Raw genomic sequence first — 41,006 nt, forward strand, 5'->3', positions numbered from 1 at the left:
GGTATTCATTAGTGTTTATGTTTTTAATTGCATTCATGAGCCCTTCGGGGTTTAAGCATCTCGATGAATATAAAGTTCAGCTTGTCGTAGAATATTTTGCCGGTGTGCCTGTTGGCCAGGCAGATATCCTGCACATACTCGCCTTTGATGCCATCAGGTAATCTGAAATCTTCCAGAAAGGCAATCACGTAAACCTCGTTGAGGTTATATGGCCAATCTTTCCGTCCTCCTTTTGGGCGGGGCTACAGGAGCAACGCTTCATGGAGTACCTATAGCCGTTCGAAGTGTGCCGCCAAATTTTATATGGTAAAAATCCAAAAATTCAGTAAAATGAGCTGATGTTTCTCTATCGTTTATAACAGTTGATACGGAGATTGGCCTCATTGAAACTAAACCAAAATAAATGGGGCAACAGCAAAACCAAATAACAGCAGAGGATACAGCAGATTACCTAAAAGGGCAATCAAAACTTATTGACAAAATCGTTAAAGAAAACATGGATAAGGTACTACCCATGGTTGTCGAAAAGATACTCGGAATCCAAATCGTATCCAGAGAAGATCTGCCAGAGAGTTTACAGCACACTAAAGAAACGGTACCCGATCAGCTGAGTAAAATAACAGATGCTACCGGTAAAACCTATATCATCCATATTGAGTGGCAATCAGAAGATGATGCCACTATGGATAACAGAATGCTAGGCTACCGGGCCATGCTGCGACGCAAATATCAGCTTCCGGTACAGCAATATGTCATATTTCTGGCCAGGCCAAAATCAACCATGCCCTATGTTATAGATGAAGAACATTTAAAATTCCGGTATCATTTAGTTGCTTTACAGCAATATAGCCACAAGATCTTTTTAAATTCACCGGAACCAGAACAAAAACTGATGGCAATATTTGCTAACTTTGATGAAGAAGCTCCGGTTGATGTGATTAAGAAAATATTGTATGGGGTAGACGAGCAAGGCAATGGCGAACTAAACAAAAGTAGGTACAGAGAACAATTAAGGGGACTGATACAATTACGTAAACTAGGTAAAGAATTTAAAATAGCTATGGGAACAATTACAAAATTTAAAGTGGAAAAAGATCCTTTCTATCAAGACGGAGTTAAAAAAGGTATTGAGCAAGGTATTGAAAAGGGCATCGAAAAAGGCGAAGCTATTGGCCGTCACGAAGAAGCCTTGGAAATCGCCCGTGAAATGAAAAAGGATGGCCTGCCTTTTGAACAGATTATGAAATTCACCAAACTCACCATACCAGAAATAGAAGCACTATAGCAAACCCTATCATAAAAATATTCTTAAACAAAACAGGCCTTTGGCGAAGGAAAAGCACTTTGTATAGCTGTTATTGAGAGGGGGAGGGAACTCGGAGCGAAATCTGTGGTACTATCTACTGAAAGCCGGTTGAAAGCTGCGATTGGTATTTATAAGAAGCTAGGTTTTGTTGAGGTGCCAATTTGTAATAATGAATATGCAAGGGTGCCTGTTGGCCAGGCAGATATCCTGCACATACTCGCCTTTGATAGGGATGAGGGAGGGAGGTTATGTCTAATTATTAACTTAATCTAATTTATATTAAAGTTTTAGATGCTTTGTGTGAAAATTAAATTTGGCATGGAGTATTAAGTAATTGCGGTTAAAAAAATAAAGCCAACTGTGTATATGGATGGTGACTCATTCTGTTGTTTATCTGGGCCGGATCCGGAAACTGGTGTATATGGTTGCGGGGGTACGCCGGAAACATGGAATCATTAGATCGTTTAAGCCTTTAGAATATACCTATATATAGGTATTGCAACTACATTAAGCTATAGTTTAACTTTGTGAAAAGATGATTTCAAACCTCGTCGTGAAATGAAAAAGTCAAATCTCAGGATTACAAGAGTATTACTATTTAGTAACTGAACTGGGTTAATGAAACTTAAAGGACAATAGGAAATTTATGAAAAGAAAACTACTCTTATGCTTAGCATTATTTACGATATCAGTTTCGGCACATGCTCAACGTAAATGGATTGAAGACATCAATGTTTTTTTTGGCGGTTTAGCAGAAAACGCTCCGGCAAATGCACCAATTTATGTTTCCTATAAGGATGAAAATGTTTATAAAGTCGAGAATTCAAAAGCGGAAAGCCTGATGACTTTTACTAAGACGTTAGCTAAAGATACAGTTAAATTTAATGGCGTTTATAACAAAACAAGTGGTACAGCGTATAGCATGTCTTTCGTAAAAGACAACGGAAAGTATATTTTTCAGTCGGGCAACATCATGAGCAAGATGGGACTTCTGGATATGTATGTTTACAACCCACTAAAAGGAAAAGGCATGGTGCTAAGTAGAGATGGCTTTTCTTATGATGCTGGTCCGTCGGTTGATGGAAAGGTTGGCAAGTATTATAAATTTATGAAACTCATGCCTGGAAATAAATTTTTTTTGCGGGATGATGTTGATGGCAGTTATATATATGGGATAATGAACCAATATGGAGAATTTCCTGTTCCTTTAATTTATAATGCATTTGACGAATTTCATGGCCTCTTTCTCGTTTCAAAAAAAGGAGAATTAGATAAAGGAGTGATCGATATTGATCATAATATCATTATGCCGTTAGCATATTATCCTGGGTACATAAAAATTGAGAAAAATATCATTATTGCATCTAAAAGTCGTCGACACGGTGATGAAAGCCTACCTTCTACGATTTATAATCATAAAGGACAAAGAATTACTACTGATGAATTTCATCATGTAATGGATTTTTCAGAAGGCTTAGCAGCAGTCTCAGATAAGAATAGTAATATCGGATACATTGATGAATATGGAAAGTTGGTGATCCCTATGGTTTATAAAAACGTATACTCGAGTCAATTTGAAGGTGGAAAAGTAGAGCTTAGCAAAGATGGTGTTAAAATGTTCATTGATAAACAGGGTAAAAGAATACAATAACTTACTATCTGCAGTTGCCCGTGGAAACTGCAATTTATAAAACCTATGAAATGGAAAAAAAACTGCCGGAATCTGTGGTACTATTTGAACGGGACCTTCAGGTGTTGAAATTAATGGCTTTGGGGCTGTCGGTTCCCGAATTGGCTGAGCAACTTTTTGTTGGGGAGCTTACAGCCAAATCTCTCTGTAAGCGGGTTGAGGAGAAACTGGGTACTGATAACCTGGAGGAAATCCGCAGTTATGCAAAAGGGCTGCGGCTGATATAAAACAGTTGTATGAAACTAAAAGGACAAGAGAAACATTTTTGGTGGCACTTCCGGCAAATTACTAATTCCAGGGATATCCCGACAGAATTGCCTGGTTTTACCAGCATTGATTCGCTGGTAGATGATGAGTTTATGGGCATGCTGGCAGCAAGGGTTTCCATCGTTCATGAAATATATTTAAAAGAAACATTGGTTACCGATGTCGGGGTCAAATTCATCAGCAACTTTAAGGAGCTGAAGAGTTTAACGCTGATGAAGCACGAAAACATTACCAAAGCATGCTTACCTTATTTAAATACATTGACCGACCTGGAATATCTTGACGTTTGGAGAACTAAAATCCGGTTAGAAGACCTGAGCGCATTGACAAACCTCAAACAATTAAAGGAACTGTATGTATCAGCCGGGGATGAAATTGATGAACCGGACCAGGATGTTGTTTTGGAAAAGATCATCAAGGCTGAAGAAACCCTTCCACATTGTAAAATACTGACCGCTTATCAATAAACTCAGGAAGTAATTATTGTCGAAGAATTCTTATAGCGTTATAATGTTTACTTTATTATTTAAGCTGATGAAAAGTTGTTCAACATCCTTTCTGGTAAATTTATCATCAACAAAAACCGTCAACTGAAAAGATTCATCGGCTTTTACCTCCGGATAGGGCGGAAAAGAACTAACATACATGTCATCAACCGTGGGGAAAATACTTTTGTGATGAAGATATCCAAACTGCATTGGGTAGGTTACAGCCTGAATATTCTGTTCCATTTCTGCGTTATTTTGAGGGGTATAAATATCATGAAATTGTGCCAGAGCGCATTAACAGCCATTTTTGCAATTTTATTGAACAAATTAAAAATCTAAAAACAAAGCCAACTTATAGCTGTTTTTGGTATTGAGAAAGCGTTAATAATAGGGAGTTTGATCGAAAGGTCGGCTCCCTTTTTATTTTAACCCCTTCTTGTTTTGAGGTTTGAAGAAAACCATAAAAGCAATGCGGGTGCTGGTAGCATGTAGGTTAGTGGGGATTAAAGGGATTGGATTTCTTCAATGGTTAAGCCAGTAGCTTCGACAATGACTTCAATGTCAATTTGCTTGGTTTTTAATACGAAAGCGGTTTCAACAGCTTTTTTGTGCTCACCTTGCTCCAGGATATATTGATCGTGGTTGTAATTGTCACGTTTTATTTTCAAACTTTGCTGGTATGCGTTCATTTCTGCTGGTGTTAAGTTGCTGACTTCTGCGATCTCAAATAGTTTTTTAAATATCTCGTCTTCCCTCAAAGATACGGGAATATCTTTTAAATCTCCCATATGCTTTAAACAGAACAGCCATTTGTCTTCGTCTGTTTTTAACTGAACCGCTGTTTTGTGGAAGCCAGGCAGCTCTATATAAATGTAACCTAGTTTTTTATAAAAAGGAAGGTTGCTCTTCGTTTCCATCAACCTTACGTCGTGTATGTATTGATCGGGTGGCATATCTGCAAACCTGAAATCCAATATGGCTACAAAATAGATTTCTGGTAATTTATAATTCCAGTTTGCATCCACGGATTTGCCCTGTTCCTGAATCTGGATAGCGGCGTAAAACAGAAGCCGGTCTGCAAAATAGGGGCTGCTTTCCTTTTGCATCTCAATGGTAAATTTCTCATTGTTTGCTCCGGTGCAGTGTACATCAAATACTGACTTTCGGTCTTGCTTCTGATTCCCTTTGTGCTCTGTTTTTCCAAGCTGAATCTTAGTAATCACTTTGCGTCCTTTGAATACGGCATTCAAAAAATGTATTAAAAGATCCTGGTGATGCTCTTTTGTAAATATGTGCTTGAAACCGAAGTCGTCCTTAGGGCTAAGAAATCTGGAATTGATCTTTTTATTTATTATACTGGTAACCGTGGTTTGATGGTGTTGCTTTGGCATAAATAGCATTAGTTTTAATTATGCTAAGCTCCTTATCTCCGTTTGTAAATGGTTTAAAATAATCAGCTCATTTAACTGAATTTTTAGGGGTTTTCGGAATTTAATTTGGTGATTAAATATAACGCTCGCTACCAGACCCCGATTTTTTGTATGGCTTTTTTAAGCCTTACAAAAAGTAGGGTAAAAATTTAAGATGTAAGCAATGAAAATTTAATTAAGCATCACTCTTCTGAGGCTGCAGAATTATAGTCAACGCGGGCGCAACAGTGGCAGGATTAACCGGTTTGAGCAGATATTAAGAGGATAGTTTGTGATGATGTCACGGAGATTTATTGCTGACTAAAACTACCGGAATGAAGGGCATACGGCGTCTTTTGGTAATAACTCACCTCTAATTTTCCGTTTACCAGTACCATAAATTCTCCGTCATCGTTTCCGGCAATATCTACCCAGGCAGCTATATTGCCTATGGAGCTGTAATTTTCTGTACGTAGTACTGTGCCTATATTTAGGCCTGCACCCACTTTGTTGTCTTTTGCAGCAAAACTGTAAAAAAAATTCTTGTGTAGTACGGCTCCCCGTGGGTCATAATAAGTGCCTGCAAAAGTTTTTCCCGCCAACTGATTGGTTTGGGAGGCTTTTATAAGTGCAAGGTCTTTTAAATAGGGATCGTCGCTGGTTATTTTACCATCATCAATAGTAAACCGAAAGTCCATTTTTTTTATACCAACAATATTGCCATCAATGATCTCGTAAGTATAAGTATTGCTACCGTTACCTTCAGAATCGTAAAACTTTAAGGTCTTTCCTGGCTGGAATTCAAATAACCAGGAGCGGTATGCGACTGTAGTACCATTTCCGTACTTTACATATATAAAATACCCAACCGGATTGTTGATGTCAAATTTGAGGTTTTCATCTTCTTTTTGAGCGTTATCTTTTTTACAGGCGGTAAGGCTTACAAACAATACAAAAATGTACGTAGCTGCTGTCTTTAGTGTTTTCATAAGCATGTTTTTTATTAACCTGTTTGATTTTAGATTAAATGTGGGGCTAAAATCATCTTGTTTTTTCGGGGATGATTGAACAAGGGTTATGGATGAGCGGGCGGCTATTTCTGTTTAGTATAGTTTGTTCATCTGGAACATGCTATGCAAGCGGCTCCATTTTTACTCATTAAACTTTAGGCTGCGTACCAAATATCCTTTCCCCCAGTTTTGAGGATCATGAGTGACAAAGGCTTTCAAAGCCATTTTCCGTAAATATTCCTGATGCGCTGTAAACTGTTCGGCACTTTTAATTTCTTTTTCTCTAAGTAAAAGTTCATCTAAGTGCTGCTTGTCTTGCTCATTAACAAACCTTAAGTCATATCTGCCATACTTAAACTGGCCGGCCTCGTTTTTTACTGCCAGGTTACCGCCACTGTGAAATCCGATACTGTGAACAAGATTGATCTCAAAGGGCTGATCGCCGGTGTATTTCTCCTTGCTGATGACCTCCAGAAACTCAAACCAACTATTAGCTCCGTCATCCATAACAACTGCCGGTGATACATATACTTTAGCTTTTACTTTGTAGGTATAGCCTAATTCGCGCTCTTCAAATCCGCTTATAGACATATGAGAGGATTCCTTTTGAGGCAATAGAAGAACTCTTTGGTCTCTTGCATCAATATAATGATCTAACAGCAATTCCACTTTCTGCACATTTTTGGGGTTCGAGGGGTCAAATTTATCTTTGGAACAAGCTGCAAGGATGAATACTGCAAAAAGCAAATAAATGTGTTTCATAGTTTATAAGTTCAAATTGGTTAATAAACATTGAACGTAATAATGGTAAGAAACGCTACAACTTTATTCGGCGATGTCCGTCTCTTTTTAATCTTGCACTAAATTATTTTCGTGTTAAATGCGCTGTATTTTCGTGTTTAAACATGGTTTTTGTACCAAACTGCCTGATAGTCACTTCATCAGTTGTGGTTATTTGTTTGAACTTGTATAGCTTTACATAAATACTTTTTGTAAACCACGTAGTGCTCATGCCTACAAAAAAGGGTATATTTATACTAAGGCATAATTTATATAGAGGGAAAGTAAAATTATCATGGCTGCTTACAGCACATACACCGATCAGGAATTGACCCCCTTACTAAGGGAAGGGGATGCCGCGGCATTTGAAAGCCTGTACCAGCGGTATTGGAAAAAGCTGTTGCATTTTGCCAATCAGAAAACCGGTGATTTTATGGAAGCAGAGAATATTGTTCAGGATGTTTTTGTTTCCTTGTGGAACAGAAGAGAGAACCTGAGCATCAATTCTGGCCTGGAGAACTATCTGATTGTTTCGGTAAAGTACCGGGTAATTAAGTTATTTGACAGGCAGCGTTCGCAGCGCTTGTATCAGGAGCAAAACATGGCTGCAGTTGACCTGTTGGATGATTCTACCCAGCAGTATCTTGATTTTGACGAACTGCGCCATAGACTGGAAGAGCTGATTGGAAAACTGCCCGAAAAAAGCGCATTAATTTACCGGATGAATAAGGAAGAAGGTAAGAGCCATAAAAAGATTGCTGCTGAAATGGGTATGTCAGAAAAAGCAGTGAATTCTCAATTGGTGCGCACAAAAAAAATACTGCGCGAGGGGCTGCATTCGTTGTTATTACTCTATCTTTTATAAATTTTTGTTGCTGATTAACAGAGTGTTATGAAATTGTTAAGTTTTTTATGAATCATTTGCTGCGCACAGCGGACTTGTATGTATAAGCGCCAATAAAGATGTTGGATATAAAAGATAAAATAAGGTTACAAGAGCTTGCCCATAAATGGTTAAAGGGGTCATTGACTATTGCAGAACAACAGGAATTCGATTTATGGTTTAAACAGGCACATGATAACCCACTTAAAGTCCCTGAAGCAGCGGCGCTGGATGAGCAATCACATGAACGTGCGCTGTTTGCTAAAATACAAGCGGAGCTGGGTATTATACCACAGCCTAAAACTGTTAAACTTTGGCCTCGCATGATCGGCGTAGCCGCTGCGGTAGCAGTGATTGTTTTCGGCGTCTGGTTTTATAATAGCAAAACTGAGATCCTTCGCAGTGCTCTGGATGACAAAAACATGGTGGTTAACGACATTGCGCCGGGTAAAAACACGGCAACAATAAAATTTGGTGATGGCGAAGCCATTACGTTAAGTGATAAACAAACAGGGGTAATTGTAGCGGCGGATAATTTGACTTATACTGACGGTAGTACAATTTTGTCATCCAGAGCGAACGCGAAGGATCTCTTGAATAGCTCAAACAAGAGGTCTCTCCCATACGGTCGAGATGACGGCAGGGTGCAAATGCTAACCGTAACAACCCCTCGCGGCGGCACTTACCAGGTAACCTTACCAGACGGAACTAAAGTATGGCTTAACGCCGCTTCGGTTTTAATATACACGATGCCGCTAAATGAGCGTGGCGGTGTACGGTTAGTTGAACTAAGCGGCGAAGCCTACTTTGAAGTATTTAGGAATAAAAATCAACCTTTTGTGGTAACCACCAAAAATTTGACAACAACGGTGTTGGGTACACATTTTAATATCAGTGCTTATGAGGATGAGGGGAGTACGAAAGCGACGTTATTGGAGGGTAGCGTGCGGGTGCACTATTTGTCATCCAGAGTGACAGCGAAGGATCTAGATCCCTCCAAAGTCGGGATGACAAAAGAGACTAAAGATGACATTATCCTTAAACCCAACCAACAAGCCTACGTCACGGGTAGCTCTGGCTTAGCTGTTAAACAAGTAGATGCCAGCGAAGCCATAGATTGGAAAAATGGAAAATTCGTTTTTGCAATGGAAGATATCCGTAGCCTTATGCGTAAGGTGGCCAGATGGTATGATGTGGAAGTGATATACGAAGGAAATATTGACAATAAAACTATTGGTGGTAGTGTATCCAGGTATAAGAATGTTTCAGAAGTTCTGGATATGCTTAGCGCTACCAAAACTGTTCAGTTTAAAATAGAAGGAAGAAAAATAACAGTAATGCCTTATAAAAACTAATAAATCATCAGTGATGGGTTTAACCAGCCCTGTAATCAACATAAATATCAACTAAACTTAAAAACCAGAATGATGAGATTCTACTACAGAAACGACCCCTAATGTAAAAACATGATAAGCTAACAGAGAAGCCGATAGTGCTTTTTTACACCATCGGCTCCATTCAGCTTATTCATCAAACCCGATAAAATCGGGTATTGTAAAACAATTGATTAATGAACAATTGTGTAATGCCGACAACTTTGGACGGTGGAAAGCATTGCACAGCTAAACTCAAATGTATGAATTTTTACATTAAAAGCCTATACCGGCCGCGAGCAGGTATGGCGAAAATCTTGCTGGTGATGAAATTAATAGTAGTACTACTAACAACCACAATTTTACAGGTAAGTGCATCCTCTTTTGCACAAAGGGTTACTATTAACCAAAATAACATCACGCTTGCGCAGGCGTTCAAACAGCTGACACTGCAATCTGGATATGATATTTTATACAATGGTGATTTAATTAAAAATGTTGCCCCTATTGATGTAAGAATTAAAGATGCATCTGTTGAGGAAGCATTGAAACAAATTCTGCAAAATCAGAAGCTAGCCTATTCGATAAAGGACAAGACTATAATTTTAGAGGAGGCCGAGCCTTCCTTTCTGGATAGGGTGGTTAGTGCTTTTGCTGATATTAATGTTATTGGTATTGTGGTGGATGGGGAGACGGGGAATGTGCTTGTGGGGGCGAGTGTGAAGGTGAAGGGGTCGGGTAAGGCCACTACTACAGCTAGTAATGGTGCGTTTTACCTGCAGGGTGTGGATGAGGATGCAATAATCGAGATTTCATTTGTTGGGTTCAAATCTGTGGAACTAAAGGTGGCTAAGAATTTAGGAACGATTAAACTTGAGGTTAGTTATTCGGATTTGAATGAGGTGGAGATTAATAAAGGCTATTATACCGAAAAGCGTAGATTATCAACCGGATCAGTTGGAAGGGTAACAGCCGATGAAATTTCCAGGCAACCTGTAAGTAATCCTCTAGCTGCATTGTATGGACGTATACCAGGACTGATCATTACGCAACAAACTGGAGTGCCCGGTGGGAATTTTAAAGTTGAAATCAGGGGTCAGAATAGTTTGAGGAAAACTGGAACCAACAATGGCAATATCCCACTTTACATAATAGATGGCGTTCCTTTTAGTTCCATACCAATGAATACTGCTACTCCTACAAACATTTATCCAACCAGCACCAATGAACTTGTAGGGAGCAGCCCTTTTGATAATATAAACCCAGCTGATATAGAATCAGTAGAAGTATTAAAGGATGCCGACGCCACTGCGATATACGGCTCCAGGGGTGCCAATGGTGTGATTCTGATCACTACTAAAAAAGGTAAGGCCGGACAAATGCAAGTTGATGCGAATGTTTATTCAGGTATTGGAAAAGTAACCAGGAAAATGAAGCTATTAAATACAGATCAATATTTGGAAATGCGTAAGGAAGCTTTTAAAAATGACGGGATCGCTACTTATCCCGTTAATGCTCCTGATATTAATGGAACTTTCGATCAAAATAAATATACAGACTGGCAAAAAGAATTGATTGGCGGAATAGCAAAAAACACAGACGCTCAAATTGGCATTTCAGGTGGCACGAGTAATTCTCAATATCGTTTTGGTGGAGGATATCATAGAGAAAGTACAGTATTCCCTGGAAATTTCGCGAATCAAAGAGGTTCTGCTCATTTAAGCGTTTCCAACGCTTCTCCAAATCAAAAATTTAGAAGCCAGTTCAATGTGAACTATTCCTTAGGAATAACAAATCTACTTTCTAATGATTTAACATTTTCCGCTGTGCAAACGGCACCAAATGCCCCTGATTTATTAGATGAAAATGGAAATTTAAATTGGCCTTCAAGTTTTTTCTACAATAATCAACTTTCATTTACCAAACAGCCCTATGATGCCCGAACTAACAATTTGATTGTTAGCTCAATTCTGAGTTATGAATTTCTGCCAGGATTGGTTTTTAAAACTAACATGGGCTATATCAACGCTTCAAGAAAAGAGATTGCCAAAACTCCTTTAAGTTCTATTCCACCAGATTTTAGATCAAGTTCTTTCAACTCTACTAATTTTGGAAGTCGGTCAAATAATTCCTGGAACATTGAACCGCAATTAAGCTGGAGCAAGCAGTTTCATAAAAATACCATCAATGTGTTAATAGGGAGTACTTTCGAGGAACAAAATACTGAATCTCTCGCTCAATCAGCTCGAGGATTTATAAGTGAAGCGCTAATGGACGATGTTAGTGCTGTGCCCAATACTAATGTTGCCAATACTTATGATATATCTAAATACCGATATAATGCCTTATTTGCACGTATCAATTACAACTATGATGGCAAATATATCATCAATTTAACGGGGCGTAGGGATGGTTCAAGTCGTTTCGGCCCTGGCAGGCAGTTTGCCAGTTTCGGAGCTATCGGAACTGCCTGGATCTTTTCTGAAGAAAAACTGATCAAAAACAATTTACCGGTATTGAGTTCTGGCAAAATAAGGGGTAGTTATGGGATTACCGGTAGTGATCAAATTCCCAATTATGCTTTTTTAGATCTCTACAGATCTACATCCACTTACGATGGCTTGCAGGGTTTAGGTCCTACACAATTGTATAATCCTGATTTTAGCTGGGAGGAAAATAGGAAATTTGAAATCGCTGTTGAATTGGGTTTTCTGCAAGACAGAATTTTATTGACCACAGCATGGTACAGAAACAGATCTTCCAATCAGTTACTGAACTATCCGCTTCCCCCTACAGCAGGATTTCCCTCAATTACAACAAATGGCGATGCAACAGTCCAAAATACAGGTTTGGAGTTTGAACTGAATACAACTAACATTAAAACAAAGACATTTAGCTGGAACAGTTCTGTCAACTTAAGCATCCCGCGTAATAAATTAATTTCTTATCCAAACCTGGCAGGTTCATCTTATGCCAATACATATGTTGTCGGGGAACCTCTTAGTATTGTGAAACTTTATAAATATATAGGTATTAGTCAAACAACAGGCCTTTATCAGGTTATGGATGTGGATAATAATGGGATCTATAATAATTTAGATAGGCAAACGATTAAATTTATTGGTCAGAAATTTTCTGGGGGATGGAATAACAGTTTGGAATGGAAAAGCCTGCAGTTGAATTTTCTGTTACAATTCGTTAAACAGAATGGAAGAAATTATTTAAGCGCTATCGCTCAATCTCCCGGCTCAGCAATTTTCAATCAACCGGTTGAAGTCATCAAGCGCTGGCAAAAAAGTGGTGATGATACCAATATTCAAAGGTTCACAACCACAAATTTCTCTTCTTACTCCAACTACCGAGAGAGTGATGGTGTAATTTCAGATGCTTCCTTTATCCGCTTGAAAAATATTGCCTTGTCCTATAAACTACCTGCTTCCATTTTAACTAAAATGAAATTGAAGGGGATTAGGGTGTATGCACAAGCTCAAAATATCATGACCATTACTAAATATAAAGGGTTTGACCCCGAAACACAGGGCCTTGTTTTGCCACCTTTGTTTTTTGTTACAGGAGGCATTCAATTGACATTTTAAAAAGAAGACTATTATGAAAAAATTATATAGAACCGTCCTGATGAGATTCCGAAATAAATTCGGAATGACAACACTAATCATATGTTGTATTTGTGCATTGTCCTGCAGGAAGTTTGTTGAAATAGATCCACCAAAAACCAGTTTGATAAAAGCTACTGTTTTTACTGATGATGCTACGGCAACGGCAACCATTATTGACATCTATGGCCAAATGATCAATGGTGCCGCTTATTCTAGTGGAGTTGTTAACGGGCTAAGTTTTAAAGCCGGCCTTGCCGCAGATGAATTGGATAATTATTCAACTATAGTTGACAGGATAGAATATGCTACTAATAATCTTACTCCTCTAACCTCGGGCTTAAATGCCACATTTTGGTTAGTACCTTATCAAACTATTCTCAAGGCAAATGCTGTCCTAGAAGGTTTGAGTGCCTCTATAGGCTTAACGCCTGCAGTAAAATCAAGGTTGGAAGGGGAAGCCAAATTTCTCCGTGCCTTTGCTCACTTTTATTTGGTTAACCTATTTGGAGATGTCCCATTGGTATTGACTACTGATTATCGAATCAATGGGGTAATTCCACGAACTTCTAAAACCGAGGTTTATCAACAAATTATTAAGGACTTGAAAGATGCACAAAACCTGCTGAGTATAAATTATCTCACTGCAACTGGCACGGTCACGCCTGAAAGAAAAAGAGTAAATAAATTTGCTGCAACAGCAATGCTGGCGAGAGTTTATTTATATACCGGTGATTGGTTAAATGCTGAAACAGAAGCTAGCAAAGTAATTTCTTATACAGACCTATACGGCTCTGAGGTTATTGGAAATATGTTCCTTAAAAATTCAAAGGAGGCCATATGGCAATTAGGTCGGGATGCTGGGAACGCTGCTGATGCCGCCACCTTCTTAATTCCAAATACTGCTATTATACCAGCTAATGGAGCACTTAAAGCATCTTTAATAACATTATTTGCTTCTGGAGATTTAAGAAAGTTGAACTGGATAGATAGTTTGGTGCGTCCAACCGCCAAATATTATTATCCAAAAAAATACAAAGTTACCGCAATATCACCTATTAGTGAATATGCAATGGTTCTGCGCTTGGGTGAACAGTACCTAATTCGCGCGGAAGCGAGAGCCCATCAGGGAAGTAAAGTAATCGGCTCAAATAGTGCGGAAAGTGATCTCAACTTTATAAGGAATCGGGCAGGAATAGGCAATACAAGTGCTACAAATGAAGCAACCATGTTAGCAGCGATAGAGCAGGAACGGAGATTTGAGTTGTTTACCGAATGGGGACATAGATGGTTGGATTTAAAACGCACCAATCGTGCTGATGCGGTTCTTGGTCCATTAAAAGGAATTACTTGGCAAACAACAGATCAATTATGGCCAATTCCCCAAGAGCAAATTCTAAACGATCCGGCAATGGCCAATCAGCAGAATCCAGGCTATAACTAATAATTTTTAATTAATAATCAATATCTGGTGTATGGTAAATTTCGCTTACGCCAGGTATTACTAAACTTAACACATATTCAAATGAAAATTTATAGAATTATTCTTTTACTTACCCTATTAGCTAATGTAGCAATAGCCCAGGAAAACAACCCGGAACTTTTAAAAATGCAGCAGGAATACAAAGCAGCAGGACTGCCAATCCCTCAAGGCCTGCAACCCGAAGTTGGTAAACCTATGCCCGATTTTACTTTGAATAAAGTGACTAGCTACGGATCCAACAATGTGTCACTAAAAGATTTCAAAGGAAAATGGCTGATTTTGGACTTTTGGGCCACAACTTGCGCGACATGTATAGCCAGTTTTCCAAAAATGAATGCAATCCAGGAAAAATTCAAAGACCAGCTTCAAATCATTTTGATCGGAGATAATGCATCTAAGTATGGAAAGAATATCCAAAACATGTATGAGAAAGTTAAAAAAGCCAGAGAATTGAAATTAGTATCAGCCTATGATTCGCTTCTTAAGCGAAACTATGGAATTGTTGGAGTGCCACATCAAATTATTATTGACGATAAGGGAATGGTGATAGCAAGGACTCCTTCTGTTACAGAAGGTCAACTGGAAAAACTATTTAAAGGAGAAACAGTCATATTTTCTGGAGGAAAATCGAATTCTATAGACGCATTTGATGACAATGGAAATTTAAACAACAATGAATATCTGCTTTATTCAAGTAGCTTCTCAAAGTCTATACTAACGGAAAAGATGCGAGTGCCTGATATCAATGATCATAGCGAAAAGATAAAAGAAACAGGATTGTTTTGTATTGCCAAATGGCATTTAGCTGGGTTATATAATTTAGCCTATACAGGCAAAGCTTCGGGACCAATGATTTTTTCGGAAACTCAATATGGTAAAACAGCAGCCTGGCCGGTCGTTGAAGTTTCCGATAAATCTCTGTTCAACCACAATTTCTCTGAAGCAGATCAAACCGGTGTTTCCATGAAGGGCGTGTATAATTATTCTGTTAGAATTCCAAAAGAAAATGCTACTGTAGAGAATGTGAAAAAGGCAATGCAAATGGACCTCAAAAAATACTTTGGTTACGATGTGAGTAAAGAAAAAAGATTGATTCGATGTATGAAGCTGGTGGTTATGCCTAAGATTACATTGAAGATCAAAACCAAAGGTGGGGACGCCAATAAAACTGTCCTCAATCAGACAGGTATGAGTATGATTAGCCAAAAAATAGACTACTTCATTCCTCTTTTGGTTGGCCTTAATCAAAATGGACCTATCATTTATAATGAAACTGGGATTGACTATAACGTAGATCTAAAAGTGGACGCCATGATGGATGACCTGTCAGCAGTAAAAAAGGAGTTGCAAAAAAGCGGTTTGGATTTAGTGGAATTCGAAAAGGAGTTAGAAGTACTGGTTATTAAAGACCCCACAAAGAAGTAAAATCATCATCAAATATTCAAATACATGAAAAGACAACTAATGTTGCTCTTATGGGTAATTATTACCTCAGGAGTTCAGGCTCAGGATTTAAACAGTACTGAATTTAATAAACAATATGCTGAATATAAGGCCGGGAAAAAGGATACTGCTTTTTTGAAAAACCTGGCCATGGCCGCAGCTAAAGTCAGGGAAGCAGATAAAGCGCACGAGATTGCCCAGGCTTTCATCAACGGCTTATCTAAAGAAGAACAGTTTAAAAAGCATAATTTATTATTTGCTTATATGTTCACCACTAAATCATCAGATAAAGCCTTTAAGCTATTTAAGGATCAATCTGTGCGAGCTAACGAGGTACTGGGTAAAAAATTAGCCGCTGAAAGAAAAGTAAACAGCGTGCTGTATGCTGAAGAGGTTAAACCGTACATTAAGTATGGAAGCACTGATTGGGCAGGCTTTGAAAAAAGCATCAAAGGTAAGCATGGTAACTTATTTCAGCAATATTACTATACTGAACGGTTACGCAACGCATTCCATAATAAGTTACATGAAGAATTCGGTAAGTTCTATGCTTTATATTATAAATCAAATGAAGATACATACGGAGCATTTAACATCAATAACGTCTCCTGGCGAATATTTGAGCAAATAAGTGATTCTAAAATCATTGAGATAGCAGTTGCTACAATGAAGAATTACATTGACCAGAGCGATAAAGACAATCCTGCCTCAATGGATACTTACGCTAATTTGTTATACAAATCGGGAAGAATTGCTGAGGCAATTGCAATGCAGGAAAAAATAGTTCAACTATCGGAAGAGAAAGCGGCGAAAGGAAATCACAGTCCAAATCCTGTGTTTAAGGAAACATTGGCTAAAATGAAGGCTGGCGTGAAAACTTGGGTGTCCAAAGTTGAGAAACTTACACCAAAAGCCGGTGAAGCTGCTCCAGATTTTATCCAGGCAGATAGTCTTGGTAAGAAGGTTACGTTATCCTCCTATAAAGGAAAATATGTTTTGCTTGATTTTTGGGCATCCTGGTGCGGGCCCTGCAGAGTTGAAAGCCCAAATCTGCTGAAAGCTTATGATAAATATAAGAACAAAAATTTTACAATTATAGGAGTGACCAGAGATGAAGAAAAGGACAAAGGTAAATGGTTAAAAGCCATTACAGATGATGGAATGACCTGGTTGCAACTTTCAGACTTTGACCAGTCAGCAGCCATGTTATATAACGCTGTTTCCTTACCAAGTAACTTCCTAATAGACCCAACAGGTAAGATTATAGCAACTAATCTGAGGGGTGATGGTTTAGAAAGGGTTTTAAAGGAGGTGTTCAAGTAGTTGCAACTTATATACACGCAAAGAACATAACGGCATATTGCAAATAAAATAAATCGCGTAGCAGGATCTGCCATGTCTTAATTTAAACAAATAATGAAAAAAAAGATCAATTTATTTTTAATACTCCTGTTACCCGTATTGAATTGCTTTGCACAAACAACTGCAAATATGCAAACTCAAGAAAACCTCGGAGTGAATTTTATTAAAAACCTGAATTGGGAAGCAATCAAAACAAAGGCTTCAATCGAAAACAAGTTTATTTTTGTAGATTGTTTTGCCACCTGGTGCGGTCCATGTAAGGCAATGGACAAAAATGTTTTTTCAAAAGAAAGAACCGCTGGCTTTATGAACAAAGAATTTATCAGTGTCAAAGTCCAAATGGATGTTACGGCCGATGATGATGAATTGACCAAAAACTGGCGCAAAGATGCTGTAAATATTCAGAACTCATTTAAAGTTACCGCCTACCCGACATATTTGATTTTTTCTCCAAAAGGTCAAATAATATATAGATTCTCCGGAGCAACTGCAAGTATAGATGAGTTTATAAATATTGTCACAAGGGCTATAAATTCGAATTTTTACCATAAAACCATGGAAGAATTTGAAAAATGGAAAACCGACCCGCTTAAAGTGAATCAAATGGCTTACATGGCCAAGGAATACGGAGATACAATTGGAAAGGATAAATTAAGCAATTGGTATATAAAATCAATGGACTCAGTTTTTACATCTGAAAATATAAAATTTCTCAGAGAATTTACTGATGACAGTAAAGATTTTGGATTCAAACTATTTCTGGAGCATCCTGAAAAAGTAGCGAAATTTTTCTACCCTACTGCAATGAAAAAACTTGTAACGGATATCATCTTAAATGAAAATGTTGATTTTTTAAACGCGATGAACCAAAATGGGTTCAAGCCGGATTGGAATAGAATTTATAAAGATATATCAGCAAAAAAATATCCAGAAAACATCTCATTAAGAGCTGTGGCAAGGGGAAAGATGAAATATTACAAGAAACAAAATGATAGCCTGTCATATATCAAAGCATATTTAGCCTATGCAGAACAGTTCCTGAAAAAGGAGAATGATGAACTAGGGATAAATAGTTGTGCATATGATGTCTATTTATATAGCAGGGTGTCTGATAAAACTGAAATTAATCGGGCTATAAGTTTATTTGAACCGTTTGTTAAAGAGCAAGAGATTTATCCCAGGGCGGGTGACAAAGGTATTATAGCTGCCCTTTTTGATACTTATGCTCATTTACTTTTTAAAGCGGAAAAAATAACCGAAGCTATAACGTGGCAGGAGAAAGCAGCTAAACTTGATCCTAACTCTTCTGAAATTAAGAAGAATTTGGATATAATGATAAGGCATTTAAATAAATAATATGAAAAATATACTTTTCTTATTTGTTCTGGTAATTATTGGATTTTATCTCAAAGCCCAAGAGCATAAAACACCTTTGCAAATGGTCAAAAAAAATCATAAATATTGGCTTGTTTTACCTGACAGTACTTTAGGTAGATATATATCAGTGGTAAATCTGATCTCAAAAAGTGAAATTACAGGGAATAAGGTAATCAGGGGGAAGTTCGCAAATTCTACTTTAATTCAGTTCAAAAAGAAAGGGCCTAATAGTGTCGAACTAATCGAATATGCAGAAAAAAAACATCCTCGGTATTTCGACCTGAATAAAAAAAGGCGTTCAGCATTTCTTGATTATCATTATTCTTTGATTGATTCATTAAATTTTATTGATGTGTCCAGGTTAATTAATTGCGATACAGGAGTGTTTTCATTTGCAGGTTGGTTAGTAAAATATTTCAAACTAGGCTCCTTTCAAAAGCAAAAGTTCTATGTCGGTAAGACTGATCCACATGCACAAGGGATTGATATTGAACTTGTACAGGTTTATGCTCTAAATGATAATATCAATGATACGAATTTAGTTTCTGTGCGATTAAATTGCTCAATGTTTTTACTTCCTAAATTCCCGATGAAAGTTCGTTATACGGACGATAGAGTTACTGTTAATTCCTCTACTACTCGTATTTTCAAAAATGCAGATGGCAGACTCACAAGATTTCAGAATAGATACCGACTTGAACCAAAAGATGAAGACATAGATCGATATTTAAGGGGCGAACTGGTAGATCCTAAGCAACCAATCATTTATTATATCGACCCCAAAACACCTGAGAAGTTATTACCCTATTTCATCAAAGGAGTGGATGCATGGCGAGTTGCTTTTGAGAGTGCCGGTTTTAAAAATGCAATAAAGGCACAAGTAGTTTCTAACGCAGACTCTTCATTTAATATTTTGTCATCCAGATATAATAAAGTTATTTTTAGTCCAGTACAAAGTCCTGGAGCTACAGCAGATTCATTTACTGATCTTAGAAGCGGTGAGATGATCGGGGCCAAAGCAAATATTCCTGATCTAACAAAATCTGCCCATGAAGAATATATGGTCTTGGCTGGCGCAGCTGATACAGGAGCGAGGAGTCGGATTTTCTCAGACGAATTAACGGGAGAACTCTTTGCTAAGACCATTTCACATGAAGTAGGGCATACTCTCGGTATCCATCACAACTTTCTTTCTTCATCAAATGTTCCGGTAAAGAAGCTGCGTGATAAAAAATGGGTAGAGCAGCATGGTATCTCTCCTTCTGTGATGGATTATTCGAGATATAATTATGTAGCACAACGTGAGGACGGTGTCGGCAGGGAAGGTCTTATTTCATCTATTGGAGATTATGATCGATGGGCTATAGAATGGCTGTATAGATGGTACCCAGGAGATGATCCAAAATCAGATCAAAAAGTTTTAACACGGCTAACGAATTATCGTTTGAAAAAGAACAAATGGTTAAGCTATCTTCCCTATGAATATGATAAAGACGATGCTCGTTTACAATCTGAAGATATAGGGGATGACCCAATTGAAGCCAGCAAATATGGAATAAAGAACCTCATGTACATTGTACCTAATTTATTAGACTGGACAAGAAAAACTAATGGTGATGTTGACACGTTATTAGCCAAGGAAGTCTATGAACGAGCTGTAAAGCAATATAGGGAGTACATTAGGCATGTCGGGAATTTAATTGGAGGGACGATGATTGGTGATATCTTAAAATTTGATTCACAAGACTCGGTAAGAGATTTAGTTCCAGTAAGCAAACCAATTCAAAAAAAGGCCGTTTATTTTTTAAATAATTACTTATTTGAAACGCCAGTATGGCTAATTGAAAATAATCTTGTCTCTCAATTGCACTTGAGTGGAGATGATTATATAATGGATTTGCAAAAAATATTTTTCCAAACGATTTTTGGTTCCTCTCAAAAGATAGATATTAAGAATGAAGTATTTCCAATGGATGAAGTATTAAAAGATTTTGAAAGCAGAATTTTTTCTGAATTTAAAAGCAAGAAATCTATAGAGTCTTACAAACAAAAACTTCAACTCAATTATTTGACATACATGGTGTTTTTTGTAAATCTAAAGAAGGGAGCATGGGATAAGGGTACATTTTTAACAGATATGCAAGCCCTTACGAGAGTGCATTTGCAATCTATTCAAAAAGCCACTCAATCAAAAATGAAGAAAACTACTGATCGAGCTACCAAAGATCATTTAGCGATTTTATTAAAGAAAATAGATGAAGTGGGTGAAGAGAATTTAACAAATAATTAAAAGCATGAATCAAAATAACAGGAAAAGAATTCTGGTTGTCGAAGTAGTTTGCGTCTTATTTATTTTACTTTTTGCATATGCATCTGTAACTAAAATGCTCGATTTTGAGCAATTCAGAACCGAGTTACGCCGGTCTCCTTTACTTACGTTTTTTGCAACCTGGGTAGCAATTGGAATTCCGATGTTGGAAGTCATTTTATCCATCTTTCTAACAATTGAAAGGTTTAGACTTGCGTCAATATACTGTGCATACGGATTAATGGTGATTTTCTCCGCATACATCGTTGCCATCACAAAGTTTGCAGATTACATACCCTGTTCTTGTGGAGGTGTATTGTCGTCAATGAATTGGAAGCAGCATCTGGTTTTCAACTGCGCTTTTATTGCCTTTGCCTTGATAGCAATATTCATCTATCCTTCTAAAGAATCATTAACATTTGAAAACACACCTTAAAATATTATGGACTTTGCGCGAAGCAGGAAATGCCGAAAGCCTGATAAAAATGTAGGCAAACAACTTAAAACAAAAATTATGAAAAGATTTAGAATTTTAGTGTTACTAGCATTTGTATTTGCTATTTCAAGTGCATTTGTAAGTAGTAAAAAACCTGCGGGACTTACCACTTATGGTTACTTTTTAAACATGAATTACTATCCTGAGATTGTATTCTGCGATTATGGGACAATTGACTATGGTTTTGTATGTAGCACTTTGTCTTATGGGCAGGTATGTACAGTAAATGGCATGACAGCATATGATACATATCTTGCCTGTGATCAACCTCAGACATATCCTGTGCTTTACAGGGAATATTAACGTCATCAAACTCAGCGATATGGGAGGCAATTTTTGACCTCCCATAATGTTAAATCTATAATATGAAAGTAAGAATTCTAACAGTTGCTTTGATCTCGGTTGGGTGCGTGTTATTGATAATATTTCTTTTCCTTTTATCATATGAGGTTAACCGGGCTCCAAATAATTTTATACGCTTATTTCCACCTCATGTTGTTTTGCCGGATACAGAAATAAAAATTCAGTACAACGCAGGTTATATTGCTGGTGCTGACAAGAAAAACATTTACTTAGGTGAAAACTTAGCTTTCAATTTTATTTTATCTGTTGACAAAGCCAATAGCAAAACTCAGTTGATTAAAATTGACATACAGCCTGCCGCCAAAATGAGAACTGGTGAAGCGAAGGTCTTTATTGATTCCCCATACTTTTTTCTTACAGGGGCTATGCTAAAAAGCGCTTATAGAGGAAGTATATCGGAATGGATTGCAAGACCTTATTTTAAAAACAAAGTTGTAACTGATGTAGCCATTCCGATAAAAGATTCATCCTTTATTTTTAGAATAATTGATCGGACCAAAGGCTATAGCCTTGCAAAAAGCAATAATGGTTCGACAGCTATGCAAAAAGCACCGGATTTGCTGGAGAAACAGGTTGATGACTTTTTTAGCAAGGATGGAATGCTGCATTACAACAAAAAAGCTGGTCAATTGGTGTATCTGTATTACTACCGTAACCAGTTTACTGTAGCTGATACCAATCTCAAACTTGTATACAAAGGAAAAACCATTGATACGGTTAGCCAGGCTAAGATTAAGATCGGCTCACCTGATAAGAACGGAGAGATTAAGCTTGCCGAACCACCTGTTGTTGTAAACAAAAAGAGCTGTGTAAGTGATGAGTATTTATTTGTGCAATCGAACCTGAAAGCGGACAATGAGGATATTGAGCAATTCAAAAATGCCTGGGTAGTTGATGTGTATGAGATAGAAAATGGCAAATACAAACTCAGTTTTTATTTGCCCAAAACAAAGACCGGAAAGATAAAAGATATGAAAGTTACAGGTAAGACAATGGCGGTATTGTATGAACACAAGCTTTGTACGTATAAACTTAATTTTTAGCGGTATTCAGTATGAAAAGCAAAACACCAATAAACTTAATCTATTCCGCTGACCTATTCAGGGAGCTGATGCCGCACCCGCGTGTGCTCACCACCAAAAAAAACATTTGCCTGAAAATGACCAGGCCAAATATGATGGTAGCCTATATAAATTTAAACACAGATGAAAGTAAGGGTTATAAAGCAACGCTAAGGACAGATGAAATAACACTGGATAATTTTATTGAAGAACACAAGGTTACTGATCTGGGAAAACTGGATAACATAGATCTCGGAATACTCTGGATAAAATACCTGGCAGGAAAAGCTGAGGTACGGGTTGAGATGCCGGATATGGATCTGAAGAAGATCCAGTTTAGAGTGGTAGATGGCTGTACTATGGCATACAATTATGACAGGCATTTTTGCGACCGGATACCGCAGGTGTTGAGCATGCTCCCGCATTTTGAAAGCTACCTGAAACTGAATAGAAACAGGCTGGAAAATATTAACGCGCTCCGTTCATTTGGTTAAACTGTAAGATACCGGAGGGAATTTGGTGTGCCCTCCGGTTCTTTAAAAAAATTAAATAACAAAAGATGTTATACCTGAAGATGAAAAAACGAAGAAATCAATTGAGCCCGGTAGAACCGGACGTGCTAAACACACTGTTTATCTTCCTGGCTTTGTCGGATGATTTTCAGATTGCTGCAGAAAATGCGGGATTCAAGACCTTTCAGGATTTGCTGGATAACCGGGAGCGGGCTTTGGATGGTTCGATATTTAACCCGGCGCATGAAATGGAGTTGTTCGAGTATGCTGAATTTCACGGGTTCATTCATTTACTGGGATTGGAGTAATGAAAGACACAATCATCAGCCAAAAAATAAGAGCCCTGCGCAAAAAACGGCACTGGAGCCAAACGCATATGGCAGCGCTGCTGGGAATTTCTGTACCGGCATACAGTAAAATTGAATGTGCATTTACAGAGGTATCCGTAAGCCGGTTAAAGTTACTGGCCGGAATATTTGAGGTAAAAGCCAGTTGGTTGCTGGATGAAGAGGAAGCGGTGATAAAAATAGAGAATGAAGAGCTGAAGGAAAAGCTAAATGCATGTACTGCTAGGGTTATGTTACTACAGCGGAAATTGTTGGAGCAGTATGAAGAGGGACAAAATAACCATTCACTTCAAAGGCTGCATAACCACGCTGAAGGGCGTGGAGACGCTATGCCTTTTCTGTGAAGGTAATTTTATGGTCAATGCAGGGTGCTGAGGGTTTGGTGGTGATGGCAAGGCGCTTAAATGACATGCTGTAGGCATCATGATTCCCTCGCCCCCTTTGGGGAGAGGTGGCTGAAGGCCGGAGAGGGGGAGTAGAATTAAAACTAACAATAAAACATAAAAAAACTGAACTGTCTATGAAAACAATCAAACTCATCCCATACGATGAAGATCCGGTGCTGGATACCAATACGCTAATGGCCGCACTGGGCATCACCAAAAAGGAAGCAAACGACATCCTATGGGATTTATTCGAAAAAGAATACATCGATTTAATTCCGGTTCTTGATGAAGAGAAGCTAAACCTGTTGAAGCCCAGAGATTAATGAAAGCGGAAAACCCAGGAGATATGACCCTGCTTTACCGAAGGCTTTGGGATGTGGTACACTTTGATGAGCTGTTTCCGGTTCCTGCAAACCACCATATCGATGAGTTCCTGTTGAGCCTGATCATCGAGCTGCACAGGCTTTGCCTGGAAGAAGACAGAGATTTGGCAACGGCCAAATACTACCACCACAAAACGCAATTGCTGCAGCTGCAGGGAAGGACACTGGAATTACTGGCTGATGCCAATAAGAAACAACGCCAACGGATTAAAAAGGTAGATGCAGGTTTAACAGAGCTACTGAATTTGCTGGAGCTGGTAAAAACAGAGCGGATTGACCAGCTTTTTTTACCGCCTAAGCCATCAAAATCCTGTAATTAGTTACTAAATAATCTATGAACATGAAAAATTATGATATGAATGATGAGATCGAATTAATCGACATCGCAAGTTTGGGCTTAACGAATGATACAATATCTCGTCATTTATACAATTGATAAAAATAATTGAAAATATAAAGGGGAGGAATATGCTCCATTCCAGGTTTGAGACCTATCCTATGAATGAATCCCCCTTTTATCTAAAAACATAAAATGATGAGATCGAATTAATCTGCGTCGCAAGTAAAGACTTAATGAAAGATATAATATCTCATCATTTAAAGTAAAAGATTCCGTTGATCTACGGTAAAAGGATTATAGTTCTTTGTTTTATTGTTGTTGAGGTCACGGTTATTTATCCGGATGTATCCGGTTAAATTTATGTGGTATGCCCTGAAATGAATTATATTCGTATTATAATAAGATTAATTTATGCAACTATTGCCCCTGCCATTTGATATTGAAAGTAAAAAGGTGCTTAAGAAAGCAGTTGAGGCCGGACAACACCTTGCTGAACTTAAAGGGACTGTTCGCACGATCCCAAATGAAGCAATTTTGATCAATACAAAATAAGAACGTTTGTAAAAAAGGCTGTTTTTTACAAATGAAATAAAAACGTTTGTAAAAAGGGATGTTTTTTACAAACGAAAACTTTATCCTTATTCAGGATCCATCAACAAAATTTTATTGAAAATGAATTATTAGGGCTGGTACACCTGACGGGATTGTATTGGATAATAAATAAATAAAGGGGAGGATTATGCGGCGTTCCAGGTTTGAGGTCTATCCCATGAATGAATCTCCCCTTTATTTGAAGACATTGATGATGAGATCGAATTAATCTGCGTCGCAAGTTTGGACTTAACGAACGATACAATATCTCATCATTATAAATAATTGAAAATATATAAAGGGGTGGATTATGTTGTCATCTAGGTTTTTGAACTATCTCTGGATTGAATCCCCCTTTATTTTGAATACTATGAAAGAAACAAGACAAAAGAAATATGCCTGGTTTGTAGGTATTGATGTATCCAGAAATAAGCTGGACTATGCCGTAATGCGGGGTAAACAGTTACTTTTTCATGATGAAATTGAAAACAGTACCCCTTTTATCAAACAGTTTGTGCTTGAGCTGAAAGCAATGAAAGGTTTTACCATGAGCAAAACGATTTTTTGCATGGAAAATACAGGCTTTTACTGTAACCACCTGTTGGAAGTGCTACACCAAATGAAAGCAAACATTGTGCAGGAACCACCGGCCCAGATTATGAAAACGATGGGTGTGGTGCGCGGGAAGAACGATAAGGTTGATGCCATCAGGATTGCGGATTACGCTTATAAAAACAGGGAAACATTGCGCTTCTGGCAACCCAGAAGACCTGTATTAAATGAGCTGGCTAAATTAAGTACAATGCGCAGCAGGTTAATGAATTATTTGCTGGGAATTTCTGTTCCATTAAAAGAAGAAACGGATTTTATAAAAAAGAAGGTTGCTAACCAGAGCTTGCAACTGTGTACAAAGAGTATTGCTGCGTTAAAAGCTGACATTAAAGCTGTTGATGATTTGATGCTGAAGCTGATTAATGAAGATGCGGAATTGAGCCCTCTTCGGGACATCATTGTATCGGTTGACCATGTTGGCCCGGTTACTGCAACCCAGATCCTTATCTGTACCAACGAATTCCGTGACATCAGCAACCCTAAGAAATTTGCCTGTTATGCTGGGGTGGCTCCGTTTCCCAGAGAATCTGGTGTCGCAACTTCAAGGCGCAGGGTATCGCACATTGCCAATAAAAAGATGAAAGCATTGCTGCATACCTGTGCGGTTGGTACCATAAGAGGAAGTAATGACTTGACTGCATATTACCTTCGAAAAACGCAGGACGAAAAGAAACCTAAAATGGCAGTGCTTAATGCGATAAGGTATAAGATCATCCTACGGATTTTTACCTGTGTTAAGCAAAACCGGAAATATGAAAAAACGTATGTGAACAATTGGGTAAAGCCGGTTGAGGAAGCGGTAAATGACATGTAGGTATAAAAATATTGCCCTCTTCCGGATTGGGGGGTAACAAGCAATCCGGATATATCCAACCTATCTAAATAAAACAACAAGCCTATGAAAAACACTACCTAACATTTAATTTTTTGGGGATTACAACAATAGAAGGATAATTAAGGGGACCTAATGCCAAACATCTATCAATAAATAATCACCGTCAAAAATTAAAAAAACATGTTAAACATTAAACACGCTTTCGAAAGATTGAAAAACGTACTTCGCAAGATAAACCCCAATATGGTTTTACCCGATAACTTTTTTAAATACTTATGGGATTACATGGAGGAAATTACTCCTGATCCGGATGAACCATTGGTAAAACAGGGTAGCATACCGAAATTTGCTTATTTCATCATCAGGGGATTTATTAGTGTATACTACCATGATGAAAAAGGAAACAAACTGGTAAAACGCTTTTATGGGGAAGAATGTATTGTTGCCTTGCTGAGTTTTCTGTAACAACTGCCTTCACCTTATACCATTGAAGCCGGTAAGGATACTTTATTATCCCGGATTGGTATAGCAGAGATGAATTACATCTACGATAACTGGAAAGGGATGAAAGAGTTTGCCCAGCTTACCGTGATGCGGCATGAGGAAATGGAAAAGGAATTGAAGGATAAACTGGTACGGTTGCCAGGGGAACAACGCGTATTGGAATTTTATCTGGAGTTTCCGAAGCTGTTGCACAGCAAGATCTTTGTAGACAGTGACATTGCCAGTTATTTATGTATGCTGCGACAAACGTTGTGTGCATTGCGATCAGCCTTGATTGCAAAAGGACTGTTGCCAGAAAAGTAGCAGATTAGCGATCATATTCAGTTTTATTAAACCCGGGGCTATAATCCCGGGTTTTTTGTGTTTAAAAGGCTTGTTTTTGTCGGATTTACGACTTTTTAAGTCATTTAGAGCCAGTATTTTTGTTTCATGACAATACGAAATATATGAAAGCAAAAAAACGACTGATTGAAATCTGTATCCTGTTACTGGTGATGTTGTTTCTTTATACAGTAAGTATTAAGGTACTGGAACATGACAAGTTTATTTTCCAGCTAAGGGATTCTCCTTTGCGACTGATCAGTTTTTTTGCACCGGTACTGGCATTTGTGGTTCCCTCATTTTCTGCGGCTATTGTGGTATTGCTGTTGTTACCGGGCTGGAGCCGTGTTGGGTTATGGGCTGCGCTGGTATTGCTCTTTATGTTTGAGCTATACATTATAGTAGTATTGGTTTCGGGGCTTAGGCTGCCGTGCAATTGCAGTGGGCTGCACAATGAATTGAGCTGGTACGGGCATCTTGGTGTAAATGCTGGTTTTATGTTTATCGGTACGGTTGCCCTGTTGGGCTTATACAATAGGTGGCCCTTGCGGGCCAGGGCATGCCCCATCCCGTCATCTCGAGGGAAACGCAGCGACGAGAGACCTCTTGAACTGTGCCTAAACAAGAGGTCTCTCCCTGCGGCTCGAGATGACGGGGCGGGGCATGCACAAGACTGACGACCGCTTTAAGGACGACCGCCTTATTTAACCCTTTTAAGGGCGACCGCTTTATTTTAATCTTGATATTCCAGATCTGAATATATAGTTAACAATTTTATTAATCATTAAAAAAACAAAAACATGAAAAAAGTTTTCAAAACAAGTTTAGTAGCCATTGCTATGGCACTAACAGTTACTGTTGCCTATGCAACAACGGCGAAACATGCGCCAAAAGCCAATGAAAATGAATACACCTGGACCAGGGTGGGTGGCGAAACACCACCGGAAGAAACCAACCCTTTTGTGGGCACTAAAACTGATGCCGAGAATTACTATGGCTGTAGTGGTACGGTGGACCAATGTGCTGTTGGTACATCGACAAGCCTGGGCGTACCGCCGGAAGTGATTTACCAGCACTAATCCCGTAGGGGTTAAACCTGAGCCTTATTGTTTTGGGCAAGGCTCGAAGGTCCGGCACTCATAGCCGGGCCTTCAATTGAATTTACGTTTTTACAGTAATGCGCAATAATGAATTGTTGCTCACGATTTACAAAATGAAAGACCGGCAGGGTTGCCTGGTTTTCCAAAGTGCAGGTAAACTGCAGCGGATTTTTAACCTGATAGAGGTATTGCCCTTTGTAGGCTGGCTTAAACATCTGAGCCACGCAATTGATACAGGAGCTAAACAAAACGATGCTCATGCTATACGTTGTGCCGACGGCTTAGAACGCATACTTACCTGCAAGTTTATACAGGATGTAGTAGCGCTGGAGCTTAAAGTAAAACAGCAGGTTAAGTTTAGCTGGCAGGGCACGGCCAAGGAGTTTAGGGCTGCGGTTGACCGGATGATTGCGAAGTTGCCGCGGTTTTTTTAACCGTAATGGCATCATCTCGACTCCTTTGTCATTCCGAGGTACGAGGAATCTAGATCCTTCGCATTCGCTCTGGATGACAAACGCATACGCTTCCCTCGGGATGACGTAAACGAAAAACCTGATTAATAACATTGCTAACAACAGGCTAACAAAGTTGCAATCGTAAAATAACCCATAAAAAAGATTACTATGGGAATTCAACATTGGGGAGCCTTCGGTGGCTTCCAACGCAAAACCGGTGCCTTGGTTGGGCACTGGACAAACGGGCAGAATGTGATTACTGCCATCCCTCACCCTTCACAAAATCCACCTACGGTGCCGCAGTTAAACATGCGGGCCAAATTTAGAACAGTGGTTGCCTTTTCCAGGCGGTTAACCCCGCTGATCAGGGTAGGTTACCAGAATGCGCATAAGGAAAAGCAGAGTGCTTTTAATGCAGCCTTTGTAGACAATTATGCCAATGCGGTAACGGGTATAGCACCAAATTACTTAATTGACTACCCTAATTTTGCCTACAGCAAGGGTCAATTGAGCAATGGCTATAATGCCGAAGTGGTAACGGCAATAGCGGATACGGTGCAGTTTACCTGGCTGGCTACGCTTGCTACGGGTATTGGCGGGCCAACGGATATGGCTACGCTGGTAGTGTACAACCCGGTAAAGAACCAATTGGTTACACTGGTTGGTGCAGCTGCCCGCTCGGCACTTACTTACAGTATGCTGGTACCAGGCGACTTTAGCGGAGATGATGTGCACTGCTGGATCTCGTTCGTATCGGCCAATGGTAAGATGGCGAGTGATTCGTTTTACGTTGGTGAGTTTACGGTAGTTTAGTTTTAAGGGTGCCCGCGGGCACCCTTGTTTAATTCATATGCACCACGTCATATCGAAGGAAACGAAGTGATGAGATATCTCTTGGTTATGCATAGTTCTAGAGATCTCTCCCTGCGGTTCGAGATGACGAAGCGCCTTAAAAGAGAAATTATGATGAAAGAGTTAATAATTAACAGAGGAATGTTTTTCCTCCGAGGTATGATGCAGGCAAAAAAAGAGCATCATTTGATGGGGGTATTATTGGTGATGTGGGCGGCAGTAACGTTGTTTTTTAGCAGCCCGGAGATGAGTGCAGGGATTAATCAGAGTATCCCTTTACTCGTGATATTGGGTTTGATCACTTACCTGCTCTTATTAGAAATTAGCTGGTGGTTATTTAACCGGTTTTTGATCAGGATGGGTTATCCGCCAATTAATGCAATGGTTTTACATTTTAAGGAATTACAGCAATGGCAGCAATTAAGTTTTGTATGGGCATCATATGCCTTGTTATTATTGGCCGGGGCAACATGCCTGGCGGCAATTTTATAAGTGCAGCGTCATCTCGAACGCATGTGAGAGAACTCTTGGTTATGAATAATTCAAGAGTTTTCTCATCGCTACGCTTAGTTCGAAATGACGGCGAAACGCACAGTATTAATTTATTTAAAAACAAATACAGTTATGACAAAGAAAAAAATCGTTCAGCAGTCATCGATATCGCCAGAAAAGAAATCGGTGTTAGGGAATCTGGTCACAATAGTGGTCCAAGAATCCGTGAGTATCTTGCTTACGTGGGTTTTAAAGAAGCTGCGCCTTGGTGTAGCGCGTTTTGCTCATGGTGCTTCGGACAAGCAGGTTTAGTAAAACCGAGAACCGCCTGGAGCCCGGGTTTGTTTCCGGTGTCAAGGTTAGCCAGAGATGGTTTGCCCGGAATGCTTATCGGGATTTACTTTCCTTCACTTGGCAGAATTGGACATTGTGGGATTATCGAAAGGGTGCAGGGGAGTATGATTTTTTCCATTGAAGGAAACACGAATGTGACGGGAAGCAGGGAAGGGGATGCGGTGATGAGAAAGGTAAGGCACAAAAGGACAATTGCTAAGTATAGTGATTGGTGTAGTATTAGTTCAAGAGATCTCTCCAACGTCGAGATGACGAAAAACACAAATAAGACATGGGCATTTTAAGAAAAGGTGTGTTTGATGGTTTTGAAGGAAAAACCGGGCCATTGGTTGGCCGTAAAGTAAATGGTAAAAGTGTAATCTCGGCGGCGCAGCATAAAACAACAAAACCCAGAATACAAGCACAAATAGATCAGCAGTTAAAATTTGCACTGGTAACTAATTTTTTAAAAAGATTTAAACGTTTGATTGCTGTGGGCTTTGCCAACGTAAAACATCGCAATGCGTTTAATGCTGCGGTTAAGTACAATTTCAGGAATATCATCAGGGGTGTTTCTCCTGATTATAGCATTGATTATAGCAAACTGGTTTACAGCAGGGGCTGTTTGGCAGGGGCATATTCGCCCTCCGTTACTGTGGGGTCAGACAAGTTAATCATCAGTTGGTTACCTCATGCGCAATCGCAGCTAAACCAGCATTCGGACAAGGCAAGTTTTTTAGTGTATTGCCCGGATAAACAACTGACAGTGATTTTGGAGCGGGCGGTAAACCGGGCAGCTCTGCAATTTGAATTGGAGTTGCCGGTAGGCTTGATGGGGTTACCATTGCATGTGTATATGAGTTTTGTGAGTATAAACGGCAAGGAAGTGAGTAATAGCATGTATTTAGGAATATTTTAATAAAAAAATTATGGCAACATATAGAAATGGTTTTTTCGGAAATTATAAAGGCAAACTTGGCAACCTGATATTTTATGAGGTAAAAGGCAAACAGATGGTGCGCAGTGTGGGTAAGATAACGGTGCCGCCCACACCGGCACAGCTGCAAAACCGGAATGAATTGGAAGCGGTAGTGAGCTTTTTGAAGCCACTGAAGGAATTGATCAGTATCGGCTTTCATTTAAAAGCAAAGGGAACAACCTGCACAGCCTATAATAAGGCGGTATCTTATAATAAACTACATGCCGTAAGGGGTGCTTATCCTAATGCTTTTATGGTATATGAAGAGGTATTGGTTACGGAAGGTAAAATGCAGGCAGCGATTAATCCGGCGGTTGAGCTGACCATGGATGGTTTGAGTTTTAGCTGGCATTGCCCTGCTGATCTGGAATGGCCGAGGCCGAATGACCAGGTGATTTTGCTGGCTTATTTCCCTAAGCTGGAAAAAGCGGAGTATTTATTGTATGGCCCAAGCCGGTTAACAGGTGCAGTAAATCTGCAATTGTCGCCCGATTTGCTAAACGCGCAAATGGAGGTTTATATCTCATTTATCTCGCAAGACAGGAAACAGATTGCGAATAGTACTTATCTAGGGAATTTTAATGACTGATTTTGGCATGCCATCTACCAGCTCTTAAACCTCGTGTGCTACCCTCGCAAACTTGTTTCTGTACTCAATTGGGGTAAGCCCTGTAATCTTCTTAAATGTATCCCTAAATGCTTTTGTATCTGTATAACCTACATTAAACATTATTTCTGATATGTTCTTTCTGGAGGCTTCAAAAAATTTTTTGGCAGCTTCTATTCTTACCCTTTGTATATACTCTATGGATGTATTGTTGGTAGCCTCTTTAAACCTTCTTTCAAATGTTCTACGACCGGTATTGATTAAATTTGCTAACGTTTCTATCGTTATTTTGTCTTCATAGTGTTTTTCAATATGATCCTGTACTTTTTGAATTTCGACATCACCATGGTTTCTTTGGCCTTTGAACATGGCGAATTGGGATTGGCTGTCTCTCCCGATATCTAAAGCAAAATATTTTGAAATCATTACCGCCGTTTCTCTATCCGCAAACTTTTCAATCAGGTATAATATTAAATTCCATAAACTACTTGCCCCACCACTACTGTAAATATTATCGTGTTCTGTTATTATAGCTCCATCTTCTACTTCCACCTCCGGATATCTTTCTCTGAAATCACTAATATGAGCCCAATGTGTAGAGCATTTTTTTCCATTGAGTAAGCCTGTCTCAGCCAAAAGAAATGCACCAATACACAAGCTGGCAAGACTTGATCCATTTTTATATAACTTTTTAATATAGGGTATTGCTTCCGCATTAGCCTGTATTCCTTTGGTGGTATCGCCAAATGTAGGTGGTATAATCAATAGGTCTGTTTGAGCAACATCTTTGAGCAACCTATTGGTTTTAATAGTGTACTCTCCGTTATTGGCTGGCACATACTCGTTTAAGCCTACATACTCTACCTCAAAAATCGGTTTTTTACCAAATGTGGTTAAAAACTCATTGGCAGTATGAAAGCTTCTAAAAGGGGGCGTAACGGCTTCTATCACCCCATACTCAGGTACAAATACTGAAATGCGCATATCAATTATAAGATTAAGCTACTAAGCTACAAAAATAGTTTTGTCATAATTCACCTCTAATTTGTCATTTTTACAACAGCCAGTATTTTAGGTCCTGATTTATCTTTGAATATAAAATTTAACCAATAACTATGGCACAAGGAAAAAGAATTACGGTAGAAGCAACAACACATGTTCCCGTAGCAAAAGTTTGGAAGGTTTGGAATACACCTGAAGATATTATAAAATGGAATACCCCAGACCCAAGCTGGCATACCCCAAGTAGTGAAAACGACCTGACAGTAGGTGGTAAATTTAAGAATAGAATGGAAGCCAGAGATGGCAGCTTCGGTTTCGATTTTGAAGGTGTATATGATGCAGTGGAATTACATAAGGAAATTACGTATACAATGGGTGATGGAAGAAAATCCACTACTTTATTTGCAGAGCAAGATGGCAAAACAACCATAACCACCACATTTGATCCCGAAACAGAGAATGATCCTGAATTTCAGAAGCAAGGGTGGCAAGCTATCTTGAACAATTTTGTGAAATATATTGAATCAACGAATTAATTAACGCCATTTATTTTAATATTATGAAAAAGAATAAAATAATCTTTTGGGTAGCAACAATCATCATCGTACTTTGGGAGGGTGTAATGCCAATGGGTACCCTATTGTTTTCACCAGAATATGCAACTGTAGGCACAAAACCTTTGGGTTATCCAGATTATTTTGCCTATGCACTGATCATTTGTAAAGTACTTGGCGTTTTTGCGATTGCTTATCCTAAAACACCGGCTAAGCTAAAGGAATGGGCCTACGCAGGACTTACATTTAATTTAATCTTTGCCTTCATCAGTCATGCCTGTGTAGATAAAAACATTGGGTTTATGCTATTACCACTGGTGATATTGGGCATCCTTGCTATTTCTTATCTGTATAAAAATAAAACTCCCAATATTTAATTTATGCAGCTATGATCGAACCTAATCAAGACAGGTTAATAAGTGCAGTTTTCATAACATTTTCTGGAAACTGTAAAAAAGCGCTCAGCTTTTACCAAACCTGTTTTGGGGGACTGTTACAATTTGAAACTTTTGAAGAAGTGCTTGGTTACACCGAAATGCCTGTTGTTAGTGGATCGCTAATTGCTGATAGGATAATAATTCATGGTTCAGACCTGGTACATAACGAAGGAAGAAAGCTCGGGAATTATATTTCTATTTTTTTGCACTGTAAGAATGCCTGGTACAGAAAAGAGCTTATTGAAAAACTCAAATCTGATAAAATGAATTTTTTTGTAAACAATGATGAAGACCAAAGATTAATTGAAATAACTGATGCTTTTGATGTAAGGTGGATACTGGGTATTTAAGATGGTTACTCTTTTGCGGCCTCTTCTATATCTTTGATGATGATCTTACTCATCTTCATCATTGCATCCATTACGCGTTTGGCTCTCTCTGCATCTTTATCTTGTAGCAAATTCCTCAAAATTGTTGGCGAAACCTGCCATGATAAACCAAATTTATCTTTTAACCAGCCGCATTGAGATTCTTCACCACCTCCTGCAGTAAGGTTTTTCCAGTAATAGTCAATCTCATCCTGGGTATTGGCCTCGATAGAAAAAGAAACGGATTCGTTAAACTTGAACATCGGCCCCCCGTTTATTAATATAAACTCCTGATCTTCTATTTCCATATCCACTGCTAATATTTCACCGCCAAAATTTGGCGCGTCTGTGGGGTAATAGCTGGTATTGAGTATTTTGGAATTTTGAAATACCGAAGTGTAAAAGTCAATAGCTTCTTTAACATTATGGTCTAGCCACAAACAAGGTCTTATCTTTTTCATATATCCTTTGGTTTAAATTTTGCAGTAACAATGATGTTTAAACAAAATTTAGCCATCAATGGTTTTCACTGGGTTATAAATTCCCGTTTACAAAATTCCGAGCATATTTTTTGATCATTTCTCTGACTTCGCGAAATTGTTCCATGATCTCTTCTTCGGTGCCGCTTGCTTTTGCCGGATCAGGAAAGTTGTAATGCAGCTTTACCGCATTGGTTGGAAAAAAGGGGCAACTCTCTTTTGCGTTATCACATACGGTAATCACAAAATCAAAGTTGATCTCTGTGTATTCGTTCACATTATTTGAGGTATGGCCCGAAATGTCTATTCCGTCTTCTTTCATGATCTCCATTGCTTTTGGATTAACGCCATGCGTTTCTATTCCGGCACTGTAAATCTCTGCACTGTTGCCTGCAAAATACCTTAAATACCCTTCTGCGATCTGGCTTCTGCAGCTGTTTCCTGTACAAAGTACCAATACTTTTTTCATATTCTATTTTAAAATAATAGCCATATTAAATTGATGATGCAGAATTTGGCATCCCAACCAAAGATCAATTGCAATACGATTACTGCAGTTGTGATGATAATGACCTTCTTATAGCTGATCAGTTTTGCTAACATTTAACAGCAGCCCGAGCCAGGTTCACAAGATTGCGCTGCACCTGCAAGATTTAGCATTTGCAGTTTTGGCTTTTCGTTTTTTACAGCAGGTGCGCAGCATTCCTCACCGGAATCCGTTGTGCCGCAAGTTCCACCTCTTGTAATGGCCTTACACTGCGTAAAATCAGGAACCAGGTTTACGATCAGATTGTCACCTTCGATCAAAAATTCGCCTGGATACATTTGCCTGGTATCGAACTGTGAGTTTCCAAACTCAATTTTTACTGTGCCAAGCGGATTTAAAGGCAGTGATTTTTCTACCAGTTGCACAATAGACAATGCTTTGCTAACCTGCATTGCCCTTTCACTATCCTGTACAGCTGGTTCCCACAGCTGAACAATGATCTCTGTCCAGGTATTCATTTTTCCGCCGCAGTCTACCGATACAATCGGTGCCTGTTTAATCTCAGTAATGTGGTAGGAGGGATCAACCCATTTACCTTTCGCGTATTGGAACTGCAAAGTCAGTTCCGGATTCTGTTCCAGGGCGGCTTTAAATGCTTGCCAGTTGGTGAGTTCTGTAGTATTCATAATATTGCAATTTTACGATTGATATCGGTAAAAAAAGTTAACAGCAGTTGGCTTCGCCTTTATATGAGCTCAAAAAAACACCAAACTGATCTTCTAATAATTTCCAGGTTTTAGGATTGATACAATAACAAACCGTAACACCTTCAATAGTGCCCTGAATGATCCCGGCATTTTTCAGCTCCTTCAGGTGCTGGGAAATGGTTGCTTGTGCCAGGCCTAGTTCTTCTACCAGGTCGCCACAAATACATGCGTTAGCAGAAATGATTTGCTCCAAGATGGCAATACGGGCAGGGTGTGCCATTGCTTTCAACAATGTTGCCAGCTGGTTCTGCTCATTTGTAAATATTTCTGTTTTTGTAAGTCCCATATCTTTATATTGCAATATTACGATGTATGTTTTACAATTCCAAACTATTTTTTTTAAAGCTTCAAGTAATGAAGCACTACATATCCTGGTTAATGGAGTTAGCCGGTGTTTCTTTATTGTTTAATTTGTATCACTCAGTTAGGAGTTGTGATGGCTTAAATTAATGAACTGCAAGTAAATTTGCTGTTTTTTGATTTATATACTTATGTTTTTGTTGTTTGGCATAATATTGTTTTGTTAAATTATGTGTATTTTATTTCCCATTTTGTGTAATTATTTACCAATTATTTCTCTTTTATTTTTATGATTTTGTATTAATTATTTTGTTTTATATAAAATAAACGCGTTTTTAATGTGTTTTTAGGTGTTTATTGTAGATGTTTAAATTTTTGGCCTGATTGTTATTAAAAATATTAAAATTTTCATAGAAATACTATAAATTCTGATTACTTTGCTTAAGGTAAATGAAATTAAACTTATAGGAAATTAATGTTTTGTGTTATAGGTTTTTTTGATGGGAAAAATATCCTATTGGAAGAATTCGGGCAGATAAAACAAGAAGTATTTATAAGTGGAGTAAATGTATTTCGAATTTATGCTAAATGCGCTCAGGTCTAATTTGCTCTCCTATTACAGAGGTATATGCTGTCTGGCTTTTCTTTTATGCTCATTATTTAATTTATCAAATGCACTGGCAGAGGGGAGTAAGGATTTGTATCCGGCTACTCAGGTAAACGGAAGTAGGGCCTTTCTGTATTGCAATACCAATACGTTTCATACCAGCTCATGGCCATTTAAAACAACCGGGACACATTATGTTTATGCAAAAATAGGAGAAACAATTGCTGCTGCTTCTAGTGCTCAAGGAATTAATAATGGAATTATTCGGATTACTGCTCCTAATGGACAAATTTACACCTCTAATACTGGCAGTACCATAGGGCGTATAAATGATAGGACTGCTGAACTGGCCGGTCCAAATAATGGTGCGGCTGGAGATGCTAACCGTTATATTCCTTTTGAGGTTTCCGTTACTCAGGAAGGTGCATGGATTGTCGATTTTTTACCTCCGGGCGGAGCAACTGGGAATGATAATTCGACAGTTCCTGATAAATTAGGAACTGAGAACTGGACTCAGGGAACAACGTCCAATGGGAATCCAAATGTTATTGCAGCTTGGGACGTATCGGTAAGGAACGGTGTGAATTGGCTGACAGGCCGTACTTATACAAATGTACTTAATCTTCTATTGAGCAATAGTTCTAATACCTCTGGCAAAGCTTATTACGCTACTCATTATATTCTTACAAAGGACGGGAGGGCATATCGTGTTCAAACCAATGGCAACCAAGGTATTGGCTTTACCTTTTTTTCAAATAGCAATGGTTTCGCGATAAATTCAATACCGACTTATAAAAGTTTAAATCTTTCTGAAAAAGCAGATATATCTCCTTACACGCACGACCCAAGAACACCGGACCAAGGTAACAATGTAACCCATAAAATTTTTTATAATAAGCCCAATCCAGATTTACCCGCTAGTACTCCAATGTTTATCTCAGGAATTTCAGGTGCTGAGACCTGGCTTAAAAATACAGCTGTCTTGCCAAAGATAACTGGATTGCAGGTGACAGGAGCAGAAGGAACAGTAGGACAGGTAAGCCGCAAAGGAGGATATATTAAATTTGATTCGAGTACAGGAGGAACTTATAAAATTACCATTCCTGTTCCCTCGGGTACTGATCGGGTAATAGTTGGTGTGGCTGCTGTGGGTAATAATTCTGTTTTTTGGGATGGAAAAGATGGAAATGGCGTCTACGTTCCGGCAGGAACTTCTATCAGTCAATTGAAAACAAGATTATTGTCTGCAGAGGTGCATTTTCCATACATTGATATGGAGGTCAATCCGCAAGGTGTAATTATCGAACTGACTGATAATTCTCTTAATTACAACTTGCAAACGGGTTCTTCTGATGAAGGGGAATATAGCAATAAAGTTTATTGGGATGATATTGATATTTCAGGTGCTGGTTCGGCTTATGGAACTTCGAGTCCGGTAAGTAATGCGGTCCTCGGTACTTCGAGTATAACAAATGGTCATAAATGGGGAGTTTACGATGCTAACTTTGCCAGTAATGGCTTCGGAAACAATAAATCGATGGATACATGGACCTATATACAAGGCAGTGAAGAATCACAGCCTATTAGTATGGTTATAAAATCTGCCGATTTAATGGTCGAAAGCATTATTCCAACTGTTAATACTTATTTTGCTGATCAAAAAGTATCCTATAAAGTAAGGGTTAAAAATAATGGCCCGAGTGATATTTTAGGAGCAGTATTTAACTTTAAAGCGCCAACAGGGTTTGTTGTGAACTCTGTGGTTTCGTCAACAGTTACAGGAAGTGTTACTGTTAGTAATCCAGTAACATCAGGCGGCAGCTATAACTCTAAACTGGATATGAATAATCAGGCGGTAATTGAGTTTACAATTGCTGGAACTGTTGTTGCACCACTTTTAAATCTGCCATTTGAGGTTGAAGCCAGTATATTGAGGCCGCCTGATGTTACTGATCCGGATGCTACTGATCCAGGCTCCACTACACCAGCTGATCCACATATTGAATGTTTGAATGGTACACTTAACGAAGGGTGTAATAACATCAAATACAATACTTTTAATCCACAACAATTTTGCATTACTACTCCAATAACGCCTATTTCATATACAGTTGGTACCGTAGGAGGTTACCCGAGTTTCACTGCAGGTATGCCATCTGGATTGATTACTATCTTTGACAATACAACAAATATAGTGACCGTAAGTAATACACCTACTCAGGCAGGTTTGTTTAATTTTACTATTGGGACTTTTGGGAACGACAGAAAAAAAACTACAGTTCTGTTGTTGATTAATGCTAAACCAACAATTACTACACAACCCCTTGATATAACAACTTGTGAAAACGCTAGCGGCTCCTCCACAATAGTTTCATCTTCCAGTACAGATACTTACAAATGGCAATATGAAAGTTCAGGGAGCTGGATTGATTTTGATGCAACCAATGGGGTTTCTGGTTTTAATACTGCTACATTAACACTAACCAACGCGCCTTTGGTTTTAAATAATGTTAAAATAAGGGTAGTGGTTTATTCTGCTGTTGGTTGTGCCACTATATCCAATGTAAAAACAATAACGGTAAACCCATTGCCAGCACAACCGACAGTTACCGCTGGTGCGGGGACAACCTTTTGTGTGGTTGGTTCAGTAACCCTGACCTCATCGGTTGCAACGAGTTACCAGTGGTATCGGGGCACTACTTTGTTAACCGGAGAAACGAACCAAACCTATACGGCAACTGAAACCGGCAATTATACGGTAGTAGTTACCGATGGCAATTCCTGTTCGAGCCCTGCTTCAGCAGTGGTTACTGTTACGGTAAACCCATTGCCAGCACAGCCGACAGTTACCGCTGGTGCAGGCACAACCTTTTGTGTGGGTGGTTCAGTAACCCTGACCTCATCGGTTGCAACGAGTTACCAGTGGTATCGGGGCACTACTTTGTTAACCGGAGAAACCAACCAAACCTATACAGCAAGTGAAAGCGGTAATTATACAGTTGTAGTTACCGATGGCAATTCCTGTTTGAGCCCTGCTTCAGCAGCGGTTCCGGTTACAGTCAACCCATTGCCAGCACAGCCAACTGTTACCGCTGGTGCAGGCACAACCTTCTGTGTGGGTGGTTCAGTGGTATTAACCTCGAGTCCTGCTACCAGCTATCAGTGGTATCGGGGCACTACTTTATTAACCGGAGAAACGAACCAAACCTATACAGCAAGTGAAAGCGGTAATTATACAGTTGTGGTTACCGATGGCAATTCCTGTTCGAGCCCAGCTTCAGCAGTGGTTCCGGTTACGGTAAACCCATTGCCTGTTCAGCCAACTGTTACCGCTGGTGCGGGGACAACCTTTTGTGTGGGTGGTTCAGTAACCCTGACCTCATCGGTTGCAACGAGTTACCAGTGGTATCGGGGCACTACTTTGTTAACTGGTGAGACCAACCAAACTTATACGGCAAGTGAAACCGGTAATTATACGGTAGTAGTTACCGATGGCAATTCCTGTTCGAGCCCAGCTTCAGCAGCGGTTCCGGTTACGGTAAACCCATTGCCTGTTCAGCCAACTGTTACCGCTGGTGCGGGGACAACCTTTTGTGTGGGCGGTTCAGTAACCCTGACCTCATCGGTTGCTACCAGCTATCAG

At 38.9% G+C, this 41,006-nt stretch carries 44 protein-coding genes and 3 pseudogenes; 37 read left to right on the forward strand and 10 right to left on the reverse strand.

All coding sequences use genetic code 11. From position 1 onward, the window contains the following. Positions 1–23: 23 nt before the first annotated feature. Positions 24–209, reverse strand: a pseudogene (locus R2Q85_RS23475) (PD-(D/E)XK nuclease family transposase); the annotation flags it as partial. Between the two features lie 194 nt (positions 210–403). Here R2Q85_RS23475 and R2Q85_RS23480 point away from each other — a divergent pair. The 5 genes and pseudogenes from R2Q85_RS23480 to R2Q85_RS23495 all read left to right on the forward strand — a co-directional run bounded on the left by R2Q85_RS23480 (position 404) and on the right by R2Q85_RS23495 (position 3,730). Continuing rightward, complete coding sequence (locus R2Q85_RS23480) at positions 404–1,285, forward strand: hypothetical protein (RefSeq protein WP_316814249.1); 882 nt, start codon at positions 404–406, stop codon at positions 1,283–1,285. Positions 1,286–1,345: 60 nt separating this feature from the next. Next, positions 1,346–1,579: pseudogene (locus R2Q85_RS24635) on the forward strand (hypothetical protein); the annotation flags it as partial. 373 nt (positions 1,580–1,952) lie between these two features. Continuing rightward, positions 1,953–2,957: a WG repeat-containing protein gene (locus tag R2Q85_RS23485; RefSeq protein WP_316814250.1), complete on the forward strand. Its 1,005-nt coding sequence runs from the start codon at positions 1,953–1,955 to the stop codon at positions 2,955–2,957. Positions 2,958–3,007: 50 nt separating this feature from the next. Further along, positions 3,008–3,223 (forward strand): LuxR C-terminal-related transcriptional regulator, encoded by a 216-nt coding sequence (locus R2Q85_RS23490; RefSeq protein WP_316814251.1) that lies wholly within the window; start codon positions 3,008–3,010, stop codon positions 3,221–3,223. Between the two features lie 9 nt (positions 3,224–3,232). Then, positions 3,233–3,730 (forward strand): hypothetical protein, encoded by a 498-nt coding sequence (locus R2Q85_RS23495; protein WP_316814252.1) that lies wholly within the window; start codon positions 3,233–3,235, stop codon positions 3,728–3,730. A gap of 30 nt (positions 3,731–3,760) precedes the next feature. Here R2Q85_RS23495 and R2Q85_RS23500 read toward each other — a convergent pair whose 3' ends face one another. From R2Q85_RS23500 to R2Q85_RS23515, 4 genes are all read right to left on the reverse strand, one after another. Continuing rightward, positions 3,761–3,994 (reverse strand): hypothetical protein, encoded by a 234-nt coding sequence (locus R2Q85_RS23500; RefSeq protein ID WP_316814253.1) that lies wholly within the window; start codon positions 3,992–3,994, stop codon positions 3,761–3,763. 260 nt (positions 3,995–4,254) lie between these two features. After that, entirely contained in the window at positions 4,255–5,142 is an 888-nt protein-coding gene (locus R2Q85_RS23505) for an Rpn family recombination-promoting nuclease/putative transposase (RefSeq protein WP_316814254.1), read from the reverse strand. 329 nt (positions 5,143–5,471) lie between these two features. Continuing rightward, positions 5,472–6,149, reverse strand: coding sequence for a hypothetical protein (locus R2Q85_RS23510; protein ID WP_316814255.1), 678 nt, complete (start codon positions 6,147–6,149; stop codon positions 5,472–5,474). A gap of 162 nt (positions 6,150–6,311) precedes the next feature. After that, entirely contained in the window at positions 6,312–6,932 is a 621-nt protein-coding gene (locus R2Q85_RS23515) for a hypothetical protein (protein WP_316814256.1), read from the reverse strand. Positions 6,933–7,245: 313 nt separating this feature from the next. Between R2Q85_RS23515 and R2Q85_RS23520 the strand changes: the two genes are divergently transcribed. The 28 genes from R2Q85_RS23520 (at position 7,246) to R2Q85_RS23650 (ending at position 32,344) form a co-directional block, all read left to right on the forward strand. After that, on the forward strand, positions 7,246–7,815 hold the full coding sequence (locus tag R2Q85_RS23520; RefSeq protein ID WP_316814257.1) for an RNA polymerase sigma-70 factor: 570 nt from the start codon (positions 7,246–7,248) through the stop codon (positions 7,813–7,815). 98 nt (positions 7,816–7,913) lie between these two features. Next, on the forward strand, positions 7,914–9,188 hold the full coding sequence (locus tag R2Q85_RS23525) for a FecR family protein (RefSeq protein WP_316814258.1): 1,275 nt from the start codon (positions 7,914–7,916) through the stop codon (positions 9,186–9,188). 344 nt (positions 9,189–9,532) lie between these two features. Further along, positions 9,533–12,802: a SusC/RagA family TonB-linked outer membrane protein gene (locus R2Q85_RS23530; RefSeq protein ID WP_316814259.1), complete on the forward strand. Its 3,270-nt coding sequence runs from the start codon at positions 9,533–9,535 to the stop codon at positions 12,800–12,802. Between the two features lie 13 nt (positions 12,803–12,815). After that, the gene (locus tag R2Q85_RS23535) at positions 12,816–14,264 is read left to right on the forward strand and encodes a RagB/SusD family nutrient uptake outer membrane protein (protein WP_316814260.1); all 1,449 of its coding nucleotides are present in this window, start codon (positions 12,816–12,818) and stop codon (positions 14,262–14,264) included. An 81-nt stretch (positions 14,265–14,345) separates the two neighbouring features. After that, positions 14,346–15,728, forward strand: a complete 1,383-nt coding sequence (locus R2Q85_RS23540; RefSeq protein ID WP_316814261.1) for a TlpA disulfide reductase family protein — start codon at positions 14,346–14,348, stop codon at positions 15,726–15,728. Between the two features lie 168 nt (positions 15,729–15,896). Beyond that, positions 15,897–17,069 carry a peroxiredoxin family protein gene (locus R2Q85_RS23545; RefSeq protein ID WP_316814262.1) on the forward strand — a complete coding sequence of 391 codons (1,173 nt, stop codon included), beginning with the start codon at positions 15,897–15,899 and terminating at the stop codon, positions 17,067–17,069. Between the two features lie 93 nt (positions 17,070–17,162). Beyond that, a complete protein-coding gene (locus R2Q85_RS23550) occupies positions 17,163–18,464 on the forward strand; it encodes a DUF255 domain-containing protein (protein WP_316814263.1) in 1,302 nt (433 codons plus the stop codon). A gap of 1 nt (position 18,465) precedes the next feature. Then, the gene (locus R2Q85_RS23555) at positions 18,466–20,775 is read left to right on the forward strand and encodes a zinc-dependent metalloprotease (RefSeq protein WP_316814264.1); all 2,310 of its coding nucleotides are present in this window, start codon (positions 18,466–18,468) and stop codon (positions 20,773–20,775) included. Positions 20,776–20,779: 4 nt separating this feature from the next. After that, positions 20,780–21,229 (forward strand): MauE/DoxX family redox-associated membrane protein, encoded by a 450-nt coding sequence (locus tag R2Q85_RS24640; RefSeq protein ID WP_410478909.1) that lies wholly within the window; start codon positions 20,780–20,782, stop codon positions 21,227–21,229. 78 nt (positions 21,230–21,307) lie between these two features. Further along, positions 21,308–21,592 (forward strand): hypothetical protein, encoded by a 285-nt coding sequence (locus tag R2Q85_RS23560; protein ID WP_316814265.1) that lies wholly within the window; start codon positions 21,308–21,310, stop codon positions 21,590–21,592. 62 nt (positions 21,593–21,654) lie between these two features. Then, positions 21,655–22,695 carry a hypothetical protein gene (locus R2Q85_RS23565; protein WP_316814266.1) on the forward strand — a complete coding sequence of 347 codons (1,041 nt, stop codon included), beginning with the start codon at positions 21,655–21,657 and terminating at the stop codon, positions 22,693–22,695. An 11-nt stretch (positions 22,696–22,706) separates the two neighbouring features. Beyond that, complete coding sequence (locus tag R2Q85_RS23570) at positions 22,707–23,207, forward strand: hypothetical protein (RefSeq protein ID WP_316814267.1); 501 nt, start codon at positions 22,707–22,709, stop codon at positions 23,205–23,207. Positions 23,208–23,287: 80 nt separating this feature from the next. Beyond that, positions 23,288–23,533 carry a hypothetical protein gene (locus R2Q85_RS23575; RefSeq protein ID WP_316814268.1) on the forward strand — a complete coding sequence of 82 codons (246 nt, stop codon included), beginning with the start codon at positions 23,288–23,290 and terminating at the stop codon, positions 23,531–23,533. After that, a complete protein-coding gene (locus R2Q85_RS23580; protein WP_316814269.1) occupies positions 23,533–23,916 on the forward strand; it encodes a helix-turn-helix transcriptional regulator in 384 nt (127 codons plus the stop codon). The genes R2Q85_RS23575 and R2Q85_RS23580 overlap by 1 nt, the downstream gene beginning before the upstream one ends. Positions 23,917–24,092: 176 nt before the next feature. Beyond that, positions 24,093–24,281: a hypothetical protein gene (locus R2Q85_RS23585; protein ID WP_316814270.1), complete on the forward strand. Its 189-nt coding sequence runs from the start codon at positions 24,093–24,095 to the stop codon at positions 24,279–24,281. Then, positions 24,281–24,661, forward strand: a complete 381-nt coding sequence (locus tag R2Q85_RS23590; protein ID WP_316814271.1) for a hypothetical protein — start codon at positions 24,281–24,283, stop codon at positions 24,659–24,661. The genes R2Q85_RS23585 and R2Q85_RS23590 overlap by 1 nt, the downstream gene beginning before the upstream one ends. Positions 24,662–25,092: 431 nt before the next feature. Then, a complete protein-coding gene (locus tag R2Q85_RS23595; RefSeq protein WP_316814272.1) occupies positions 25,093–25,233 on the forward strand; it encodes a hypothetical protein in 141 nt (46 codons plus the stop codon). Between the two features lie 409 nt (positions 25,234–25,642). Then, the gene (locus R2Q85_RS23600; RefSeq protein WP_316814273.1) at positions 25,643–26,698 is read left to right on the forward strand and encodes an IS110 family transposase; all 1,056 of its coding nucleotides are present in this window, start codon (positions 25,643–25,645) and stop codon (positions 26,696–26,698) included. Between the two features lie 201 nt (positions 26,699–26,899). After that, on the forward strand, positions 26,900–27,184 hold the full coding sequence (locus R2Q85_RS23605; RefSeq protein ID WP_316814274.1) for a cyclic nucleotide-binding domain-containing protein: 285 nt from the start codon (positions 26,900–26,902) through the stop codon (positions 27,182–27,184). A 69-nt stretch (positions 27,185–27,253) separates the two neighbouring features. Further along, entirely contained in the window at positions 27,254–27,526 is a 273-nt protein-coding gene (locus tag R2Q85_RS23610; protein ID WP_316814275.1) for a hypothetical protein, read from the forward strand. A 143-nt stretch (positions 27,527–27,669) separates the two neighbouring features. After that, on the forward strand, positions 27,670–28,221 hold the full coding sequence (locus tag R2Q85_RS23615; protein WP_316814276.1) for a MauE/DoxX family redox-associated membrane protein: 552 nt from the start codon (positions 27,670–27,672) through the stop codon (positions 28,219–28,221). Positions 28,222–28,344: 123 nt separating this feature from the next. Further along, positions 28,345–28,623 (forward strand): hypothetical protein, encoded by a 279-nt coding sequence (locus R2Q85_RS23620; RefSeq protein WP_316813245.1) that lies wholly within the window; start codon positions 28,345–28,347, stop codon positions 28,621–28,623. Between the two features lie 98 nt (positions 28,624–28,721). After that, complete coding sequence (locus R2Q85_RS23625) at positions 28,722–29,078, forward strand: hypothetical protein (RefSeq protein WP_316814277.1); 357 nt, start codon at positions 28,722–28,724, stop codon at positions 29,076–29,078. Positions 29,079–29,267: 189 nt separating this feature from the next. Further along, a complete protein-coding gene (locus R2Q85_RS23630; RefSeq protein WP_316814278.1) occupies positions 29,268–29,912 on the forward strand; it encodes a DUF6266 family protein in 645 nt (214 codons plus the stop codon). 180 nt (positions 29,913–30,092) lie between these two features. Beyond that, positions 30,093–30,443 carry a hypothetical protein gene (locus R2Q85_RS23635; RefSeq protein WP_316814279.1) on the forward strand — a complete coding sequence of 117 codons (351 nt, stop codon included), beginning with the start codon at positions 30,093–30,095 and terminating at the stop codon, positions 30,441–30,443. A gap of 41 nt (positions 30,444–30,484) precedes the next feature. Further along, entirely contained in the window at positions 30,485–31,081 is a 597-nt protein-coding gene (locus R2Q85_RS23640) for a peptidoglycan-binding protein (RefSeq protein WP_316814280.1), read from the forward strand. After that, the gene (locus R2Q85_RS23645) at positions 31,069–31,695 is read left to right on the forward strand and encodes a DUF6266 family protein (protein WP_316814281.1); all 627 of its coding nucleotides are present in this window, start codon (positions 31,069–31,071) and stop codon (positions 31,693–31,695) included. Before R2Q85_RS23640 ends, R2Q85_RS23645 begins: the two co-directional genes overlap by 13 nt. 10 nt (positions 31,696–31,705) lie before the next feature. Next, positions 31,706–32,344, forward strand: a complete 639-nt coding sequence (locus R2Q85_RS23650) for a DUF6266 family protein (RefSeq protein WP_316814282.1) — start codon at positions 31,706–31,708, stop codon at positions 32,342–32,344. Positions 32,345–32,368: 24 nt separating this feature from the next. On the opposite strand, the gene R2Q85_RS23655 is transcribed toward R2Q85_RS23650, so the two are convergent. Further along, positions 32,369–33,346: a GlxA family transcriptional regulator gene (locus R2Q85_RS23655; RefSeq protein WP_316814283.1), complete on the reverse strand. Its 978-nt coding sequence runs from the start codon at positions 33,344–33,346 to the stop codon at positions 32,369–32,371. A 131-nt stretch (positions 33,347–33,477) separates the two neighbouring features. Between R2Q85_RS23655 and R2Q85_RS23660 the strand changes: the two genes are divergently transcribed. From R2Q85_RS23660 to R2Q85_RS23670, 3 genes are read left to right on the forward strand one after another with little or no spacing between them, the layout of a single operon-like run. Then, positions 33,478–33,900 (forward strand): SRPBCC family protein, encoded by a 423-nt coding sequence (locus tag R2Q85_RS23660; protein ID WP_316814284.1) that lies wholly within the window; start codon positions 33,478–33,480, stop codon positions 33,898–33,900. Between the two features lie 23 nt (positions 33,901–33,923). Continuing rightward, the gene (locus tag R2Q85_RS23665; RefSeq protein ID WP_316814285.1) at positions 33,924–34,295 is read left to right on the forward strand and encodes a DoxX family protein; all 372 of its coding nucleotides are present in this window, start codon (positions 33,924–33,926) and stop codon (positions 34,293–34,295) included. Positions 34,296–34,306: 11 nt separating this feature from the next. Beyond that, positions 34,307–34,705, forward strand: a complete 399-nt coding sequence (locus R2Q85_RS23670; protein WP_316814286.1) for a glyoxalase — start codon at positions 34,307–34,309, stop codon at positions 34,703–34,705. Between the two features lie 5 nt (positions 34,706–34,710). On the opposite strand, the gene R2Q85_RS23675 is transcribed toward R2Q85_RS23670, so the two are convergent. The 4 genes from R2Q85_RS23675 to R2Q85_RS23690 form a co-directional block, all read right to left on the reverse strand. After that, positions 34,711–35,184 (reverse strand): VOC family protein, encoded by a 474-nt coding sequence (locus R2Q85_RS23675; protein WP_316814287.1) that lies wholly within the window; start codon positions 35,182–35,184, stop codon positions 34,711–34,713. A gap of 73 nt (positions 35,185–35,257) precedes the next feature. Then, positions 35,258–35,671 (reverse strand): arsenate reductase ArsC, encoded by a 414-nt coding sequence (locus R2Q85_RS23680; RefSeq protein WP_316814288.1) that lies wholly within the window; start codon positions 35,669–35,671, stop codon positions 35,258–35,260. Positions 35,672–35,805: 134 nt separating this feature from the next. Beyond that, complete coding sequence (locus R2Q85_RS23685; protein ID WP_316814289.1) at positions 35,806–36,375, reverse strand: DUF6428 family protein; 570 nt, start codon at positions 36,373–36,375, stop codon at positions 35,806–35,808. A gap of 37 nt (positions 36,376–36,412) precedes the next feature. Further along, positions 36,413–36,742 (reverse strand): metalloregulator ArsR/SmtB family transcription factor, encoded by a 330-nt coding sequence (locus R2Q85_RS23690; protein ID WP_316814290.1) that lies wholly within the window; start codon positions 36,740–36,742, stop codon positions 36,413–36,415. 580 nt (positions 36,743–37,322) lie between these two features. On the opposite strand from R2Q85_RS23690, the pseudogene R2Q85_RS23695 reads away from it, so the two are divergent. Next, a pseudogene (locus tag R2Q85_RS23695) lies at positions 37,323–41,006 on the forward strand (hypothetical protein); the annotation flags it as partial.

The organism is Pedobacter heparinus, assembly GCF_032678725.1.
Classification (GTDB): Bacteria; Bacteroidota; Bacteroidia; order Sphingobacteriales; family Sphingobacteriaceae; genus Pedobacter; species Pedobacter heparinus_A.

What these genes read in the sequence shown, in the direction of transcription:
- R2Q85_RS23480 (WP_316814249.1), top strand. Translation starts at nt 404, where the DNA reads ATGGGGCAACAGCAAAACCAAATAACAGCAGAGGATACAGCAGATTAC.
- R2Q85_RS23485 (WP_316814250.1), top strand. Translation starts at nt 1,953, where the DNA reads ATGAAAAGAAAACTACTCTTATGCTTAGCATTATTTACGATATCAGTT.
- R2Q85_RS23490 (WP_316814251.1), top strand. Translation starts at nt 3,008, where the DNA reads ATGGAAAAAAAACTGCCGGAATCTGTGGTACTATTTGAACGGGACCTT.
- R2Q85_RS23495 (WP_316814252.1), top strand. Translation starts at nt 3,233, where the DNA reads ATGAAACTAAAAGGACAAGAGAAACATTTTTGGTGGCACTTCCGGCAA.
- R2Q85_RS23500 (WP_316814253.1), bottom strand. Translation starts at nt 3,994, where the DNA reads ATGGAACAGAATATTCAGGCTGTAACCTACCCAATGCAGTTTGGATAT.
- R2Q85_RS23505 (WP_316814254.1), bottom strand. Translation starts at nt 5,142, where the DNA reads ATGCCAAAGCAACACCATCAAACCACGGTTACCAGTATAATAAATAAA.
- R2Q85_RS23510 (WP_316814255.1), bottom strand. Translation starts at nt 6,149, where the DNA reads ATGAAAACACTAAAGACAGCAGCTACGTACATTTTTGTATTGTTTGTA.
- R2Q85_RS23515 (WP_316814256.1), bottom strand. Translation starts at nt 6,932, where the DNA reads ATGAAACACATTTATTTGCTTTTTGCAGTATTCATCCTTGCAGCTTGT.
- R2Q85_RS23520 (WP_316814257.1), top strand. Translation starts at nt 7,246, where the DNA reads ATGGCTGCTTACAGCACATACACCGATCAGGAATTGACCCCCTTACTA.
- R2Q85_RS23525 (WP_316814258.1), top strand. Translation starts at nt 7,914, where the DNA reads ATGTTGGATATAAAAGATAAAATAAGGTTACAAGAGCTTGCCCATAAA.
- R2Q85_RS23530 (WP_316814259.1), top strand. Translation starts at nt 9,533, where the DNA reads ATGAAATTAATAGTAGTACTACTAACAACCACAATTTTACAGGTAAGT.
- R2Q85_RS23535 (WP_316814260.1), top strand. Translation starts at nt 12,816, where the DNA reads ATGAAAAAATTATATAGAACCGTCCTGATGAGATTCCGAAATAAATTC.
- R2Q85_RS23540 (WP_316814261.1), top strand. Translation starts at nt 14,346, where the DNA reads ATGAAAATTTATAGAATTATTCTTTTACTTACCCTATTAGCTAATGTA.
- R2Q85_RS23545 (WP_316814262.1), top strand. Translation starts at nt 15,897, where the DNA reads ATGGCCGCAGCTAAAGTCAGGGAAGCAGATAAAGCGCACGAGATTGCC.
- R2Q85_RS23550 (WP_316814263.1), top strand. Translation starts at nt 17,163, where the DNA reads ATGAAAAAAAAGATCAATTTATTTTTAATACTCCTGTTACCCGTATTG.
- R2Q85_RS23555 (WP_316814264.1), top strand. Translation starts at nt 18,466, where the DNA reads ATGAAAAATATACTTTTCTTATTTGTTCTGGTAATTATTGGATTTTAT.
- R2Q85_RS24640 (WP_410478909.1), top strand. Translation starts at nt 20,780, where the DNA reads ATGAATCAAAATAACAGGAAAAGAATTCTGGTTGTCGAAGTAGTTTGC.
- R2Q85_RS23560 (WP_316814265.1), top strand. Translation starts at nt 21,308, where the DNA reads ATGAAAAGATTTAGAATTTTAGTGTTACTAGCATTTGTATTTGCTATT.
- R2Q85_RS23565 (WP_316814266.1), top strand. Translation starts at nt 21,655, where the DNA reads ATGAAAGTAAGAATTCTAACAGTTGCTTTGATCTCGGTTGGGTGCGTG.
- R2Q85_RS23570 (WP_316814267.1), top strand. Translation starts at nt 22,707, where the DNA reads ATGAAAAGCAAAACACCAATAAACTTAATCTATTCCGCTGACCTATTC.
- R2Q85_RS23575 (WP_316814268.1), top strand. Translation starts at nt 23,288, where the DNA reads ATGAAAAAACGAAGAAATCAATTGAGCCCGGTAGAACCGGACGTGCTA.
- R2Q85_RS23580 (WP_316814269.1), top strand. Translation starts at nt 23,533, where the DNA reads ATGAAAGACACAATCATCAGCCAAAAAATAAGAGCCCTGCGCAAAAAA.
- R2Q85_RS23585 (WP_316814270.1), top strand. Translation starts at nt 24,093, where the DNA reads ATGAAAACAATCAAACTCATCCCATACGATGAAGATCCGGTGCTGGAT.
- R2Q85_RS23590 (WP_316814271.1), top strand. Translation starts at nt 24,281, where the DNA reads ATGAAAGCGGAAAACCCAGGAGATATGACCCTGCTTTACCGAAGGCTT.
- R2Q85_RS23595 (WP_316814272.1), top strand. Translation starts at nt 25,093, where the DNA reads ATGCAACTATTGCCCCTGCCATTTGATATTGAAAGTAAAAAGGTGCTT.
- R2Q85_RS23600 (WP_316814273.1), top strand. Translation starts at nt 25,643, where the DNA reads ATGAAAGAAACAAGACAAAAGAAATATGCCTGGTTTGTAGGTATTGAT.
- R2Q85_RS23605 (WP_316814274.1), top strand. Translation starts at nt 26,900, where the DNA reads ATGTTAAACATTAAACACGCTTTCGAAAGATTGAAAAACGTACTTCGC.
- R2Q85_RS23610 (WP_316814275.1), top strand. Translation starts at nt 27,254, where the DNA reads ATGAATTACATCTACGATAACTGGAAAGGGATGAAAGAGTTTGCCCAG.
- R2Q85_RS23615 (WP_316814276.1), top strand. Translation starts at nt 27,670, where the DNA reads ATGAAAGCAAAAAAACGACTGATTGAAATCTGTATCCTGTTACTGGTG.
- R2Q85_RS23620 (WP_316813245.1), top strand. Translation starts at nt 28,345, where the DNA reads ATGAAAAAAGTTTTCAAAACAAGTTTAGTAGCCATTGCTATGGCACTA.
- R2Q85_RS23625 (WP_316814277.1), top strand. Translation starts at nt 28,722, where the DNA reads ATGCGCAATAATGAATTGTTGCTCACGATTTACAAAATGAAAGACCGG.
- R2Q85_RS23630 (WP_316814278.1), top strand. Translation starts at nt 29,268, where the DNA reads ATGGGAATTCAACATTGGGGAGCCTTCGGTGGCTTCCAACGCAAAACC.
- R2Q85_RS23635 (WP_316814279.1), top strand. Translation starts at nt 30,093, where the DNA reads ATGTTTTTCCTCCGAGGTATGATGCAGGCAAAAAAAGAGCATCATTTG.
- R2Q85_RS23640 (WP_316814280.1), top strand. Translation starts at nt 30,485, where the DNA reads ATGAATAATTCAAGAGTTTTCTCATCGCTACGCTTAGTTCGAAATGAC.
- R2Q85_RS23645 (WP_316814281.1), top strand. Translation starts at nt 31,069, where the DNA reads ATGGGCATTTTAAGAAAAGGTGTGTTTGATGGTTTTGAAGGAAAAACC.
- R2Q85_RS23650 (WP_316814282.1), top strand. Translation starts at nt 31,706, where the DNA reads ATGGCAACATATAGAAATGGTTTTTTCGGAAATTATAAAGGCAAACTT.
- R2Q85_RS23655 (WP_316814283.1), bottom strand. Translation starts at nt 33,346, where the DNA reads ATGCGCATTTCAGTATTTGTACCTGAGTATGGGGTGATAGAAGCCGTT.
- R2Q85_RS23660 (WP_316814284.1), top strand. Translation starts at nt 33,478, where the DNA reads ATGGCACAAGGAAAAAGAATTACGGTAGAAGCAACAACACATGTTCCC.
- R2Q85_RS23665 (WP_316814285.1), top strand. Translation starts at nt 33,924, where the DNA reads ATGAAAAAGAATAAAATAATCTTTTGGGTAGCAACAATCATCATCGTA.
- R2Q85_RS23670 (WP_316814286.1), top strand. Translation starts at nt 34,307, where the DNA reads ATGATCGAACCTAATCAAGACAGGTTAATAAGTGCAGTTTTCATAACA.
- R2Q85_RS23675 (WP_316814287.1), bottom strand. Translation starts at nt 35,184, where the DNA reads ATGAAAAAGATAAGACCTTGTTTGTGGCTAGACCATAATGTTAAAGAA.
- R2Q85_RS23680 (WP_316814288.1), bottom strand. Translation starts at nt 35,671, where the DNA reads ATGAAAAAAGTATTGGTACTTTGTACAGGAAACAGCTGCAGAAGCCAG.
- R2Q85_RS23685 (WP_316814289.1), bottom strand. Translation starts at nt 36,375, where the DNA reads ATGAATACTACAGAACTCACCAACTGGCAAGCATTTAAAGCCGCCCTG.
- R2Q85_RS23690 (WP_316814290.1), bottom strand. Translation starts at nt 36,742, where the DNA reads ATGGGACTTACAAAAACAGAAATATTTACAAATGAGCAGAACCAGCTG.